The organism is Paenibacillus alvei DSM 29, assembly GCF_000293805.1.
Lineage (GTDB): Bacteria > Bacillota > Bacilli > Paenibacillales > Paenibacillaceae > Paenibacillus_B > Paenibacillus_B alvei.
Genome location: NZ_AMBZ01000002.1, coordinates 603,799 through 647,500, shown reverse-complemented (window position 1 = coordinate 647,500; position 43,702 = coordinate 603,799). Strand labels below are relative to the sequence as shown.

Here is a 43,702-nt window from a genome sequence, read left to right as displayed (position 1 = left end):
CTGACGCAGTTCTAGAATAGGCAGCTTCGTAGCTCCTGTTGTCTTATACACATTTTTCATTAGATTAACCATTTGAAGCCATGATTCAACAAAACCGGCATCATGCTGGAATTTGCCTGCATGACGCATTGCAGATTGATTGATCGTCGGCTCACTATTTTTACTGTCAGGCATATCTGAACGATTTCCAGCTATATCTGTGACTGGAACAGTATAAGAGTTTAACACTGCTACCGACTTAATTAGAAAGGCATCAAGGACATCCAAATCGCGTACACTGAGCGTTCTGCCCTTGTACATAAGTACGCCGCCAAGTGCTGTCATCACATCCTGCTCCAATTGGTCTCCTGGCTTAGCTTGTGAGACGGGAATGAATACCATAGGTCATTACACGCTCCTGTTGGCCTCTTCATATGGATTAGAATTAGTTCTTATTATGTATCTGATTATTTCAAGGAAAAGGGCGCACTCTATAAAAGAATACGCCCTACCTGATGTCAATGCTTACAACTGCTGCATCATAACATTCATCATTCTATTCTGAATCCGGCTCTGAGGTAGAAGGTGCTTCCCCTTCTGTCATATCCGGTTCTTGCAATGCTTCCTCAGAAGACTCTTCATCTTCGTCGTTCTTATCACAGCGACTTACCGTAGATACGGAATCATCGTCACGAATATTAATAAGTTTAACACCTTGGGTGTATCGGCCCATTTGTGAAATGCCTGACATGCTCGTACGGATAATTGTCCCTGATGCCGTAATAATCATCAAGTCCTCTTCGTCCTGTACAACCTTCAAGCCAACGACTGCACCATTCTTATCGGTTACATTTATCGTCTTGATCCCTTTACCGCCACGGCTCTGGATTCGATAATCTTCCATTGGTGTACGCTTGCCATAACCCTTGGCTGTAACGATAAGCACATCGTTGTCCTTGTTAACGACATCCATGTCGATTACTTGGTCATCGCTATCCAGTGTAATCCCTTTGACACCGGTAGCAGAACGGCCCATGGAGCGTACATCATTCTCTGAGAATCGAATCGACATACCCATCTTCGTCCCCATAATGATCTCTTGTTCGCCATCCGTTAAACGAACGCCAATCAGAGCATCGTCATCGCGCAAATTAATGGCAATCAAGCCACCTTTGCGGATGTTGACATAATCATCAAGTGGAGTCTTCTTCACAATCCCTTGCTGGGTTGCAAAGAACAGGTACTTGTCGGATTCAAATTCAACGACCGGAATTACCGCACTAATGGTTTCACCCTGCTCAATTTGAATCAAATTGATAATTGGTGTACCTCTTGCTGTACGGCTCAAGTCTGGAATTTCATACGCCTTTATCCGGTATACTTTACCCTTATCCGTGAAGAACATGAGGTAATGGTGCGAGTTGGACACGAATAAATGCTCAACGAAGTCATTATCCTTCGTATCCATGCCAACTACTCCACGGCCTCCGCGCTTCTGGCTGCGGTAAGTGGTTACCGGCAGACGCTTAATATATCCGCTGTGCGAAATCGTGATGATAACATCCTCTTGAGGGATCAGATCCTCATCCAGTATGCTATCCTCGCCAATCGTGATTTCTGTACGGCGCTCATCTCCATACTTCTGCTTCACTTCTTCAAGCTCATCGTTGATGATGGTCAGCACAAGCTGTTCGTTCGCCAAGATTTCACGGTATTCCGCAATCTTCAATAGTAATTCATTGTACTCTGCCTTGATCTTTTCGCGCTCTAAGCCGGTCAGACGGCGCAGACGCATATCGAGAATCGCTTGAGCTTGGTCGAAGCTAAGACCAAATCGAGTGATTAAGCCTTCGCGTGCCTTTTCGTCATTCTTCGAGCCGCGGATAAGCGCAATGATCTCGTCGATATGATCAAGTGCAATGCGCAGCCCTTCGAGAATATGCGCGCGTGCCTCAGCCTTCTTCAAGTCAAACTCGGTACGACGGCGAATAACCTCGATTTGATGTTCCAAATAATAATGGAGCATCTCACGCAAGTTAAGAACGCGAGGCTCCTGGTTCACGAGAGCCAGCATATTGATACCGAAGTTGCTCTGCATCGCTGTATGCTTGTACAGGTTGTTCAGAACGACATTCGGATTCACATCACGGCGCAGTTCGATGACGACGCGCATTCCGTTACGGTCTGATTCATCACGAAGGTCTGTAATGCCGTCAATACGCTTCTCACGTACCAGTTCAGCAATCTTCTCAACGAGGCGAGCCTTAATGACTTGATAAGGCAGCTCGTGGACAACGATACGAGCCTTGCCGTTATTGTCCTCGATCGTCGCACGTGCCCGCATTGTGACAGAGCCACGTCCGGTCGCATACGCTTGTCGAATACCTTCTCGGCCAATAATTAATCCGGATGTCGGGAAATCTGGGCCCTTGATGTATTCCATCAAGTCCATTGGCGTTAGTTCTGGATTCTTAATAAGCGCCTGCAGACCATCAATTACTTCAGTCAAGTTATGCGGTGGGATGTTCGTTGCCATGCCGACCGCGATACCTGAAACCCCGTTTACGAGCAAGTTGGGGAAGCGAGCCGGCAATACAACAGGCTCTTGCTCTTCGCCATCATAGTTCGGTGCGAAGTCAATTGTTTCTTTGTTAATATCACGAAGCAATTCCATTGCGATCTTGGAAAGGCGTGCTTCCGTATAACGCATCGCTGCTGCCGAGTCACCATCAATAGAACCAAAGTTCCCGTGGCCATCTACGAGCATGTAACGAAGCGAGAAATCCTGCGCCATGCGCACCATTGTTTCATAAACAGCAGAGTCACCATGCGGGTGATACTTACCGATTACTTCCCCAACGATTCTCGCTGATTTCTTATACGGCTTGTCCGGTGCCATGCCGAGGTCTGACATCGCATACAAAATACGTCGGTGAACCGGCTTCAATCCATCACGCACGTCCGGCAGAGCGCGGCTTACGATGATACTCATCGCGTAATCCAGGAATGATTCCCGCATCTCTGTGCCGATGTCGCGATCCCTGATTTGCGGTTGTTGTTCTTCCGCCATGCTGGACCTCCTCAAAATTCGTATTTAACAGCGTCAGCATCTTCTAGCAAAAAGCAAAATAAAAATTTGCCCTACAAGCGAAAACGGCCCTTCCCCCCATAAATGGGGTCGAACCATTTCCACGGACGAATAATCTTTTATCTAGTCCATATCGAAACTCCCCACATGACTAGATAAGCTATTTCAAGCTTAACACCAGTCATGCTCTCAAGGGAGAATTTCTAATCTCGTCTGATCATGCGGATAAAATCATACTCATCAATTCCATAACTGCACTATTTATATTATATTACTTTCACAAAAGAGATACAATTAAACGTTCCATGAAACCGCCCAAAATCCGAACATTTTCCTCTTCATATAGTTGATTGTACTATTTCTATTCGTCTACATGATCATACATTAATATCAACCCGGTATCTTGCACTCTCCATCCATTCGACAAACAAAATGAAAAGGGTGATGTATGATTGTCCAGTCGGCGCATTTTTAGCAAATGGAAAAAGACGAAAATCTTGCAAGACTCCTCACTACGTACCTACATTCCTAAAACATCCGTCTATAGCGCACTTCGGTTAAAGGAGATGCTCAACCAATATCAAATGGTGTATGTGAAACCTGACCTAGGTACCCATGGGAAAGGTGTTATGCGTGTCACGCAGCGAGCCAATAATTCATTCGAATTGAGAGAAGGAACCTCCACGGCTACCTTTACTGATATAGAATCGCTGACCGCCAGAATCAAAAAACGAATCGGAAAGCGAAAATACTTGATCCAACAGGGTATCCATATGCTGACCCATCGAGGGAGGAAGTTCGATCTCCGTGTGTTCGTACAAAAGAACTTGAATAACAAATGGGAGGTTATGTCGATTTTAGGACGAAAGGCAGCCGCCCACAAGATTGTAACGAACGTCAGCAGCGGGGGGAAAATGGAATCGCTGCGGGTTCTCATGAAACCCCACTCGAATGCAAGCTCAATTCAGCAGCTTCGCAGTGAGCTGGAACGAATCGGTTTGTCCGTAGGGACACAACTAAGCAAAAAACACAAGAGCCTCAAAGAGCTTGGGCTGGACATAGCGCTCGATAAAAATAAGCACCCTTGGATCCTAGAAGTCAATACCAAGCCAGCTATCTATGTGTATCGCACATTCAATCCCGCTGCATATCGCCGCATTGTCCGGAATGCCAAAGCATATGGACGTTTAAAGTAGCAATAAATTCTCATCTATATCAAAGCCCCAGTCCTGATATGGAACTGGGGCTTGATCTTAAACCGCTCCAACGTGCATTCCAATCGAACACACGCCTCCGAATGAATGGATGCGATTAGAAGTCTAAGTTTTTAACGAACTTGGCATGGCGTTGAATGAAATCACGACGCGGTTCTACATTATCTCCCATGAGCGTGTCGAACACATCGTCAGCCATCTTCGCATCATCAAATGACACTTGGAGCATTTTACGGCTTTCAGGATCCATTGTCGTCTCCCACAGCTGCTCCGCATTCATCTCACCAAGACCTTTGTAACGCTGAACGTTAACTTTCGCACCTTCACCAAACTCAGCAATGATCTCATCTTTCTGCTTATCACTATCTGCATATCGAACAATTTTATTGCGTTCGATTTTGTAGAGCGGCGGCTGTGCAATGTACACATATCCCGCTTCGATAAGCTTGCGCATGTAGCGATAGAAGAAGGTCAAAAGCAGTGTCCGGATATGAGCACCGTCAACATCGGCATCGGTCATAATCACAATTTTGTGATAGCGAGCCTTTTCAAGGTCAAAGTCTTCGCCAATCCCTGTACCCAGCGCCGTAATAATCGCCCGAATCTCTGCATTGGATAAAATTTTATCCAAACGAGACTTTTCAACGTTCAAGATTTTACCCTTCAGCGGCAAGATCGCCTGGAAATGACGATCGCGGCCCTGCTTCGCAGAACCGCCCGCAGAGTCACCTTCGACGATGAACAATTCGCAATGTGCAGCGTCCTTGGAGGAGCAATCCGCCAGCTTACCTGGAAGAGAGCTCACTTCAAGCGCACTCTTGCGGCGCGTCAACTCACGTGCACGGCGAGCAGCTTCTCGAGCTCGGGATGCCTGCATCCCCTTCTCGACAATCTTCTTCGACACCATCGGATTTTCATTCAAGAACTCCATGAATTTCTCAGAAAACACAGACTCCACGATGCTGCGTACTTCACTGTTTCCGAGCTTCGTCTTCGTTTGTCCTTCGAATTGCGGCTCTGGAATCTTCACGGAAATAATCGCGGTCAGCCCCTCACGGACATCGTCCCCACTTAAGTTGGAGTTATTGTCCTTCATGAGGTTCATTTTCCGAGCATAATCGTTAATGATTCGCGTAAGTGCACTCTTAAAGCCAGACTCATGCGTACCGCCTTCGTGCGTATGAATGTTATTGGCAAAAGAGTAAATATTCTCAGTATAACTATCGTTATATTGGAGTGCGACCTCGCACGTAATGTAATCTTTGGAGCCTTCGACGTAAATGGGCTGCTCATGCATCTTCTCGCGATTGCGGTTCAGGTACTCAACGAATTCTTTAATTCCGCCGTCATACTTGAACGTTTCCGATTGTCCGGTACGTTCATCAGTAAGCACCATTTGAATGCCTTTGTTCAAAAATGCAAGCTCCCGAATACGGGATAAGAGTGTATCGTAGTCGTATTCTGTCGTTTCCGTAAATACTTCGGGGTCAGGCTGGAAGCGAATCGTTGTACCTGTCTCCTCTGTATCCCCGATAATTTCCAAGTCCGCTTGTGGAACTCCACGACGATATTCCTGCTGATGAATATGTCCGTCTCGTTTCACGGTGACGACCAAGCTCGTAGATAAGGCATTTACGACCGAGACACCGACACCATGCAAGCCGCCGGATACTTTGTATCCCTCGCCGCCGAATTTACCGCCCGCATGAAGAACAGTCATAACAACTTCAACAGCGGGGCGCTTCATTTTTTCTTGTATCCCGACTGGAATACCGCGGCCATTATCCACGACCGTGATGCTGTTGTCTTCATGTACGGTTACTTCGATTTTCGTGCAATACCCAGCCAACGCCTCGTCGATACTGTTATCGACGACTTCCCATACCAAATGGTGCAAACCTTTGGCACTCGTTGAACCGATATACATCCCCGGCCGTTTGCGTACGGCTTCCAAGCCTTCCAGTACCTGAATCTGGCTCTCATCATACGTGTTATGATTCACAGACATGCCTTCACCTACTTCTCTAATTTCAGTACCGTTCATTATGCCAATCGCATGTAATTGCAAGAGCATCATCCCAGAATCCAAACTGCAGTGCAGAGGAAAACCAAGATGACGCTGTCAACAAGGCTGTATGCAATGTTCGCTACTCGTTAAAATGATGCGCACGCTTCTTCAATGTTGTAGATGAAATCGGAGAGTAATATACTTTTCCCTTCGTCACGACGATGGACTTTGCTTCTTCCTCGCCTATCGCCTCAACATTCTTCACTTTGTGCGCATTCGCCACGAACTGCTTAGACAGCTTGGATGATTTCTCAATCGATACATCAAAAATGGCGACCAGTTCCGAGGAACGAATGACTCTTTCTCCGCCCAAGTGAATATACATAGCGCTCACTCCCCTTAGAACAACCTCTTACCGCATGACTTGCCCATTTTCCACGTGGAACATATTTGCATCATGCAACTTGCCAGTATTAATGCCTTCAATGCCTGTCGTCGTAATGAACGTTTGTACCTTGCTCTGAAACGTCTCAATCAGCTGCGTCTGGCGCATCGAATCAAGCTCAGACAGAACATCGTCGAGCAGTAGGACAGGATACTCCCCAATTTCCTCGTGCATCAGTTCGATCTCGGCCAGCTTCAGCGACAGCGCTGTCGTCCGTTGCTGACCTTGAGACCCATAGGTTTGCACTTCTTTGCCGTTAATGTAGAAGGCAAGATCGTCCCGGTGCGGTCCGACAAGTGTCATGCCGCGCCGCACCTCCTGGTCTTTCATTTGTGTTAACTTTAACATAAATTGCTCGAATAAGACAGCTTCATCTTCGTCTGGCATCGTAAAGGAAGGACTATATTCAATGACTAGAGCTTCCTTGCCATTCGAGATCCCGGCATGAATTTGCTCCGCCCATGATTGGAGTTTCTTTAAATATTGTTTCCTTTTCTTTACAACTTTAACACCATTCATGACAAGCTGCTCATTAAAGATATCAAGCATCGTATTCGCCTGCCCGCTTGGGCTGCTCCACATTTGCTTAAGCAGGTTGTTGCGCTGAATGAGAACTTTTTGATATTGCTGCAAATGATATAAATAGCTCGGCTGTACCTGACCAATCTCCATGTCGAGAAATCTTCTGCGTATGCCTGGCGAACCCTTTACGATCTCCAAGTCTTCAGGAGCGAACATGACGACATTAAGCGCACCAATGAAGCCGCTCAGCTTACGCTGCTCCAGACCGTTAAGCTTGGCCTTTTTCCCTTGTCGAGAAATGGTAAGCTCAAGCTGTACCGTTCCGTATTTGCGTTCCACAGCAGCTTTCAGATGTGCATGCTCACCTTCCCATCCGATAAGCTCTTTATCGCGCGGTGTACGATGCGATTTCGTTAAGGCAAGCACAAATATGGATTCAAGCAAATTGGTTTTCCCCTGCGCATTATTGCCAACAAAAATATTGACCCGATTGTCAGTACTCAATTCGAGCGCACCATAATTGCGATAATTTTGCAGGGCGATCGATTTGACGAACACCCGCTAAGCCTCCTGGAATGAAACGATACGGAACTCTCCGCATCCATCTACTGTGACGACGTTGCCAGGATACAGCTTCCGACCGCGTCGTGCTTCATCTTCACCGTTTACCTTCACCATATTCTCTGCAAGCATGATTTTGGCGTGACCGCCAGTTGATGCACAATTGGCCAATTTCAAAAATTGACCAAGCGTGATGAATTCCGTTCGAATCTCGATGTCATTCATGTCGTTTCCTCCTTGTGATGCACGTTCGCCATCTTGCTTAGTTTGTCGTACGGTAAGGCAAAATGAGATGCAGACTGCTTACGTGCTCTGTCGGCTTAATGATGATTGGACTCATAGCGCCTGTAAATCCGATGAAAATATTTTCACACTCGACAACCTTCAACACATCGAGCATATATTTGGAGTTAAACGCAATCCGCAGTGGATCCCCATTGAATTCCTTCACATCAAGTTGCTCCGTAACGCGTCCCAATTCAGAGGAGCTGGAGGAAATTTCAATCGTGCCGTCCTCCTTCGTTTGCAGGCGAACAATGTTCGTTTTATCTTCACGGGACAGCAAATAAGCACGGTCAATTGCATCAATAAGCTTTTTTGTGTCCAAAATAAGTTCTGTTTTATAGTTTTGCGGAATAATTTTAGAAGTATCCGGATAGGTTCCATCCAAAATACGCGAATAGAACAGAACACGGTCGATTTTGAACAGGACTTGATTGTCTGCAACAACAATGTCCACCATCGTATTTTGATCCGGAATAATTTTGCTGAGTTCGTTCAATGTTTTGCCAGAAATGACAACATTCGTGAATCGAATGTCAGGATCTGCTTGGATATCTGCTGTACGGCTCGCTAAGCGATGGCGATCTGTGGATACGAATTTTAAATTTCCTTCGCTTAAATTCCACAATACCCCTGTTAAAATTGGCGTTGTTTCGTTGGAAGAAATAGCGAATGCCGTTTGCTTGATCATCGTCTTCAGCAAATCGCCATTTACGGTAATGACTTGATTCTCTTCGATACTAGGGAGAACTGGATACTCTTCAGGATCAAGTCCAACCATCTGGATATCGGTAGTACCGGAACGAAGGAAGGTTTGGAAATGCTCCTTTACTTCGATTTCGACATCTTGTGAAGGCAGCTTTTTAATAATTTCGACAAAAAACTTAGCCGGCAAAACAACACTACCCGGACGTTCCACTTGAACGATCGTTTGGCGATCATCCTCCACAGGGATAAAAGTTTGAATGGATATATCTGTATCACTAGCCGTAAGGGTTACCCCTTGAAACGTAACGTCAACCTTTATCCCGCTTAAAATGGGAATCGTCGTTCTGCTGGAAATCGCTTTAGATACGTTTTGTATCGCTTCGTTCAGTTCATTTTTTAATATCGAAAGTTTCATACGTTCACTCCCTAACACCAATTTTGCGCTCGTTCTAGTGTTGCTTTATATTCGAATCTTGTGACATTCGGCTTTTTTTGAATGGAGAAATGCCGAATATGTGCTCTTCTTATGATGATCTATATAATCTTTTTTAATAATAGTAGTAATAGTAGGGGCACTGAATATGTGGATAACCCTCCTGAACAGGCATAAAGTAAAGCCTATCCACATGTGTATAGATTGTGTATAGGCTTGTTATGTTGTTCACAGCGTTGGATTTTTAATTTTGTCGATCAGGTTCTGAACGACCTTATATAGATCCTGATCTTCCTGCAGATTTTGCGTGATTTTTTCATGGGCATGAATGACGGTCGTATGATCTCGTCCGCCAAATGCCTCTCCGATTTTCGGCAATGAATAATCAGTGAGCTCCCGCGATAAATACATGGCGATTTGACGAGGAAAAGCTACGGCTTTCGTTCTCTTGCGCGCTTTGAAATCCTCCATCTTCAAGCCATAGAACTCTCCTACCTTATGCTGAATGTCCTGGATCGTAATCATCTTTGGACGGCTGGATGGGATGAGATCTTTGAGTGCCTCTGCAGCCAAGTGAGTTGTAATATCTTGGTTGGTCATCGTGGAAAATGCGACAACGCGTGTAAGCGCACCTTCCAACTCACGGATGTTCGTATTGATTTGGTTGGCGATATAGACCATAGCTTCATTCGGTATATCTAAATTCTCAGCCTTCGCCTTCTTGCGAAGAATCGCGATCCGTGTCTCCAGATCCGGTGGCTGGATATCCGTAATTAAGCCCCATTCAAAGCGAGAGCGCAGCCGTTCCTCTAATGTTTCGATCTCCTTCGGCGGACGATCGCTGGAGAGGACGATGTGCTTGTTCTCGTTATGCAGTGCATTGAATGTATGGAAGAACTCCTCTTGCGTTTGTTCTTTCCCTGCCAAAAACTGAATGTCGTCAATGAGCAAAATGTCAATATTGCGATATTTATTGCGGAAACTCTCTCCGCGATTATCCCGAATGGCATTAATGAACTCATTCATGAATTTTTCTGATGTCGTATAAACGACGCGGCTTGCAGGATTGTGCTCCAAAATATAATGGCCGATTGCGTGCATGAGATGCGTTTTGCCGAGACCTACGCCTCCATATAAAAATAGCGGGTTGTATGCTTTAGCCGGCGCTTCAGCGACGGCGAGCGATGCAGCATGCGCAAAGCGGTTGTTCGAGCCAATGACGAATGTATCGAACGTATATTTTGGGTTAAGCATATTGGAAGCCGGTTCATCATAGACAGCGACTCGAGCCGGTGAAGCCTGTGGCTGCACGATTTCAGCTTCCGCTTGAGCTGCTTCTTCAATAATGAACTTGACGTCCACCTGCTTGCCCGTTTCTTCCATTACTGTCGAGCTGACAAGCTTTGTATAGCGGCTCTCGAGCCATTCGACCGAAAACGTATTCGGTGCGGTAATGAGCAGCTGCGAGTCTGTAAACTTTACAGCTTTTGTGGCCTTGAACCAGGTATCAAAGCTAGGTTTGCTCAGCTTCGTCTGGATAACGGACAATATTTCCTGCCAATGTTCATTTGCTTGGCGCTCCACAGATTGTTTCACTCCTTCAAGCCTGCTGCGTCTTCATATGACGCGCTTACCGGCAATTACGCCTGAAAAAAGGACAATTGCCCCGACAAGACGCAAAAAGGCTCCGCAAGGCGCAGAAAGCCCTCTTATGAAAGGAAGTTCGAGTCGATGCAAAGTCGATAAGGGAACATTTCCTTGATAAGAGCGTATTGTCGGGGTCTATGCTGACATGCTGATGATCCTGCATAGGTCGAGAAATTTCTCGTACTTTCTACGAAACATCAGACATGCTGCTGTCGAAGTATACCGTTTCTTACAACTATTTATCCACAATGTGCAGATCATGTCGAACAACTTTTTAACAAGTGAGTATAAATTGTTCACAACTTTATCCACAGACTGTTGATAATTAAATATCCACAACCTCTATTCACAACCGAAAAACAATATAATCATAGCAGATGAGCCCTTATATTTCAATGATCGAGCGGATTTTATCCACAAATTCAATAACTTGTGCATAAATGTTATCTACACCACTAGATATTGTTTATAACCTGTTTCTTGTTGACAAGTCCGGACAAAGTCCCCTTATTTTTTGTGCACAGGTCTAGGAAGGAAAATGTCGATAATTTTTAGTTTTGCACATGTGAATAACCGAAGGTGTCGAGATTAATCGAAGATCGGAATGTGGATAATTGTTTCTATACATATAAGAACGTTATTTTTTCAATTCGCATGATTTTAGGAGGGGAGTTGGAAGAGGAAGAGGATCGGTGAGGATTGACTTTTGGTCCGTATTCTGATTAAATGTAAAAAGGAATTTTGCGCAGACAGATAAACGTAGCAATGAATGGTTCACCATGACATATCTCGTTCGAGGAGGTGCAATACGTTGAAACCGACATTTAAACCTAACGTGAGCAAACGTAAGAAAGTTCACGGTTTCCGTAAAAGAATGAGCACGAAAAACGGCCGTAAGGTGTTGGCTGCTCGTCGCCAAAAAGGCAGAAAAGTATTGAGCGCATAAGATCGCGTGAATACAAGACCACCTCGGTGGTCTTTTTTCTTTTTTAGGCGAAGTTAGCATATATTCTTGCTTGCAAATTGGAATTTTACCGTGCAGATGAGAGAAATGTTTATTCCGTTCCGCAGGTGCCTATACTTGGATCATACCATTCGAGTATTTCCGAGTAGGGAAGAGCGTAGTTAATTCGGACAGATAGGAGAAAGATCCGATGCAAAAACAGTATCGGCTGCAGGATCGCGCAGACTTTACCCGTGTTTACCGCAATGGTCGTTCCTTTGCCAACCATCAGCTGGTGCTGTACGTATACGAACAGCCAAAGGTTGAACGGTTCCGTGTAGGAATATCGGCAAGCAAAAAGATAGGCAATGCGGTAGTGCGCAATCGAATGCGCCGCATGATCAAGGAAATTGTCAGACTTCAGGCAGATCGCATTAAGGATCATGTCGATTTGGTGTTCATTGTGCGCAAAGGCGCAACAGAGATGGACTATGAGAAGCTTGCCAAGAGCGTCAATCATGTCATGCGAAAAGCTTCTATATATAAATGAAATTGAATTGTCAGCAATATCGCACGATACACCTGTTGAATCGTTTCCTTTAAGATGGGAAATGTGATATATTTACTTTGGAATCGGAAGGTTAAGAGAGGGGTTATGCTATTGTCGCTGAACAAGTTGTTCTCGAACCGCAAATGGCTCTTGGTAGCGGTTTCTGTGCTGTTGATCGTTGTATTGTCGGGATGTACGTCCACGACCACTACGCTGAAGACGGAGGATTTGCTGCAAGGTAACTTCTGGGAGCGTAACGTGGTCTATTATTTTTCACTAGCACTTGATACATTCGCAGGCTGGTTCAGCGGGGAGTATGGATTCGCCATCTTGCTGCTAACCGTTATTGTTCGTCTGTGTATCTTGCCGCTTACAGTTAAGCAAATGCGCAGCTCGAAGGAAATGCAGAAGCTGCAGCCTCAGCTCGCTGAAATAAAAAAGAAGCATAAGGATAACCCGCAGAAGCAGCAGGAAGAAACGATGAAGCTGTTCCAACAGCATAACGTGAATCCGCTTGCGGGATGCTTGCCAATCTTCATTCAAATGCCAGTATTTATTGCTTTGTATAATGCGATCTATATGAACTCAGCAATCCGTGAGCATACGTTCTTGTGGCTCAAGTTGGGCGAGGCGGATCCGTTTTACATTTTGCCAGTTGTGGCTGCCTTGACGACGTTCTTGCAGTCCAAGATGATGGCAAGCCAAAATCCAATGCAAGGCCCAATGCAGTTTATGATGCTTATCTTCCCAGTGTTGATCTTCGTCATGTCGATCAACTTCCCAGCGGCACTTCCGTTGTACTGGGTATACAGCAACGTCTTTACTATTGTTCAGAACTATTTCCTTTATCGCGATAAGGATAAGGAGGTTCGTCCGGCGAAATGAATACGCTCGTTGTATCGGGAAAGACGATCGAAGATGCAATAAAGAACGGTTTGGAACGAATGAACGTAACCGAGGATCGCGTATCTGTTCGCGTGCTGGAGAAGCCATCACGCGGGCTGTTCGGACTTATCGGGGTACGTCCGGCGAAGGTCGAACTGACACTTCTTCCGGACAAGGATGTCCCGCTCTCTGAGCCTACAACACAATCAACATCATCGAAGCCAGTTCAGACATCTTCTGTTGTGGCCGATAAGCAAACAGCAACTATATCAAAGGATCAGGAGACGGGCAGGAGCGCTGTCTCAGATGACGATATAGATCCGATTGAAGAAGCAAAGCAATTCATTGTGGATGTTGCCCGCTCGATGGGGCTTGATGTAGAAGTTGCAGTACATAAGAGGAAGGACACGGTAACGCTTGATATTAGCGGCTCGGACTTGGGCCTCATTATCGGTCGCCGCGGTCAGACGCTGGATTCGCTTCAATATTTGGCGAACCTGGTAGCCAATCGTTATTCCAAGCATCATCTCCGTATTATTCTTGATGCAGAGCAGTTCCGTGAGCGACGTAAGAAAACGCTCGAATCCTTATCTGAGCGGCTCGCGAACAAAGTTATTCGTTCCCGGCAAGAGGTTGTGCTGGAGCCGATGACGGCGCAGGATCGCAAGATTATTCATGCGAAGCTGCAGGATCATCCGAAAGTGAAAACTTGCAGTAAAGGCGAAGAGCCAAACCGGCGCGTAGTCATTATGATTAAATAGGCATGACTGCACTTATGAATACCTCTATTCAGAACGCATAGACAGATAGAAAATGCAATGATTGCGCCTGGTTCAGGGTGCTCTCATTGCATTTTTTCGTTTTTTGCTGAACCAGAATTGGATTTCATGATTAGGTGTTTGACGTAAAATGAGATAATATAAATGTACCCTATATGTGCGGAGGTCATTATTAGGATGAATTACGAACCAATCGCAGCGGTATCTACACCGCTTGGAGAAGGCGGTATAGCGATTATCCGAGTAAGCGGAGAGGGATCTTTTGCTGAGGTTGATCGCATATTCCGTTCGAAAACGAAGCTGACAGAGGCGGAAAGCCATACAATACATTACGGACATATTGTTGATCCGAAGTCTGGAGAGCGGGTAGAGGAAGTGCTCGTAAGCGTGATGCGCGGGCCGCGTTCGTTTACGACTGAGGATGTTGTCGAAATCAACACACATGGCGGGATTATTTCGGTGCGGAAAGTGATGGATATTCTGCTTCAGCAGGGGATTCGCTTGGCGGAGCCAGGCGAGTTCACGAAGCGAGCCTTCTTGAACGGAAGAATTGACTTGTCACAGGCTGAGGCGGTCATTGATCTCATTCGCTCGAAGTCGGATCGCGCCTTCAGCATCGCTATGAAGCAGGCGCAAGGTCAATTGTCTAACCGAATCAAGTCACTCCGTCATACACTCATTGAGACACTTGCTCATATTGAAGTGAATATCGACTATCCTGAGCATGATGTAGAGGAGCTGACAAGCGCCTTTATCCAAGATAAATGCGGGCATGTTATGGAAGAGGTCATGCGGCTGTTGAAAACCGCATCCGAAGGGAAAATATTGAGGGAGGGTATTGTGACAGCGATTATCGGCAGACCGAATGTCGGTAAATCATCGCTGCTCAATACGCTTGCCCAAGATAATAAAGCGATTGTAACCGATATTCCGGGGACAACTCGCGATGTAGTCGAGCAATTCGTAACAATTAACGGAATTCCGCTGCGTCTCCTGGACACAGCCGGCATTCGGGAGACGACAGATGTCGTTGAACGAATCGGAGTGGAGCGTTCTCGCAGTGCCCTTCAGGAAGCAGACTTGATATTGTTCGTTGTGAACAATAATGATGAGCTTCATCCGGATGAGCGCGAGTGGATGGAGCAAATTACGGGTAGACAAGTGATTGTGATTGTGAATAAAATGGATCTGCCTACGGTGTTGGATGATGCTCCGTTAAAGGAGGCATTCGGTGAGAATCAGATTGTGCGCATGTCGGCGAAGGAACAGGAAGGCGTCGACGCGCTTGAAAAGGTAATCTCTGAGTTGTTCATCAGTGGAGGAATTGAAGCGGGAGATATGACGTATGTCAGCAACGTACGGCATATTGCGCTTCTCAAGAAGTCGCTGCAGGCATTAAAAGATGCTGTGGGGGCTTCCCAACAGGGAATACCAATCGACATGATTCAAATCGACGTACGCACCGCTTGGGAGCTGCTCGGTGAAATTATCGGAGACGCAGTTGGCGATTCACTGATTGATCAAATTTTCTCTCAGTTCTGTCTTGGAAAATAGAAAAGCGAACACGGATACGGTCGTTTTGCCGTGAGTGTTGTTTATCATAGAGAAGTAGTAAAAGGAGGGAGCCCCATGCCATTTGAGGCGGGAAAATATGATGTAATAGTTATCGGAGCGGGCCATGCGGGCTGTGAAGCGGCACTTGCTTCTGCACGGATGGGCTGCGATACGCTGCTATTGACGATTAACCTGGATATGGTTGCTTTCATGCCGTGCAACCCTTCCATTGGTGGCCCAGCTAAGGGCCATGTTGTACGTGAAATCGACGCATTAGGCGGAGAAATGGGCCGCAATATTGACAAAACCCTTATTCAAATGCGGATGCTCAATACAGGGAAAGGGCCTGCCGTTCACGCACTGCGTGCCCAGGCCGACAAGGTATTGTATCAGGCGAAAATGAAGGAAACGGTGGAAACGACGCCGAACTTGACGCTGCGTCAAGGCATGGTTGAGGAACTGATCGTGGAAAACGGTAAATGTGTAGGTGTCATCACGAAATCAGGCGCTATATTCCGTTCGAAAGCGGTTGTCTTAACGACAGGTACGTACCTGCGGGGCAAAATTATTATCGGTGAGCTGATGTATGAGAGCGGCCCGAATAACCAGCAGCCTTCCTTGAAGCTGTCCGAATGTTTGCGCAATCTCGGATTTGATCTCGTTCGCTTCAAGACAGGTACACCTCCACGGGTGAATGGTGGGACGATCGACTTTTCCAAAACAGAAATCCAGCCTGGAGACGATCATCCGAAGTTCTTCTCTTATGAGACGAAGTCTTCCGATAATGAGCAGCTTCCTTGCTGGTTGACGTATACGTCAGAGAATACGCATCGCATTATTAATGAGAACTTGCATCGTGCACCGATGTTCTCTGGTGTCATAGAAGGTACAGGACCTCGCTATTGCCCGTCCATTGAAGATAAAATTGTTCGTTTTGCTGATAAGCCGAAACACCAAATCTTCCTTGAGCCAGAAGGGAAGGATACGGCTGAGTATTATGTGCAGGGTCTGTCAACGAGTATGCCTGAAGATGTACAGCTACAAATTCTGCGCTCTGTTCCAGGACTTGAGAATGCAGAAATGATGCGAACCGGTTATGCGATTGAGTATGATGCAGTCGTACCGACACAGTTGTGGCCAACTCTTGAAACGAAGCGGGTCGATGGCTTGTTCACAGCTGGGCAAATTAACGGAACATCCGGTTATGAGGAGGCTGCTGCACAGGGGGTTATGGCCGGCATTAATGCCGCGCGTAAGGTACAGGGCAAGCCTGCTGTCATCTTGAATCGTTCGCAAGCTTACATTGGCGTTCTGATTGATGATCTCGTGACGAAGGGAACCAATGAGCCTTATCGCTTGCTTACTTCTCGCGCAGAATATAGATTGCTGCTTCGCCATGACAATGCGGATATGCGCTTGACGGATATCGGGCATGAGATTGGCCTTATTACCGATGAGAGATACGCAGCATTCCAGCATAAGCTTGACTTGGTTGGTCAAGAGATGGAGCGCCTGAAGGCAACGAAGGTAAAGCCGGATGAGGCTGTACAGTCAATGCTTGCTGAAGCGGGTTCCGCTCCACTGACCAACGGGTGTGATGCAGTGACATTGCTGAGACGTCCAGAAATAACTTATTCACATGTGGATAAGTTATTTCCATCACCGCTGGAGCTGGACGATGAGATAAAGGAACAAGTTGAAATTCAAATAAAGTATGCAGGATATATTGAGAAGCAACTGCTGCAGGTAGAGCGTCTGGCAAAGATGGAGAAGAAGCTTATCCCGCAGGATATCGATTACGATGTAGTTCATGGAATTGCGTCGGAAGCGAAGCAAAAGCTGACGAAAATCCGTCCGCTGTCGATCGGGCAAGCGTCGCGTATTTCCGGTGTAACTCCTGCGGATATTTCGATCCTGCTTGTATACTTGGAGCACTATAACCGTGTAACAGCTGAGAAGCATGCTGAGGCGTAATTGAGGATGTAGGCTGTGGCAAGTATGCAGGAATGGGATACTAACTGCAGAAGAGGAGATTGCCAGTAATGGATGCATTGCAAGAACAGTTCCAAGGCTGGCTGTCCGGACATGGATGGCCGCCGGTTACAGATATACAATGGAACCAGCTCGATACGTATTACCGTGTGTTGGTTGAGTGGAATGAAAAAATGAATTTGACAGGCATTACAGAGCGTGAGCTCGTATACGAGAAGCATTTCTATGATTCGCTAACGTTAGGCTTTCACGTCGATATGATGAGTGTGAAGCGCATGGCGGATATCGGATCAGGTGCAGGCTTTCCAGGGATACCGCTCGCAATTATGTTTCCGCATATTAAGCTGACAATTGTTGATTCCCTTAACAAACGGATCGTATTTCTGAATCATTTGGTACAGGAGCTTGGATTAACAGGCGTTTCCTGCATTCATGGTCGCGCAGAAGAGGTTGCACGCAAGCCGGAGCATCGCGATCAGTATGATCTTGTGACGGCACGCGCTGTTGCAAGATTGAACGTGCTAAATGAGTTCTGCCTGCCGTTCGTACGTCCAGGCGGGACGTTCGCTGCGATGAAAGGGACAAATCCACAGGAAGAGATTGTAGAAGCGAAGCGGAGCCTTCAGGTGCTGCAGGCGACCTTCACGGCTGATTATGCATTGAAGCTTCCAGTAGAGCAATCCGATTGTCATATCGTAGTGATGACGAAGAAGGGGACAACCCCTAAGGCCTATCCGCGCAAGCCGGGGACGCCGCTAAAGACACCGCTTGTATAATTTCAGTTATAAGACAAAGAGGTCGAATGCATTCGACCTCTTTTTTGCGTTATGTGATAAAGGAATCATTTCAACCGAGGATCATACATCAGTTGGATGTGGATTCCGAATGGGTCTTCAATAATGCCATAGGCTTTACTAAATGAATTTGCAGAGAGAGGGACAATCACTTTTACTCTATCATCGGTAAGCAGGCTGCTATAAAATTGTTCAATCTCTTCTAGGTTCGAACTTTGAATACATAATGATGTGTTATTGCCAACCGAGTATTTACTCCGCGGATCCATTGTATCCTCCGCAATCATTACTTTTGTTTTCCCGATCAATAGGACAGAGTGGACGATGTTATTTTTATTCCCCTCCGTAAGCAGTATCGAGCTGTCGCGCTTCGCCATGTCTTCATAAGTAACGAGCAGCGATTCTTTTGCATGGAAATGGATCTTGTAAAAATCAATGGCTTCTTGTGCCTTTCCGTTCATGGATAAGAAAATCGCAACTTCCAGGGTTGCACTCATGAGATCAATCTCCTTTTTAAGCAAAGATGTTAACCCAACCATCTTTTCTATTTGATAGACGAGCTTAGATTCATCATAATGGATAAAGGTATCAAAATATGACACCTTTATGAAGGAGCTATTCATGAAGAAATCAGAGCGATTATATGACATGATTAGATATGTAAACAGTCGAGAATTTTTCAATTTGCATGATCTAATGGAGAAATACAGTATTTCAAAAAGTACAGCACTGCGCGATATTCGTTCCTTAGAGGAATTAGGCATGCCCATTTATTCGGAATATGGAAAACATGGACGATACGGAATGTTGAAAAATCGATTATTATCTCCCATTATCTTTACGATCGATGAAGTGTATGCTCTGTATTTTGCAATGTTGACACTAAGTGCTTATCAATCCACGCCTTTTCATTTACGGGCGAATCAGCTTAATGAAAAGTTCGAAAGCTGTCTGTCTTCGGAACAAATCAGGCAAATTCACAACATGCGAAAAGTGCTTCAATTCGAAAGCTACCAGCATCATCATGCGAGCCGTTTTTTGGATAAGATCCTAAAGAGTATCCTGAATGAGAGCAGTTGCATCATAGATTATGTAAAACATAAACAGACCAAAAATATCACGTTCAATTTTTCAAAATATCAGCTAAGTTCGGCCAGTGGTATGCAACAGGATTCGAGACAGCGACGAATCAATATCGAGTTTTTAGATGTGATCGAATTACCGCTATGGAGGAGGGGGGAGAGCATGGACATTTTTTGCTGGATGAGCTGAATAGCCGATCATTAGAAAGGTATCAATCTGTGAACAGTATTAGCTTTGAAGTTGAGATTGCCGAGCAGGCGAAGGATATTTTCTATAAGGAGCATTATCCATCGATGCAAATTGAGACAGGTCATAGAACAATTATTACAGGAAGTTATAATCAAGGGGAAGAGGATTTTATAGCTTCTTATTTGATGAGATATGGTAGTGATGTGTTAGAAGTGAAGCCGGATTCTTTAAAACAGCTCATTCAAGATAAAATATCTAATCTCTTACAACACTATCAAACGTTATAAATCGAAATACTGGGTAAATATGAAGTTAGACAAGAAGTTAGCTGGAAAGCTGGTACTGATTTGAAAAATTTGGTGGAACTAGGTTACAGTGGCGTAAATCTTTCTTTCTATGTCCTATGTTACGATTTATGAACATCATGAAAGGCTTAGAGAGTAGGAATTCACAACATGAAGATAAATAGCTGGTACAACCCAATAATGAAGGCCTCATGCACCTTATTTGTGGCTGCAGCTTTATTGGCTGCACCGCTAGGAACGAAGACAGCAGCCGCACAGATAGAGAGTGTATCCGTGCAGGCTGATTCCTCTATATCGTCTATCAAGCAGCCTCCATATACAGGCAAAGGCGTTAAAATTGCCATTATCGATTCGGGAGCAGATATCCAGCATCCGCTGCTCAAGGAGAGAATCGTAGAAGCTTATGATTTTGTAGAAAATGATACAAACCCGCAGGATGAAAAAGGGCATGGCACGCATGTTGCCGGTATTGTAGCCCAGCAGGCTCCCGATGCTTCTCTGCTTATTTATCGAGCGATTGCTACAGAGGGTCACGAATTCACTTCTACGATTGTTAAAGCGATGCAGCAAGCGGTGAAGGATGGAGCGAAGGTCATCAATCTATCGCTTCATTCTGATATCGATGCCCCGGATGAGCCGCTGTCACGGATGATCGCAGATGCGGTAAGTAAAGGGGTTGTTGTTGTAAACTCTGCGGGCAATGCAGGAGACAAGCTATGGAGTATTACCGCTCCAGGATTGGTGGAGGATGTAATCACCGTTGGAGCGGCTACCTTGCCTACATTTGAGTCCATGCTCTCGTATCGTAATCACAGCATACGTCTTATTTCGGGGATGGGATCGCCTGATTTTCCGAAGGAAGGCTCGCCTGATCTGGTATTCATCGAGGGAAATAGTCCCAATGCAATCAAGCAAGAGCTTCATCAAGGGAAATTGCTCGTTGTCCAAACAACCAGTTCCGCTGCTTCATCTTATTACGAAGCAGCGTGTAACGCAGGAGCTAGCGGTATTCTATTCTATCAGAATGACAAGGTGGAGTGGGAGCCAGAGCTTAGAATTGATAGTAAAAATGATGACAGACTTATCCCAGCAGCCTCCATTTCTCCACAAGGAGCCTCTATGCTGAAGCAGGGCAAGTCATGGGCATGGCAGTGGGGAGAGGAACAAAGAAGTCGGATGTCTGCCATAAGTTCTCGTGGGCCTGCAGTTGGCACATGGCTGTTGAAGCCTGATCTAGTGGCACCTGGAATTAATGTGCGAAGCTCTGTGCCTCGTAACCAGATGGAGCAAGGATACGGGAATATGAGTGGGACGAGTATGGCTGCTCCTTATGTATCTGCCGCAGCGGCGGTTCTCCTGGAAGCACATCCGGAGTGGACGCCGGCCATGGTAAAATCAGCTTTGATGACATCAGCGGATAAACTTACTGATAACAATGGAGCAGAATATCCGTATCACGCGCAAGGATCAGGACTTGTGAATGTAGATAGAGCCATGGAGACAATTTCGTTTCTCCAACCGGCAGCTCTGTCTTACGGTGTTGTTGATCCGGATTCGTGTGATTTGATGAAAGAGCAGTCTCTTCAGTTAACGAATCGGTCTAATCATAAGATAACTTATCAAATTACGTTATCGTCTGAAGCGGGTAAGTGGGATATTTCATATCCTGCTTCCGTCACCGTACAGCCTGGTGAAACGGTACGTATTCCTGTGGCATGGAATCTATCCACCCTACAGGAGACAGGAGTTCTTACAGGGTATTTACAGCTTATTCATGACACGGAAAAGCTTCGAGTGCCTATTCAATTGATTCGTGGAGCAAGTCAGTACCCGCTGCTGACGGGATGGTTCGCAAGTCATCAACTGCTCACGCCGAACGGGGATAAAAATAAATCTATTGAATTCCATTATTATCTGCCTGGTGATGCTGAACGGATGTTGATTACCGCAACTCGGATTGATAAACATAAAAAGAATCGTAAAGAATATCTGCTGCTCAATACAGTTAAACCTTCCAGCGGGCTGCATACGTATGAATGGAAGGGCACGGATGTATCCGGGCATAAGCTGCCTGACGGTTTATATAACCTAAAAAGTAAAGCTTTTGCTGATAGCCGCTCGGAGATAAAGGGCGATCAATTGATTTATATCGATCGAGAGGCCCCAACGGCAATATTTATGAAGGAAAAGGCCGAGCACGGTATTGTGCAAGGGACAATTCATGATATGATGCTGGAACTCGAGTATGCAGTGCGCCCTATGCTTCATTCGTCTGTTCATAATAAGCAAGCAGCTCTAATTAGCGTAAAATGGAGCACATCCAATACAGGAGCGTGGAAAGAGATGCGCTTCAATGAGGATAAACGGACTTTCTATATTTCATTTATCGGATCAAGAATGAGAAAAGGAACTCATGATATATTCATCCGCATGGAAGATGCAGCTGGGAATGCACAGATTCAAAAAACACAAGTGAAGTTATAGCAGAAGCGGGGGGTTACCCCGCTTTTGTTTTATTTGCGTGGAATAATTTTCATGTTCAAGATGAGGTAGAAGATAATTCATAGAATGTTACGGATGCAATCTCATTTTAGCAAGTAATTATGATAGGATAGAGGAGCAGTAAAAAGCAATGTGGGGAAATGTTCCACGTGAAACAGGTGTAATGATAACGATGTTTATATGCAACGGTGTTGTTTAAAATATAAGTTTAGTATAGTGAAAGAAATCTGTAGAAGTTTTTCTTACACGGATACACAAAAAGGCAGGAAAAAGGCACAAGCTTGGAGAATACATAAGGCAGAGCGTATAATTTTTTCGAAGGAAAGAAATGGTTTGAATCAGATGCCCTGTTGAACATTGTCGCAAAGGATGTAAAGCAATCGGAATTCGCGAAGAGTAGCGGGGATCGTGACCGATTTGCCGTCTTGAACGATATAGGGCGAAGATCAAGAATGGAGCAGAGCACTGCCGCTTCTTCATGTGCCTGGCATTATTTTGAAGTTAGGTGGTATTATACGGAAATGAAAGAACAACTGTCTCGGTTATTCGGTTTTGCGGAGCGTCAATCGCTGGATGAAGTAAAACAGCTTCCGGTGAATGAGATTGTCAGCAGTCCCTATCAGCCTCGTACTATATTCGATGATGAGCGTATTGATGAACTGTGTCAGACGATCAAAACGCACGGTGTTATTCAGCCGATCGTTGTCCGCCAGCGAAACGGGCAATTTGAAATCATTGCCGGAGAGCGCCGTTGGCGTGCTGTCAAGAAGTTGGGTTTGGATACGATCCCGGGCATCGTTAGAGAAATTAATGATGCTCAAGCGGCATCCATTGCCCTAATCGAGAATTTGCAGCGTGAGGGACTTACAGCGATTGAAGAAGCATATGCTTATCAGAAGCTGATTGATTTGCATGATTTGACGCAAGAAAGCTTAGCTCAACGACTAGGCAAGAGCCAGTCTACAATTGCAAATAAAATTCGCTTGTTAAATCTACCGGATGCAGTGAAGCAGGCTTTAATGGGACGTAAGATTACAGAGCGACATGCAAGAGCATTGCTTGGACTCGAATCTGAGAACCTGCAGCTCAAGCTGCTTGAGGAAATTATCGCAAAAGAATTAAATGTGAAGCAGACGGAAGCACGGGTCGCATTTTATAAAGAGGTTCACAAAGCTAAGAAATCGAAGCGTATCTCCTATACGAAGGATGTGCGACTTGCACTCAATACGATTCGTCAATCCATTGATCTTGTGACGGGTTCCGGTCTAAAAATTAAGACAGATGAACATGATCACGAGGATCATTATGAAATTGTCATCAAAATACCGAAAAGGTAGGTCAAATCTCACACCTTTTTAACAACCTGAATAGTTGATCCACCTAATTATCGGTTGATTCGAGCCTAATCGTTGTACCTTATATGTCGTACAGCGAGATTGTTGTCATGCGTAGTGCTTATATGTGCAGCGGCAGGCAAGAGGCCGCTCTTTTCTGTTTTTGTGGTCGTTAGCGGTTATTGTTACAGCTAGAAACGCAAAAGAAACAACATTGGGGTGAAGAGGAATGGCTAAGGTCATTGCCATTACCAACCAGAAGGGCGGCGTCGGCAAGACAACGACGACGGTAAATTTGGGTGCAGGTTTGGCGTTATTAGGGAAGCGAGTGCTGCTTGTTGATATTGATCCACAAGGCAACACTACAAGCGGAATTGGGATTAACAAGGCAGACGTGACCAATTGTATTTATGACGTGATTATTAATGATGTTCATCCAAAGGACGCAACGATCCCGACCATGGTCGAAGGTCTGCACATTATTCCGGCAACAATACAGTTGGCGGGTGCTGAGATCGAATTGGTTCCGACGATATCGCGTGAGGTGCGATTGAAGAAGTCGCTTCAGCTTGTAGCACATTTATACGATTATATATTAATTGATTGTCCGCCTTCACTTGGTATATTGACAATCAACTCCTTGACTGCATCTCATTCGGTCATTATCCCAATTCAATGTGAGTACTATGCATTGGAGGGACTCAGCCAACTACTGAATACAGTCAGACTCGTTCAGAAGCATTTGAATACCTCACTGCAAATTGAAGGTGTTCTCCTAACGATGCTTGATGCACGTACAAATTTAGGGATTCAAGTCATCGACGAGGTTAAGAAGTATTTTCAGCAGAAAGTATATACAACGATTATTCCTCGAAACATACGCCTTAGTGAGGCACCATCACATGGTCAATCCATTATGACCTATGATCCGAAATCGAAAGGTGCGGAAGTATACTTGGAACTTGCGAAGGAAGTGATTTCGTATGAGTAAGCGATTAGGACGTGGATTAGACGCCCTTATTCCGTCACTATCCGTCAATGATGACGACAAGGTGGTAGAATTATCCCTACAGCAGTTGCGTCCCAATCCATATCAGCCGCGAAAGCATTTTGATGAGCAGTCCATTCAGGAACTTGCAGAGTCGATCAAGCAGCACGGTGTCATTCAGCCAATTATTGTGCGGAGTGTATTAAAAGGATATGAGATTATTGCTGGTGAACGCCGCTATCGTGCTTCTCAGCAATTGGGCTTGCTGAATATCCCAGCTGTTGTGCGTAATTTTTCCGATCAGCAGGTCATGGAAATTGCCCTGATTGAAAATTTACAACGTGAAAATTTGAATGCTATTGAATTGGCCGTTGCCTACCAAGCACTAATGGATCAGTTCTCCTTAACGCAAGAAGAGCTATCTGTTAAGGTTGGAAAGTCACGCTCACATATTGCAAACTTCTTACGGTTATTACAGCTTCCTGAGGAAGTTAAGGACTGTGTTTCACGTGGAACACTATCAATGGGACATGCACGTGCAATTGTAGGGGTCAAGGATGAGGCAAAAGTAAAACAGTTGGCTAAAGACTCTATAAATCAAGGATGGAGTGTTCGCCAGTTGGAGGAAGCAATCCAACAAATGAACAAAAAGGAAAGCCAGTTGATAAAGCAAAGCCTATCCGTAAAGATCCATATTTAGATGAGTTGGAAGAAAGCCTACGAGAAAGGTTCCGCACAACGGTAAAAATTAAGCAAAGTAAAGATAAAGGGAAAATCGAAATTTCTTACTTTAACAAGCAGGATTTGGAGCGATTGCTCGAAATGCTTCAAACGTTGTCGGTTGAATGAAGCCATAGCAATAATTTGAACAAGAACTGGCATTCTTGGTTGTTATCCAAAGCAAGAAGGATTACACGAGGGATGCCAGTTTTTGCATTGAGGGTATACATATAATCACTTGATAAGAAACGAATAGCAATTGCTTGAACCTATTTTTTAATTTACAAAATATTGAAGTAAAAGGTTACAATTTTGTTGTCTCTTATACCGCTTGGATCATGATATAACTAAATATAGATATGGGGCAAAGAGCATATTTTTGACTATGAATAGATTCTCTATTTTTGGGAACAGCTTCTCGAACTAGAAAGCTTGAATTGGTTGATATAAAGCTGATGCTTTGTAAGTTCGATATATAGAGAATAGTAGGTAAGATGTGTTGTATGAGTCCGTTAAAAAAATTTATAATAAGAATGGACACGATGCCCCTAGAAAGATACGAATCCTCATTCAGCCAGCCATATTCAGGGCTGTCCGATATTAATAGCAAGCCATCTTGCAGACGATAAAGGAATAGATGGGGAAACAAGGGTGAGAAAGTTCGTGCCAATGAGGTACGGGACACGTTATAGGCAGGAGAGAACAGAGACTTATGATGAATGAATTGCAGAATGATTGGTTGCCGCTCATTGCCGCTGGCATCGGTGTATTACTATTGTTGTTACTTATTATTGTTCTTCTCCAGGGTTCACAGATTCGTAAGCTTCGCCGTAAATACGAAGCCATTATGGGAGAAAGCGGTATTGAGAGCTTGGATGTTGTATTGTCCAGCATGCATGAGGATATTGCACATCTGCAAGGCATGACGGAACATCATCATGTTGAAATGGAACAGACCAAAAAAGCTCTGAAAAAAATGAAATCCCACGTCGGCATTCAGCGTTACAACGCCTTTGCAGAGCGCGGGAGTGATCTTAGCTTCTCGATTGCATGGTTAAATGAGGAGCAGGACGGAGTTGTCATTACAAGCATTCACGGACGGGAACATTCTTATGTATATGCGAAGCCCGTTGAGAAGGGACAGTCGACTTATTCTTTGTCTCCAGAGGAGAAAAAAGCAATCGAAATCGCGGAGGCAAAATAAAAATAATGTTCCCGATTACGGACGATAGGATAGGGCAGTCAGCGACTGTTCGATCGTATCTGCGATCACATCGGCCATTCCCATAACTAAATGAAGTCTAGTATTTTGTAATACGAAATATTCCATGAAGCCTCCGACGTTGACAATGCCTGTAATGTGCATATCTCCGATCGGGGGCAGTTGTTTATTTACCCCAGCGCCGGGGCGAACCGGCCCCTCGACGACCTGAACGGATCCTACGCTGCTGCTCTGGCCAAGACACGCATCTACTGCAATAATGAAGGTATGAGGATCGCTCGCTTGCAGTGAATCTATCGTTTCTTGCAAATTCATGGCATGCACGGGTTGATGGAGTGTACCAAGCACTCGAAAGTCTTGCGAACATAATTGTGATAGACGTGTTCCAACAAGCGGTCCAAGGCAATCTCCTGTTGAGCGGTCAGTTCCAATACATATGACTGTCGTCGACTGATTGGGAGCGCGCATTTGCAAATGTTGTTGGCAGGAGTGAATTAAGGAAGATCGTGCGTTAGGTGCATCATAAGCCACTTTACAAGGATGGCATTCATCAGATGTCGGGCGTTTGAACAAAGGAAATGTCATCTCAAGCAGCCTCCGTTTTCTACTAAAGGTTAGTATCTAGTATATGGAAGCGAGAATATTTTTATACTTCGACGAAAAGAAGCATCCTATTTTATAATAAGTTTCCTAACACTTATCATATTGATAATGACAGAGGGGGAATGATCATGTTATGGGCCGCAGCGGCAAATAACCCTGAGAACGTTACCGACAATATTGAAGAGACGCTGTCGGTATTCGAGAAGTGGCAGCAAGGAATATGGAACTGGTTGACTGATATGGCAACTTGGGAAATGCTTTTCGTGAAATGCATAAAAATCGTACTGATTATTTTAGTAACGAGAATTGTGATTCGAATCGTTCATCGGATGATTAATCATGCGATTGTGAAACAGGAAAAGTCCCGTATTAACGGGAATCCAAGACGGCTTGTAACCGTAGGCAAGTTGCTCAAGAATATGACGTCGCTAGCTATGAATTTCATCATGATTCTTGTTGTCTTATCGGAATTCAATGTAAATCTGGCGCCGCTCTTAGCGGGTGCGGGGGTTGTCGGCTTAGCAATCGGTTTTGGTGCTCAAAGCTTAGTGAAGGACGTCATGACCGGATTCTTTATTATTTTGGAGGATCATTTTGCAGTAGGGGATGTCATTAAGGTGGGTTCGTTCCAAGGAACGGTTGAGATGATCGGGCTGAGATCGACGCGGATCCATAGTTGGACAGGAGAAGTTCATGTTATCCCGAATGGTAGTATTACAGAGGTAACAAACTATTCACTGAACAATTCAATTGCAGTAGTTGATGTATCCATTGCTTATGAGGAAAATGTAGACAAGGCGATTCAGGTGATGAATCAGACTTTGGAAGGATTGCCTGAACGCAATGAAAATGTAGTGAAGACGCCACAAGTACTCGGTGTCCAAACGCTTGGGCCTTCTGAAGTAACCATTCGCGTGATTGCAGAATGCCGTCCATTCACACAATCGGGAGTTGTTCGCGAGATAAATGCTGAGATGAAGCGGGCGTTAGAGCAGGAAGGCATTGAAATTCCGTATCCACGACTCGTAACGTATCAGCGAACAGAACAAGGGGGGAGTTATTGATGGAACGTAAAGTCTTCGCACTGGGTGATATCGTTCAAATGAAAAAGCCTCATCCTTGCGGCACGAACGAAATGGAAATCATCCGAATGGGTATGGATATCCGCATTAAGTGTGTAGGATGCAAGCATAGTGTACTCGTCCCGCGAGCGAAGTTCGAGAAGAGCATGAAAAAGGTGCTCCGTTCTGCCCAGCCTGACTCAGAGTAAAAAGTAAAATTGTAAAAAATATGTTGCAATAAAGTGATTAGTATGGTAAGATAACTCTTGCTATGGAAAGGTACCCAAGAGGTCCAAGGGGGCTGACTCGAAATCAGCTAGGCGTCGCAAGGCGTGCGTGGGTTCGAATCCCACCCTTTCCGCCACTTATTGTATAGAACAACTCCGAAGCTGAGGCTTCGGAGTTTTTTTGCATATTAGCTGATTATGCTGCTGTTGCTGCCAAGGAAAATAAAAGAAGGGACTTCGCCTGGCGAAATCCCTTCCTGGATGACGGTGCTTATTCGACTTCTATCTTCACAATGTTAGATGGCTAAGGTTTCCTATCATATGGAACCGTATAAAGGATTCCATATTACGATAAGTGTGTTACAGACAAATGCTCTACAGCACAACCCCTCGCTTCCCTTATTTCGTAAAGTTAAATGTCTCCACTAGGCTTCTTTGCTCCATTGTTCAACGGAACCCACCTCGCTTCGCACCGTCAGTTGTTATTATGGATTATTATTAAATTTCTATGCGTGACTCGGCATAAAACGTGCAGGTATATGTGTTTATATAAGGGTGTAAAGACATATAGAAAAGGGACTTCGCTTGCGCGAAATCCCTTCCTGGTTGACGGTGCTTAATTGACCTCAATCTTCACAATATTAGATGGCTCAGGCTTCCTACAGCATATGGATACTTATGCAGTAATCCATTTACGATAAGTGTGTTGCAGACAAATGGTCTTTAGCACAACCCCTCGCTTCTCTTATGTCGTAAAGTTAAATGTCTCCACTAGGCTTCTTTGCTCCATTGTTCAACGGAACCCACCTCGCTTCGCACCGTCAGTTGTTATTATGGATCATAATCGCTGTTTTATACGTCGATACTTTAAAAAAGAGAACGACCATAATCAGTGCGTCAAGGCATGGGATTTCTTTTTCCACTTGCGGTCTTTGTTCGTCGTTTCAGGGAATGTATCTCCCCTTTTCAACTTAATTTGTTTTGGATTTTGAATCTCGGTATGGAAACTTCTTTCACCAACCTCCATATAGATGGCATCATTTGGCGCCTTGTCTCCAGGTTCGAATTCTGTACGCTCACCCATCGTGTAACCTCCTGTATGCTTGTCGTATAGATGCAGAAGCGTAACGAGATCGCTTGCCTCTGTAGTGTGTGCGTGCAGATTCCCAATCATGAATGGAGAAAAGTGTTTGCTCTTGGAAAAAAGAGTTTTTCTTGCATGTCAGGATTCATTTTGGTACACTAGTTTAGTGCGAGTTTTCTCGCTCCTTGCTTCTGACAAGATCAGAGGCCTGAAGTCCATAAGGAGGTGAACGTGAAATGCGCAAATACGAATTGATGTACATCATTCGTCCTGACGTAGAGCAAGAAGCTGTTCAAGCAGCAGTCGAAAAATTCCAAGGCGTTATCTCTAACGGCGGTGGAGAAATTACGAAGCACGATGTGATGGGTAAGCGCCGTCTTGCTTACGAAATCAAGAAGTTCCGCGATGGCGTGTACGTTCTCGTGAACTTTACTGCAGAACCTGCAGTAGTAGCGGAGTTGGATCGTCAACTGAAAATTGCTGACGAAATCATCCGTCATCTTGTCGTTAGCGACGTGGCTTAATAGCCAAAACAATCGTAAATTCGTAAAGGATACGTCGAAGGAGGGGATAGCATGTTGAATCGCGTGATATTGATAGGACGTCTTACACGGGACCCAGAATTGCGCTACACTTCATCTGGAGTGGCAGTGACACAGTTTACGTTAGCGGTTGATCGACCGTTCTCGAGTCAAGGTGGGGAACGTGAAGCGGACTTTATTCCAGTCGTTACTTGGCGGCAGTTGGCGGAAACATGTGCAAATTATTTGCGCAAGGGTCGGCTTACAGCAGTAGAAGGACGCATTCAAGTGCGCAACTATGACAATAACGAAGGTAAGCGTGTATACGTGACTGAAATTATTGCAGATAATGTGCGTTTCTTGGAATCGAACCGTGACAACGGGGGAACACGTGATGATATGGGCAGTAATTACGGTGCACCAGCGCCACAGTACAATGCTCCAGCACGTGGTGGGAATTCCAATTCTCGCGGACAAGCAGCGGCGGATCCTTTCTCTGATGACGGCAGACCTATCGACATTTCCGATGATGATTTGCCATTCTAAAACGGAAAGGACTGAATTGAATGAGCTTCAAGCAAAATGAAGGCGGCGAAGGCCGTAAATTCGGTGGCCGTAGAGGCCGTAACAAGCGCCGTAAAGTGTGCTTCTTCACAGTGAATAAAATCACTCACATTGATTATAAAGACATCGACCTGTTGAAGAAATTCATCAGCGAGCGCGGCAAAATCTTGCCACGCCGTGTAACAGGTACAAGCGCGAAGTACCAACGTGCTTTGACGATCGCTGTTAAACGCGCTCGCCAAGTAGCATTGCTTCCATACACTACAGAGTAATGCAGGTACAAAAAAGACAGCTGATTAATATCAGCTGTCTTTTTTCATTACATAAAGGTAAAACGGGAATATATTTTCAGCTTTTTGCCTGATCATACATTAACTACGCATGCTTTATCTTATTATCATTACATCCTTATCTCCTTTTACCTAGCGGAGGAGAATCACCGCCTTATGTCCAGTTCCATTTCCGTCTTGGGGCTGATTTTTCCGGATTTTTTGGATGGTACAATAGCTAGTAATGACGTAAGAAAATGGGTGCGGGGGGTAATGCAATGAGATGGCATGAACGTTTCAGTAAGCGCTGGCATGGACAAGAAATCGACTATCAATGGCCGTCCCCGCAGGTTCCGATTATTAGCATTCGAAGCAGCGGCGCCAGTCGAGTGGGCCGACACAGCAAAGTTGCAATTGGTCTTATTGCAATCGGAGATATCGCCATTGGACTAATTGCTGGGGGGATGATTAGTGTCGGCGTGCTCGCTTTTGGCGCTATTTCCTTGGGACTGCTGGCAGCGGCTGGGGCCATTGCATTTAGTGATTGCTTTTCGGTAGGGGCGATTGCCGTAAGTGACTGGCTGTCCATTGGGGCGATTGCGATAAGCAGCATGTTATCCATTGGAGCTATCGCTATGAGCCATTTGGCGTTAGGGGTCATCGCGATGGGTCAATATGCGTATGGAATCATTGCGATTGGCAATCACGGATTCGGACTTATTCCTTTAACCTTGGATGTCATACGCTGGGTGAGAAGCTGGTTCGGCTAATCGGATATTTTGTCATATTTTGTGCGAAATCCGCCCATTTTTGGGCGGTTTTTTGGTACTTTTGTCAAATTAGTGATCTGGATCATGAAATCTGTATTTTCCTTTTTGATCGTTTGCATGTAAAATAAAAATATTGTTTCATGCATAATCATCAAAGAAACATACCAAAGAGGGTTCGGATTACCGGTCGTAACATACAGATAAAAACGACCGTGCATGCTCATCCTATATCTGATACAGCTTTCCCCCACAGGGAGAATCGCATACTCCTTTCATGGGTTGAGAAGCTGTGGAAGTGATGAATGTGAGCACGGCAATTTCAATGCAATGAGAACACTCTAGGCATTCTAGGGGAATAGGAAATGCGGGTATAGGAAATTCGTGTCGTTGGCAAATGGGGCGGGTATCCTTGTGAAAAACGAAGCGGATGCGATGTGCTGCCAATTTGGAAATACAGGGGACCGAAGCCCTATACACATGAGGAATTTGGAATACTGTATGCGTGTCAGGCGATCATGGATGAACACAGGTGGCTTTGTTACGCAACATTTTGTTTTCCATTAGGGGAATGTGGATAGTGTCATTGAGCTTGAGAAGTTACTGTCCTAGTGGACAAAAAATACTTCTCGAGTTAATGAAGTGAGAAGTGTCGGTTGAATTGGGATTGGATTGAATGCATCACATAAAGGAAGAAGAGGATCTGGAATGAAAAAATATAAAAAATGGGGAATCGCACTTGCCATTATTGCGATTGTCGGCATAAGCGGATTTATTTTCCGCAAGCAGCTCGCGGTTCTGGCTTTCGATATGTTCTTATCCGGACATGTTGAAGAGACGCTTGATAAGTCATATAAGCCAATTGAAGGCAAAGAAGAAGTTATTCGCAAAGTAACGGAGCCATTCTCGGTACTACTGCTGGGGGTCGACCAGCGAGGCAAGGAAATTGGACGTTCTGATACGATTATATATTCTGTAGTTCGACCACAAGATAATAAGGTGCTGTTGTTGTCGATTCCGCGTGATACGTACACGGAAATCATCGGCAAGGGATTCGAAACGAAGCTCAATCACGCTTATGCCTACGGCGGTGCGAAGATGAGCATGGAGTCAGTAGATAATCTGCTTAAGCATAAAGTTGACCATTATGCAACGATTAACTTCGAGGGATTAAAGGATGTTGTCAATGCATTAGACGGTGTGAAGCTGCCGATTACGAAGCCGATTGTCAACAAGGATCCAGACCACGAGAAGTTCCGGATTGAGCCGAACAAGCCAATTTATGATGGTCAAGAAGCATTGTACTTCGTACGCTACCGTGAAGATTCAGATATGAACCGTACGATGCGCCATCGAATCTTCTTGAATGCCGTTATGCAGCGTACCATTGAAATGGACAAAATCGGACGCATTCCAGAGCTTATTGAAATTATGGGTGAGAATTTTACAACGGATATGCGACCGAAGTATATGATTGATTTGGCCAAGACAATGTTCACGAATGACGGAATACCAAGCATTAGCAGCTATATGCTGCACGGCGATGGCAAGATGATCGGCAATGGCTGGTACTATATGGTAAAGGATGAGGATCTGGATTATATCAAGTCCTTGCTGGATAACTGGCTGGATCCAAAAACAACCAAAGAGAATTTAATGGAACCGCGTGAAGTAAAAGAAGATTAAAGAACGGAACGCAGTGGAATAAAAGCAAAAAGTCAGTCGTATTTTTTACGGCTGGCTTTTTGTTTTTGTATGCCTAAATGTGTTAATTTAGTGTTAAGGAGTTACAGCGATCATCTCGCTGGAGTCGTTGAGGAGGAGACCAAACGGATGAACATTGCTTTTTTCTTAACACCGAAACATGAGGTTGTCAGTCTTACACTGAACACAACATTGAGACAAACACTAGAACGTATGGAATTTCATCGGTATACGGCCGTTCCCATTTTGAACGATGATGGGGAATATGTCGGGACGGTTACTGAAGGGGATTTATTGTGGCACATGAAAAACTCAAATGGCGCAATTACGTTTGAGAACGCTTCAAAATTCATGCTGAAAGATGTATCGCTGAATATGCACAATAAATCTGTTCGGATTGACTCCAACATGGGGGACTTAATCAACTTAGCCAAAGTGCAAAACTTTGTCCCCGTAGTGGACGACATGAACCGCTTCATTGGCATTGTAAGGCGGAGTCAAATTATAGAATATTGCGAGCAGTTCGCCACCAAAGCTATGGACGTGCGGTAAATATGGTATAATGGAAAATGACGCCCTTTCCATAATTATGGAAGATAAAGGGGGATACCCGTACGGTAAGCGGGCTCTGAATAACATTCAGGGGAAAAAGATTGAATGCGCAAGAGGTGAACGAATTGAAAAACCGCTGGTCATCGTCGTTATTATGGGCGATTGTAGCGCTCGTATTGTTATTATCCATATTGCAGCCGATACAGGTGTTGACGATGAGTTTTATGGCGGTTCCATTTGTGATGCTGTACGCAACACAGTCTAGGCAGGGGTTCGCACTCATCACAGCTGCCGTACTTGCCATTGTATATGTATTGATGGGCAAAGCGGGCATTTATGTAGCTGTTTCCGCCTTGTATTTTATTATTCCGGGCATTGTCATTGGACAAATGTTTAAAGGCAGGAAACCAGCACTTTCTGTATTTGTTGCAGGTACCGTGACATTTCTTATCGAGTCCCTTGTCCTCTTTGTCGTTGCGAAGTGGGTTCTGGACTTCAATGTGTATGAATTCGTAATTGAAATGCTGAACTACGGGATGGTGGGTGTAGAACAGTCCGCGTTATTCCCGACACAAGTGACGGCGGAAATGAAGCAGCAATTTGCGCTTCTCATGAGTAAGATGGTTCCATTCATGATGATTGTGAGCGCGCTGTATATGGGAACAATTACGTATGCCATCAGCCGCAGATTGCTAACTGCGCAAGGGCATGATGTTCAAAAAATGAAGCCAGTGCACCAATGGATGCTTCCCAAGTCCCTAGTAGTATACTATTTCATCGTTGTGATTCTCGACTTTGTTGGCCCGAAATCAACGGACAGCTTTCTAACGATGATTTTATTGAATTTGGCACCACTTTTGCAGTTGGCATTCGTGGTGCAGGGAATTGCTTTCCTTTTCTTCTTTGCACATATGAGGAAATGGGGCAAGGTGCTGCCGATTGTCATTACAATAGCTGCATTGTTCATTCCGCTGCTCTATTCACTACTTCGAATCGTAGGATTGGTGGATCTCGTACTTCCTCTGCGGAAGTTCATGTCCAAACCAAAAGTATAGGGTGAGAAGGCATGCCTAAACTATTGTTTCAACGTTGGTATACGAAACATACAAGCTGGACATTCGTTGTACTGATCGCCATGAGCCTGGTGCTCACCTGGTTCAATTGGGGAGTAGGCGTATTGGCATGGCTCTGTATTGCAGCGCTCGCAGTTGCATCGTTCACGGCAGAGCGCAAATTCCGGGAAGAGACGGAGTCGTATTTATCGACGCTTGGATTGCGGGTAAAACGGGCTGGGGAAGAGGCAATCGTTGATCTGCCGTATGGTATCCTCCTATATCGTGAAGATCGTGTCATTGAGTGGCATAACCCTTATGTCTCTCAATTAACCGGTCAGGATGGGCTAGTCGGCGAGGAATTGACAGACATCTTTCCGCAGCTTCATATGGGAAAAGAGAAGGATCGTTCCGCAGAGTTGTTCATCGGCGGGCGAATCGTACATGCAGATATTGTTCCAGAGGAGCGGGTTGTTTACTTCACGGACATTACTGACTTGTGGAGCCTGCGCAAGCGTTATGACGAGGAGCGTATTGCGGTCGGCGTTGTCGTAATGGATAACTTGGAGGAGTCCACACAAGGAATGGACGATCAGCAGCGAGCGGCTCTGCTCGCCCGAGTGAACGGTCAAATTACGTCATGGGCAGGTGAGCATGGCGTGCTGATGAAGCGTCTATCCTCTGATCGCCATTTTATGATCATGGATGTGCAGACGCTCAAGGCGCTGGAGCAGACTAGATTTGTCATACTTGATGAGGTTCGGGAAACGACGCTGGACAACAAGCTCCCAGTGACGCTGAGTATGGGAATAGCAGCAGGTGCTGACAGCATTCCAGAGCTTGGGCAGCTTTCCCAATCTTGCTTGGATATCGCATTGGGCCGTGGAGGAGATCAGGTGGCGGTTCGTATGGGCCAGCGTCTATCGTTCTACGGTGGTAAGTCGAATGCGGCGGAAAAGCGGACACGCGTCCGTGCCCGTGTTATTGCTCATGCACTTCGGGACTTCATTAAGCAGAGCGATGCTGTTTTCATTATGGGACACAAAAATCCAGATACGGATTCGATTGGATCATCGATTGGAGTGCTGAACGCATGTCGCATGCTTGGGGTTGAAGCCTATATTGTGCTGGAAGAGAGCAATCCGTCGATTGATCGTCTAGTTGATTATTTGAAGAAGGACGAAATTCTATGGTCGAGGTTTATTTCTCGAGCGGAAGCTATAGAAATGATTACGGAAGCTAGTCTTTTGGTTGTATGTGACACGCACAAAGCTTCTATGGTGGAAGAGCCGCGCTTGCTTCAATCGGATCGGATTGTCATCATTGATCATCATCGCCGAGGTGAAGAGTTTATAAATGACGCGGTTCTCGTTTATTTGGAGCCGTACGCGTCATCTACGGCAGAGCTTGTTACTGAGCTGCTGCAATATATCCATAATCGAATTAATCTGAGCATGCTGGAGGCAACGGCGTTGTTGGCGGGGATCACTGTGGATACGAAATATTTCACGCTGCGAACAGGCTCGCGCACATTCGATGCAGCAAGCTTCCTGCGCAGACAGGGAGCGGATCCACTGCTCATCCAGCGAATTTTGAAGGAAGATCTGGATGAGTATATTCAGAAGGCGGAAGTTATCCGCCATGCACAGGTGCTTTATGGGCATATTGCGGTTGCGGTTACAGAACCGGGACGAAAATTTTCTCAGTTGCTCATTGCACAGGTAGCTGATACGCTATTAAATATGACCGATGTTCTCGCTTCGTTCGTAATCAGCGAGCGACATGACGGACTCATCGGGATTAGCGCGCGCTCGTTGGGCCAGATGAATGTGCAGGTTGTTATGGAACAGCTGGGCGGCGGTGGTCATTTAACCAATGCCGCGGCACAATTGCAAGGTACGCTGGTTGAGGCAGAAGCGAAGCTAAAGCGCGTGCTGGAAGAAATCGACGCAGAAGAGGGGTTGTTCGAATGAAAGTCATCTTGTTGCAGGATGTAAAAGGACAAGGCAAGAAAGGACAAGTCAAAGAGGTTTCCGAAGGGTACGCTCAAAATTTCCTTATCAAGCAGGGACTGGCTCGTCCGGCGACGGACGGCAATCTGAAGACCCTGGATCAACAGAAGAAGTCTGAAGAGAAGCGTAAGGAACAAGAAAAGATCGATGCGGAAGTGCTTGCAGAGAAGCTGGGTGAAACAACGGTTGAACTAAAGGCAAAGGCTGGTGAGGGCGGTCGTCTGTTCGGCGCAATCACATCAAAGCAAATTGCCGAAGCTCTTGCAGGCATGAAGATCAAAATAGATAAGCGTAAAATCGAACTGCATGACCCGATTCGTACGCTTGGATTTACGAATGTAGCCGTGAAGCTGCATCCTGAAGTCAAGGCGACGATGAAGGTGCACGTAACGGAGGAATAGAATGAATGAGATGTATGTCGATCGTGTTCCGCCGCAGAACCTAGAGGCTGAGCAAGCCGTTCTCGGTGCGATATTGCTGCAGTCCGAGGCGTTGATTACATCGATGGAACGGATTCAGTCCGAGGACTTCTATAATCCGGCCCATCAGATGATCTATGAGGCCATGATCGAGCTGGGGGAAGACAACCAGCCGATTGACCTCGTGACGCTTACGGCAAAGCTGAAGGATAAGCAGCAGTTGGAAGACGTCGGCAGCGTGTCCTATTTGACGAAGCTGGCCAATGCGGTGCCGACCGCAGCCAACGTTGATTATTACGCGCAAATTATTGAAGAAAAATCAATGATGCGACGTCTCATCCGAACCGCCACTCAAATCGCTAGTGAAGGATATACAGGCGGTGAGGATGTCTCTGGACTGCTTAGCGATGCGGAACGACGTATCTTGGAAATTTCGAACCGCCGCTCTTCGAGCGGCTTTATCGCGATTAAAGATGTGTTGATGGAAGTCTATGATAAAGTAGAAACGCTAAGCCAGCAAACAGGCGGCGGAACGACGGGAATCCCGTCAGGCTTCCCGGATTTGGATAAGATGACATCAGGCTTCCAGCGCAGTGACCTTGTCATTGTGGCGGCCCGCCCTTCTGTCGGCAAGACAGCCTTCGCTTTGAATGTTGCCCAGAATGTTGGGGTTCGCGCGAAGGAGACGGTAGCCATTTTCAGTCTCGAAATGTCTGCGGCACAGCTTGTACAGCGTATGGTCTGTGCCGAGTCGAATGTTGATGCAGGGCGGCTTCGTACAGGGGCGTTAGAGGATGACGATTGGGAGAAGCTGACGATGTCCATCGCAGCCTTGTCCGAGGCAGAGGTCTACATTGATGATACACCGGGAATTACGGTAGCGGATATTCGTGCTAAGTGCAGACGCCTTAAGAAAGAACGCGGTCTCGGCATGATTCTTATCGATTACTTGCAGCTGATTCAAGGACGCGGTAAGCCTGGCGAGAACCGCCAGCAGGAAGTCTCGGAGATTTCCCGTACCTTGAAGCAGATTGCGCGTGAGCTAGAAGTTCCCGTTATTGCCTTGTCCCAGCTTAGCCGGGGCGTAGAGCAGCGGCAGGATAAGCGTCCGATGATGTCCGACCTTCGGGAATCGGGTTCCATCGAGCAGGATGCCGATATCGTAGCCTTCCTGTACCGTGATGATTACTACAATCAGGATACGGAGAAAAAAATATTATCGAAATTATTATTGCCAAGCAGCGGAATGGCCCAGTAGGGACGGTGGAGTTGGTGTTTTTGAAGAACTTCAACAAATTCGTCAGCTACGAAAGGAATCATCAGGACGCTCCTGCGGGATAATAAGCGTAAAAGAAAGCGAACGTTGTTTTCCGAACATTTGGTTAAGGTCGGATATCAACGTTCGCTTTTCGTTGACTTTGCACTATTTGACTGATAAACTAGGTATGCTGCTTGGAGCGAACGCTTGAAAGAGCAGTGAATAACGGTGTGTAAACACCCGACGGGGGTATGAAAATGTCTACAGTAGTCGTCGTAGGAACCCAATGGGGAGACGAGGGAAAAGGGAAAATCACTGATTTCCTCGCCGAAAGCGCCGACGTGGTTGCGCGTTATCAAGGTGGTAACAATGCGGGACACACGATTTTGATTGATAACAAGAAATATAAGCTGAGCCTGATTCCATCCGGCATATTCTACACAGACAAAATTTGTGTAATCGGTAATGGTATGGTCATCAATCCAAAGGCACTAATCCAAGAAATTGAATATATTCACGAAAATGGCTTCTCTACCGATAATCTTCGCATCAGTGATCGTGCGCATGTCATCATGCCGTATCATATGGTGCTGGACGGCTTGGAAGAAGAGCGAAAAGGCCCGAACAAGATCGGGACGACCCGCAAAGGGATCGGCCCTTGTTATATGGATAAAGCAGCTCGGAACGGTATTCGTATTGTCGACTTGCTCGACAAGGATGTATTTGAGAAGAAATTCCGCCACTTGGCAAATGAGAAGAACGAGTTAATCAGAATGTACGGCGGCGAAGAGCTGGATATCGAAGCTACGCTGCAGGAATACTACGAATACGCAGAGTTCATTCGCAAGTATGTGGTTGATACTTCGGTTGTGCTTAATGATGCAATCGATGGCGGCAAGAAGGTATTGTTCGAAGGTGCGCAGGGCGTTATGCTCGATATCGACCAAGGTACTTATCCGTTCGTTACTTCTTCGAACCCAACAGCTGGCGGTGTCTGCATCGGTTCCGGTGTCGGCCCGTCCAAAATTGAAGAGGTTATCGGTGTAGCGAAGGCTTATACAACTCGTGTAGGAGACGGCCCATTCCCTACAGAGCTGAACAATGAAACAGGCGACTTCATCCGTGAAGCAGGCCATGAGTACGGTACAGTTACGGGCCGTGCGCGTCGCGTTGGTTGGTTTGACAGTGTTGTCGTACGTCATGCTCGCCGCGTAAGTGGGATTACAGGCTTGTCCCTGAACTCGCTAGACGTCTTGACCGGATTGGAAACTGTAAAGATCTGTACCGCTTATAAATGTGGAGATGAAATTATCGAACACTACCCAGCAAGCCTTGATATGCTTGCGAAGTGTGAGGCGATTTATGAAGAAATGCCAGGCTGGTCGGAAGATATCACAGGTTGCAAAACGCTTGATGAACTGCCTGAATCAACTCGCAACTATGTGAAGCGCGTATCGGAGCTCACAGGCATTCCGATCTCGATTTTCTCCGTTGGCCGCAACCGCGAGCAAACGAATCAAGTGCGTCCTATCTACCGTTAATTGCAAGCATGATATTGAAACGGAAACAAACGGCTTTTCCTTTGGGAGTAGCCGTTTTTTTTGTGCATATTTGGGCATACTAAGAAGTAAATGACTGTGAGCCGGTAAAGAGACCAAATGCGAGATAGGGGAAAAAGAGTCGGGTTAGTGCTTCTATTTCTCTTAATACGCGTCTAGGAACGATGGAGGCATAGCGCCTGCCGCGTGGGACTAGGGCTGGCTAGGAGGTAGTATAGATGCGCTTAGTATGGCGTGTAATGCGAGTGGCAATGACAATATTAGTAGTTGGCATATTATCTAGCTTATTAACGATAGGGACAACAGCGATCGTAGTGGATCGATATATTCAAACTGCTCTGGATAAATTCCAGATTCCAGTAGAGCGGAAGCCTTTAACGTTAACCTCTATGTGGGGCGTGCTACTCGGTTTTGATACCCAAACAGCTAGTATTCAGAATAATACTCCGATAGGGAAGAGTCAGGGAGGCACGCTCAACAATAGTAGCGGTATGAACGAGCGTACGGACAATAACGGGCAGCAAGCGACCCAAAAAGGGCAGGGATCGAAGGAGGAGGATCACGGAACGTCCATTCCTTCGACTGATAAAACGAATGAAGGCGAGAGCGGCTCACATATGGCGCCTGATGGTTCTTTGCCGGTAATGGGAGGTATATCATCCGGTCAGGAATCAAAGGGACGAGAAGCGATTATAGTTCCGCCTGAATCGATATCGAAGAGCAAGGAAGAGTTGTCGAAGGAGAAGAAGGATCAAATTTTTGCGACCTTAATGAAGAAACTGCCTCAGGAGGATTGGCAGCGCATCTCCACATTGATGGAAGGCGGACTGACGTCCAGTGAGGTTATCGAGGTGGAGCAGATTCTGGCGAAGCATCTGAATGATGAGGAATATAAAGAGATGCGGGAATGGATGGTTGGAGAATCGAAGACAACGGATACAGCAAATACAGCAAATACGAAAGAGAGCAAAAACGAGGGAACAGGAACTCCGTAATCTTTATACGATGGAAAAAACCATGTAGGACAGCTATTGGTACGTTTTGAATAAACAGGGCAAATAGAGAAAATAATAAGCGCGGAATTGGCCATCTTTTCTTCGATGAGCACAATTCCGCGTTTTTGTGTGCAAAAGTAAGGGGTATCGAGGTGAGGAACGTCTATAAAGCGACGAATTCGGTCAAGTTGCAATGTACTTTCGACCTATGGTACATTAAAAAATGATGACAAAACATTAATTTTTTGTAACTTTTCAACTTTTCATAGAAAAAATCAAACTACGTATGAGAATATAGGCACTGTATTCGTAAAGGAGACCATCATGGAACGTTTCAACGGAAATCGTCGGGATGAGGATGAACAAATGGATAGCCGCAACCGATGGCAACAATGGACGGCTGCATGGCGGGAACGGTTAGCGATGAATCCTGCAACCCGATGGATGACAAAGGGAAAAAGAACAATTATTTTTGCAACTAGCGGCATGGCATTGGTCGCATCTGCGATATGGGGCGGCATTACATATGTAAAGGCTAATACGATACCTTTTTATCATGTATATCATCAGGATGAGCTATTGGGCACTGTGTCCAATCTTGGTGAAATAGAGCGCTTCTATACTGAGCGTTTGCAAAAAGAGCAGGCTAAATATCCGAATGCTCACATGAAGTTGAATCGGGAAGGGATCCGAACGATTGAGGATTCCGGCTTCAAGGCAGAGCCAACGACGTCAGCAACGCTCGACAAGCTCGATCAATTGACTACTGCTTATGCAGAAGGTGTGGAACTGAATATCAATGGTAAGGCGATCGGCTATGTCAATGATGAGGCAACGGCTGATAAAGTATTGAAGCAAGTAAAGGCGAAGTATACGCCTTCGGCATCTAAAAAGGGCAATGCGAAGGAAGTTCGTGTACTGGCTGCGCCTATGCGCTCAGAAAAGGCAACGAAGGCGGTATCACGCCTTGAATCCGTCAGCTTCCGCGAGCGTGTCAGCACGGAAAATGCCAATATTAGCCCTAAGCAACTGTTAACACCAGAAGAGGCAATTAGCAAGCTGACGACAGGTCTTACGAATAAGCTCCAATATATTGTAAGGGATGGAGATACCGTCTCTTCAATTGCAAACAAGATGAATGTGTCGATGGAGGCAATTTATCGTAATAATCCAGAAATCGGTGAAGAACGATTGAAGGAGGGGCAAGTACTTAACTTAACAGATTCGAAGCCGCTTATTACCGTGAAGACGGTTGAGGCGTATAGCGAATATTTAGTTACTGAGCCACAAAAAGTGATCAAGGAAGACCCAAATATGCGTTCTGGCGAGTCGAAGGTTGTCCGTAAGGGCAAGCAGGGACTCAAGCGCATGTCTTATCGTCTGGTGAAAGACAACGGCAAGCTGTCCCACGAGGAGTGGCTTGAGCAAGAGGTTGTTGAGCCAGCCATTCCGGAAATTGTCGTTCGCGGCACGAAAATCGTGCGCGGTGAAGGGACAGGCTCCTTTGACTGGCCAGTGAACAGTGCAACCTTGACGAGCGGATTCGGCAAGCGCTGGGGGCGTATGCACAAGGGCATCGACATGGTATCCTCTGATCGTTCTATTATGGCCGCCGATGAAGGCGTTGTGCTGTTCGCGGGCGTGAAGAACGGATATGGCAACTGCATTATTGTCAATCATCGCAATGGCTACAAAACGTTGTACGGCCATCTTAGCAAGATTAACATCAACGTAGGCGATATTGTTGAGAAGGGCCAGGATATCGGTGTCATGGGAAATACGGGAGACTCAACCGGTACGCATCTGCATTTTGAGATTATCAAAAATGACGAGGTTCAAAACCCTCTAAAATATTTATAAACACAAGCTAGACGGGACGAATCGGATGTCCCGTCTTTTTGTAGCTTAACTGCCGTGTTATGCCGTCCCCTCCAACGTTTGGGTTCGGGATGTAGAGACAATTATGGTAAAATAGAGTGACATATGGACTAGCTGCATACAGATCGGAATATTGTGAATTCATAGTATGTAATTGGAAATGTGAAGGCAGAGGGAGAGGTGTGGATTCGTGTACGGCAAAATACTCGTTGTAGATGATGAACAACCGATTGCAGATATTTTAAAATTTAATTTGGAAAAGGAAGGCTATGAGGTAATTTGCGCCTTTGACGGGGGAGCTGCTGTTGAATTGGCCTTATCGGAGAAGCCGGATCTGATGCTTCTTGATTTGATGCTGCCCGTGAAGGACGGAATGGACGTGTGCCGCGAGGTGCGTCAACATTTGCATATGCCTATCATTATGCTGACAGCAAAGGACACGGAGCTGGA

Annotated in this window: 39 protein-coding genes, 1 tRNA gene and 3 pseudogenes (2 of these 43 running past the window's edge); 32 read left to right on the top strand and 11 right to left on the bottom strand. The window is 45.6% G+C overall.

Features of this window, described 5'->3' with window-relative positions; all coding sequences use genetic code 11:
• Together PAV_RS09335 and gyrA are read right to left on the bottom strand one after the other, a co-directional pair.
• Nucleotides 1-381: the start of an HD-GYP domain-containing protein gene (locus PAV_RS09335; protein ID WP_005545473.1), read on the bottom strand. The gene continues 756 nt to the left of window position 1, outside the view; only the first 381 of its 1,137 coding nucleotides appear in the window; the start codon lies at nucleotides 379-381; its stop codon lies off the left edge, out of view.
• A 154-nt stretch (nucleotides 382-535) separates the two neighbouring features.
• A complete protein-coding gene (gene gyrA, locus PAV_RS09330; RefSeq protein ID WP_005545472.1) occupies nucleotides 536-3,049 on the bottom strand; it encodes a DNA gyrase subunit A in 2,514 nt (837 codons plus the stop codon).
• A gap of 470 nt (nucleotides 3,050-3,519) precedes the next feature.
• On the opposite strand from gyrA, the gene PAV_RS09325 reads away from it, so the two are divergent.
• On the top strand, nucleotides 3,520-4,263 hold the full coding sequence (locus PAV_RS09325; protein WP_005545471.1) for a YheC/YheD family protein: 744 nt from the start codon (nucleotides 3,520-3,522) through the stop codon (nucleotides 4,261-4,263).
• A 115-nt stretch (nucleotides 4,264-4,378) separates the two neighbouring features.
• On the opposite strand, the gene gyrB is transcribed toward PAV_RS09325, so the two are convergent.
• The 6 genes from gyrB to dnaA form a co-directional block, all read right to left on the bottom strand.
• A complete protein-coding gene (gene gyrB / locus PAV_RS09320) occupies nucleotides 4,379-6,289 on the bottom strand; it encodes a DNA topoisomerase (ATP-hydrolyzing) subunit B (RefSeq protein WP_005545470.1) in 1,911 nt (636 codons plus the stop codon).
• A 139-nt stretch (nucleotides 6,290-6,428) separates the two neighbouring features.
• Nucleotides 6,429-6,674 carry an extracellular matrix regulator RemB gene (gene remB, locus PAV_RS09315; protein ID WP_005545469.1) on the bottom strand — a complete coding sequence of 82 codons (246 nt, stop codon included), beginning with the start codon at nucleotides 6,672-6,674 and terminating at the stop codon, nucleotides 6,429-6,431.
• A 27-nt stretch (nucleotides 6,675-6,701) separates the two neighbouring features.
• The gene (recF, locus tag PAV_RS09310; RefSeq protein ID WP_005545468.1) at nucleotides 6,702-7,814 is read right to left on the bottom strand and encodes a DNA replication/repair protein RecF; all 1,113 of its coding nucleotides are present in this window, start codon (nucleotides 7,812-7,814) and stop codon (nucleotides 6,702-6,704) included.
• Nucleotides 7,815-7,817: 3 nt separating this feature from the next.
• Nucleotides 7,818-8,042 (bottom strand): S4 domain-containing protein YaaA, encoded by a 225-nt coding sequence (gene yaaA / locus PAV_RS09305; protein WP_005545466.1) that lies wholly within the window; start codon nucleotides 8,040-8,042, stop codon nucleotides 7,818-7,820.
• A 37-nt stretch (nucleotides 8,043-8,079) separates the two neighbouring features.
• Complete coding sequence (gene dnaN, locus PAV_RS09300) at nucleotides 8,080-9,222, bottom strand: DNA polymerase III subunit beta (RefSeq protein WP_005545464.1); 1,143 nt, start codon at nucleotides 9,220-9,222, stop codon at nucleotides 8,080-8,082.
• A gap of 246 nt (nucleotides 9,223-9,468) precedes the next feature.
• Entirely contained in the window at nucleotides 9,469-10,824 is a 1,356-nt protein-coding gene (gene dnaA / locus PAV_RS09295; protein WP_005545462.1) for a chromosomal replication initiator protein DnaA, read from the bottom strand.
• An 874-nt stretch (nucleotides 10,825-11,698) separates the two neighbouring features.
• On the opposite strand from dnaA, the gene rpmH reads away from it, so the two are divergent.
• From rpmH to rsmG, 7 genes are all read left to right on the top strand, one after another.
• Nucleotides 11,699-11,833 (top strand): 50S ribosomal protein L34, encoded by a 135-nt coding sequence (rpmH, locus tag PAV_RS09290; RefSeq protein WP_040735642.1) that lies wholly within the window; start codon nucleotides 11,699-11,701, stop codon nucleotides 11,831-11,833.
• A gap of 208 nt (nucleotides 11,834-12,041) precedes the next feature.
• Nucleotides 12,042-12,380 (top strand): ribonuclease P protein component, encoded by a 339-nt coding sequence (gene rnpA / locus PAV_RS09285; protein ID WP_005545461.1) that lies wholly within the window; start codon nucleotides 12,042-12,044, stop codon nucleotides 12,378-12,380.
• 105 nt (nucleotides 12,381-12,485) lie between these two features.
• Nucleotides 12,486-13,265 carry a YidC/Oxa1 family membrane protein insertase gene (locus PAV_RS09280; protein ID WP_040735641.1) on the top strand — a complete coding sequence of 260 codons (780 nt, stop codon included), beginning with the start codon at nucleotides 12,486-12,488 and terminating at the stop codon, nucleotides 13,263-13,265.
• Complete coding sequence (gene jag, locus PAV_RS09275; protein WP_005545459.1) at nucleotides 13,262-14,026, top strand: RNA-binding cell elongation regulator Jag/EloR; 765 nt, start codon at nucleotides 13,262-13,264, stop codon at nucleotides 14,024-14,026. The genes PAV_RS09280 and jag overlap by 4 nt, the downstream gene beginning before the upstream one ends.
• 195 nt (nucleotides 14,027-14,221) lie before the next feature.
• Entirely contained in the window at nucleotides 14,222-15,598 is a 1,377-nt protein-coding gene (gene mnmE, locus PAV_RS09270) for a tRNA uridine-5-carboxymethylaminomethyl(34) synthesis GTPase MnmE (RefSeq protein WP_005545458.1), read from the top strand.
• 75 nt (nucleotides 15,599-15,673) lie between these two features.
• Nucleotides 15,674-17,572 (top strand): tRNA uridine-5-carboxymethylaminomethyl(34) synthesis enzyme MnmG, encoded by a 1,899-nt coding sequence (mnmG, locus tag PAV_RS09265; RefSeq protein ID WP_005545457.1) that lies wholly within the window; start codon nucleotides 15,674-15,676, stop codon nucleotides 17,570-17,572.
• A gap of 68 nt (nucleotides 17,573-17,640) precedes the next feature.
• Nucleotides 17,641-18,366, top strand: a complete 726-nt coding sequence (gene rsmG / locus PAV_RS09260; RefSeq protein ID WP_005545456.1) for a 16S rRNA (guanine(527)-N(7))-methyltransferase RsmG — start codon at nucleotides 17,641-17,643, stop codon at nucleotides 18,364-18,366.
• 65 nt (nucleotides 18,367-18,431) lie between these two features.
• Here rsmG and PAV_RS09255 read toward each other — a convergent pair whose 3' ends face one another.
• A complete protein-coding gene (locus PAV_RS09255) occupies nucleotides 18,432-18,881 on the bottom strand; it encodes a VOC family protein (RefSeq protein WP_005545455.1) in 450 nt (149 codons plus the stop codon).
• A gap of 124 nt (nucleotides 18,882-19,005) precedes the next feature.
• Here PAV_RS09255 and PAV_RS37540 point away from each other — a divergent pair, with 124 nt between their 5' ends.
• The 7 genes and pseudogenes from PAV_RS37540 (at nucleotide 19,006) to PAV_RS09225 (ending at nucleotide 26,709) form a co-directional block, all read left to right on the top strand.
• Nucleotides 19,006-19,656 (top strand): helix-turn-helix transcriptional regulator, encoded by a 651-nt coding sequence (locus tag PAV_RS37540; protein WP_005545454.1) that lies wholly within the window; start codon nucleotides 19,006-19,008, stop codon nucleotides 19,654-19,656.
• A pseudogene (locus PAV_RS36055) lies at nucleotides 19,554-19,943 on the top strand (WYL domain-containing protein); the annotation flags it as partial. The gene PAV_RS37540 and the pseudogene PAV_RS36055, both read left to right, overlap by 103 nt.
• A gap of 168 nt (nucleotides 19,944-20,111) precedes the next feature.
• Nucleotides 20,112-22,445, top strand: a complete 2,334-nt coding sequence (locus tag PAV_RS09245) for a S8 family serine peptidase (protein ID WP_005545449.1) — start codon at nucleotides 20,112-20,114, stop codon at nucleotides 22,443-22,445.
• Between the two features lie 539 nt (nucleotides 22,446-22,984).
• Nucleotides 22,985-23,800, top strand: a complete 816-nt coding sequence (gene noc / locus PAV_RS09240; protein ID WP_005545448.1) for a nucleoid occlusion protein — start codon at nucleotides 22,985-22,987, stop codon at nucleotides 23,798-23,800.
• Between the two features lie 226 nt (nucleotides 23,801-24,026).
• Complete coding sequence (locus tag PAV_RS09235; protein WP_005545445.1) at nucleotides 24,027-24,788, top strand: ParA family protein; 762 nt, start codon at nucleotides 24,027-24,029, stop codon at nucleotides 24,786-24,788.
• A pseudogene (locus PAV_RS09230) lies at nucleotides 24,781-25,634 on the top strand (ParB/RepB/Spo0J family partition protein). Before PAV_RS09235 ends, PAV_RS09230 begins: the two are co-directional and overlap by 8 nt.
• 583 nt (nucleotides 25,635-26,217) lie before the next feature.
• Entirely contained in the window at nucleotides 26,218-26,709 is a 492-nt protein-coding gene (locus PAV_RS09225) for a DUF4446 family protein (protein ID WP_005545440.1), read from the top strand.
• A gap of 15 nt (nucleotides 26,710-26,724) precedes the next feature.
• On the opposite strand, the gene yyaC is transcribed toward PAV_RS09225, so the two are convergent.
• Nucleotides 26,725-27,312 (bottom strand): spore protease YyaC, encoded by a 588-nt coding sequence (gene yyaC / locus PAV_RS09220; RefSeq protein ID WP_005545438.1) that lies wholly within the window; start codon nucleotides 27,310-27,312, stop codon nucleotides 26,725-26,727.
• A 146-nt stretch (nucleotides 27,313-27,458) separates the two neighbouring features.
• Between yyaC and PAV_RS09215 the strand changes: the two genes are divergently transcribed.
• The 3 genes from PAV_RS09215 (at nucleotide 27,459) to PAV_RS09205 (ending at nucleotide 28,755) form a co-directional block, all read left to right on the top strand.
• Nucleotides 27,459-28,394 (top strand): mechanosensitive ion channel family protein, encoded by a 936-nt coding sequence (locus PAV_RS09215; protein ID WP_005545437.1) that lies wholly within the window; start codon nucleotides 27,459-27,461, stop codon nucleotides 28,392-28,394.
• Entirely contained in the window at nucleotides 28,394-28,600 is a 207-nt protein-coding gene (locus PAV_RS09210; protein ID WP_005545435.1) for a DUF951 domain-containing protein, read from the top strand. The genes PAV_RS09215 and PAV_RS09210 overlap by 1 nt, the downstream gene beginning before the upstream one ends.
• A gap of 64 nt (nucleotides 28,601-28,664) precedes the next feature.
• Nucleotides 28,665-28,755 (top strand) — tRNA-Ser (locus PAV_RS09205).
• A 752-nt stretch (nucleotides 28,756-29,507) separates the two neighbouring features.
• Here the strand turns inward: PAV_RS09205 and PAV_RS09200 are convergent.
• Nucleotides 29,508-29,702, bottom strand: a complete 195-nt coding sequence (locus tag PAV_RS09200; protein WP_005545433.1) for a YjzC family protein — start codon at nucleotides 29,700-29,702, stop codon at nucleotides 29,508-29,510.
• Between the two features lie 236 nt (nucleotides 29,703-29,938).
• Here PAV_RS09200 and rpsF point away from each other — a divergent pair, with 236 nt between their 5' ends.
• From rpsF to yycF, 14 genes and pseudogenes are all read left to right on the top strand, one after another.
• Entirely contained in the window at nucleotides 29,939-30,226 is a 288-nt protein-coding gene (gene rpsF / locus PAV_RS09195) for a 30S ribosomal protein S6 (protein ID WP_005545431.1), read from the top strand.
• A 51-nt stretch (nucleotides 30,227-30,277) separates the two neighbouring features.
• The gene (ssb, locus tag PAV_RS09190) at nucleotides 30,278-30,769 is read left to right on the top strand and encodes a single-stranded DNA-binding protein (protein WP_005545428.1); all 492 of its coding nucleotides are present in this window, start codon (nucleotides 30,278-30,280) and stop codon (nucleotides 30,767-30,769) included.
• A 20-nt stretch (nucleotides 30,770-30,789) separates the two neighbouring features.
• Nucleotides 30,790-31,059 (top strand): 30S ribosomal protein S18, encoded by a 270-nt coding sequence (gene rpsR, locus PAV_RS09185; RefSeq protein ID WP_005545426.1) that lies wholly within the window; start codon nucleotides 30,790-30,792, stop codon nucleotides 31,057-31,059.
• 275 nt (nucleotides 31,060-31,334) lie between these two features.
• On the top strand, nucleotides 31,335-31,826 hold the full coding sequence (locus PAV_RS09180) for a hypothetical protein (protein ID WP_005545423.1): 492 nt from the start codon (nucleotides 31,335-31,337) through the stop codon (nucleotides 31,824-31,826).
• Between the two features lie 705 nt (nucleotides 31,827-32,531).
• The gene (locus tag PAV_RS09170; protein ID WP_005545420.1) at nucleotides 32,532-33,509 is read left to right on the top strand and encodes an LCP family protein; all 978 of its coding nucleotides are present in this window, start codon (nucleotides 32,532-32,534) and stop codon (nucleotides 33,507-33,509) included.
• Between the two features lie 147 nt (nucleotides 33,510-33,656).
• Nucleotides 33,657-34,079, top strand: a complete 423-nt coding sequence (locus tag PAV_RS09165; protein ID WP_005545418.1) for a CBS domain-containing protein — start codon at nucleotides 33,657-33,659, stop codon at nucleotides 34,077-34,079.
• Between the two features lie 101 nt (nucleotides 34,080-34,180).
• Nucleotides 34,181-35,134 (top strand): DUF2232 domain-containing protein, encoded by a 954-nt coding sequence (locus tag PAV_RS09160; RefSeq protein WP_238555788.1) that lies wholly within the window; start codon nucleotides 34,181-34,183, stop codon nucleotides 35,132-35,134.
• 11 nt (nucleotides 35,135-35,145) lie between these two features.
• A complete protein-coding gene (locus tag PAV_RS09155) occupies nucleotides 35,146-37,104 on the top strand; it encodes a DHH family phosphoesterase (RefSeq protein ID WP_005545416.1) in 1,959 nt (652 codons plus the stop codon).
• Nucleotides 37,101-37,544, top strand: a complete 444-nt coding sequence (gene rplI / locus PAV_RS09150) for a 50S ribosomal protein L9 (protein WP_005545414.1) — start codon at nucleotides 37,101-37,103, stop codon at nucleotides 37,542-37,544. The genes PAV_RS09155 and rplI overlap by 4 nt, the downstream gene beginning before the upstream one ends.
• A gap of 1 nt (nucleotide 37,545) precedes the next feature.
• A pseudogene (gene dnaB / locus PAV_RS09145) lies at nucleotides 37,546-38,903 on the top strand (replicative DNA helicase).
• Between the two features lie 174 nt (nucleotides 38,904-39,077).
• Nucleotides 39,078-40,361 carry an adenylosuccinate synthase gene (locus PAV_RS09140; RefSeq protein ID WP_005545412.1) on the top strand — a complete coding sequence of 428 codons (1,284 nt, stop codon included), beginning with the start codon at nucleotides 39,078-39,080 and terminating at the stop codon, nucleotides 40,359-40,361.
• Between the two features lie 236 nt (nucleotides 40,362-40,597).
• On the top strand, nucleotides 40,598-41,374 hold the full coding sequence (locus PAV_RS09135; RefSeq protein ID WP_005545411.1) for a hypothetical protein: 777 nt from the start codon (nucleotides 40,598-40,600) through the stop codon (nucleotides 41,372-41,374).
• Nucleotides 41,375-41,698: 324 nt separating this feature from the next.
• Nucleotides 41,699-43,234, top strand: a complete 1,536-nt coding sequence (locus PAV_RS09130; RefSeq protein WP_005545410.1) for a peptidoglycan DD-metalloendopeptidase family protein — start codon at nucleotides 41,699-41,701, stop codon at nucleotides 43,232-43,234.
• Nucleotides 43,235-43,442: 208 nt separating this feature from the next.
• On the top strand, nucleotides 43,443-43,702 hold the start of the coding sequence (yycF, locus tag PAV_RS09125) for a response regulator YycF (RefSeq protein ID WP_005545409.1). 475 nt of this gene lie beyond the right edge of the window; the window shows 260 of its 735 coding nt (coding positions 1-260); it begins with the start codon at nucleotides 43,443-43,445; the stop codon falls past the right edge of the window.

Excerpts from the sequence above, each read along its gene's own strand:
- gyrA (WP_005545472.1), bottom strand. The coding sequence starts at position 3,049 with ATGGCGGAAGAACAACAACCGCAAATCAGGGATCGCGACATCGGCACA.
- gyrB (WP_005545470.1), bottom strand. The coding sequence starts at position 6,289 with ATGTCTGTGAATCATAACACGTATGATGAGAGCCAGATTCAGGTACTG.
- remB (WP_005545469.1), bottom strand. The coding sequence starts at position 6,674 with ATGTATATTCACTTGGGCGGAGAAAGAGTCATTCGTTCCTCGGAACTG.
- yaaA (WP_005545466.1), bottom strand. The coding sequence starts at position 8,042 with ATGAATGACATCGAGATTCGAACGGAATTCATCACGCTTGGTCAATTT.
- dnaN (WP_005545464.1), bottom strand. The coding sequence starts at position 9,222 with ATGAAACTTTCGATATTAAAAAATGAACTGAACGAAGCGATACAAAAC.
- rnpA (WP_005545461.1), top strand. The coding sequence starts at position 12,042 with ATGCAAAAACAGTATCGGCTGCAGGATCGCGCAGACTTTACCCGTGTT.
- PAV_RS09280 (WP_040735641.1), top strand. The coding sequence starts at position 12,486 with ATGCTATTGTCGCTGAACAAGTTGTTCTCGAACCGCAAATGGCTCTTG.
- jag (WP_005545459.1), top strand. The coding sequence starts at position 13,262 with ATGAATACGCTCGTTGTATCGGGAAAGACGATCGAAGATGCAATAAAG.
- mnmE (WP_005545458.1), top strand. The coding sequence starts at position 14,222 with ATGAATTACGAACCAATCGCAGCGGTATCTACACCGCTTGGAGAAGGC.
- mnmG (WP_005545457.1), top strand. The coding sequence starts at position 15,674 with ATGCCATTTGAGGCGGGAAAATATGATGTAATAGTTATCGGAGCGGGC.
- rsmG (WP_005545456.1), top strand. The coding sequence starts at position 17,641 with ATGGATGCATTGCAAGAACAGTTCCAAGGCTGGCTGTCCGGACATGGA.
- PAV_RS09255 (WP_005545455.1), bottom strand. The coding sequence starts at position 18,881 with ATGAGTGCAACCCTGGAAGTTGCGATTTTCTTATCCATGAACGGAAAG.
- PAV_RS37540 (WP_005545454.1), top strand. The coding sequence starts at position 19,006 with ATGAAGAAATCAGAGCGATTATATGACATGATTAGATATGTAAACAGT.
- PAV_RS09245 (WP_005545449.1), top strand. The coding sequence starts at position 20,112 with ATGAAGATAAATAGCTGGTACAACCCAATAATGAAGGCCTCATGCACC.
- noc (WP_005545448.1), top strand. The coding sequence starts at position 22,985 with ATGAAAGAACAACTGTCTCGGTTATTCGGTTTTGCGGAGCGTCAATCG.
- PAV_RS09235 (WP_005545445.1), top strand. The coding sequence starts at position 24,027 with ATGGCTAAGGTCATTGCCATTACCAACCAGAAGGGCGGCGTCGGCAAG.
- PAV_RS09225 (WP_005545440.1), top strand. The coding sequence starts at position 26,218 with ATGATGAATGAATTGCAGAATGATTGGTTGCCGCTCATTGCCGCTGGC.
- yyaC (WP_005545438.1), bottom strand. The coding sequence starts at position 27,312 with ATGACATTTCCTTTGTTCAAACGCCCGACATCTGATGAATGCCATCCT.
- PAV_RS09215 (WP_005545437.1), top strand. The coding sequence starts at position 27,459 with ATGTTATGGGCCGCAGCGGCAAATAACCCTGAGAACGTTACCGACAAT.
- PAV_RS09210 (WP_005545435.1), top strand. The coding sequence starts at position 28,394 with ATGGAACGTAAAGTCTTCGCACTGGGTGATATCGTTCAAATGAAAAAG.
- PAV_RS09200 (WP_005545433.1), bottom strand. The coding sequence starts at position 29,702 with ATGGGTGAGCGTACAGAATTCGAACCTGGAGACAAGGCGCCAAATGAT.
- rpsF (WP_005545431.1), top strand. The coding sequence starts at position 29,939 with ATGCGCAAATACGAATTGATGTACATCATTCGTCCTGACGTAGAGCAA.
- ssb (WP_005545428.1), top strand. The coding sequence starts at position 30,278 with ATGTTGAATCGCGTGATATTGATAGGACGTCTTACACGGGACCCAGAA.
- rpsR (WP_005545426.1), top strand. The coding sequence starts at position 30,790 with ATGAGCTTCAAGCAAAATGAAGGCGGCGAAGGCCGTAAATTCGGTGGC.
- PAV_RS09180 (WP_005545423.1), top strand. The coding sequence starts at position 31,335 with ATGAGATGGCATGAACGTTTCAGTAAGCGCTGGCATGGACAAGAAATC.
- PAV_RS09170 (WP_005545420.1), top strand. The coding sequence starts at position 32,532 with ATGAAAAAATATAAAAAATGGGGAATCGCACTTGCCATTATTGCGATT.
- PAV_RS09165 (WP_005545418.1), top strand. The coding sequence starts at position 33,657 with ATGAACATTGCTTTTTTCTTAACACCGAAACATGAGGTTGTCAGTCTT.
- PAV_RS09155 (WP_005545416.1), top strand. The coding sequence starts at position 35,146 with ATGCCTAAACTATTGTTTCAACGTTGGTATACGAAACATACAAGCTGG.
- rplI (WP_005545414.1), top strand. The coding sequence starts at position 37,101 with ATGAAAGTCATCTTGTTGCAGGATGTAAAAGGACAAGGCAAGAAAGGA.
- PAV_RS09140 (WP_005545412.1), top strand. The coding sequence starts at position 39,078 with ATGTCTACAGTAGTCGTCGTAGGAACCCAATGGGGAGACGAGGGAAAA.
- PAV_RS09135 (WP_005545411.1), top strand. The coding sequence starts at position 40,598 with ATGCGCTTAGTATGGCGTGTAATGCGAGTGGCAATGACAATATTAGTA.
- PAV_RS09130 (WP_005545410.1), top strand. The coding sequence starts at position 41,699 with ATGGAACGTTTCAACGGAAATCGTCGGGATGAGGATGAACAAATGGAT.